52 protein-coding genes and 2 pseudogenes (1 of these 54 only partly in view) are annotated in these 55,929 nt (G+C 74.8%); 24 read left to right on the top strand and 30 right to left on the bottom strand.

Going from position 1 to position 55,929, the window contains the following annotated elements:
• Positions 1 to 832, top strand: partial view of a cytochrome P450 gene (locus ACFXHB_RS26750; RefSeq protein ID WP_380577184.1) — the 3' end only. The gene continues 1,757 nt to the left of window position 1, outside the view; only the last 832 of its 2,589 coding nucleotides appear in the window; the start codon falls outside the window, past its left edge; it ends in the stop codon at positions 830 to 832.
• On the opposite strand, the gene ACFXHB_RS26745 is transcribed toward ACFXHB_RS26750, so the two are convergent.
• The 3 genes from ACFXHB_RS26745 to ACFXHB_RS26735 form a co-directional block, all read right to left on the bottom strand.
• Positions 810 to 1,025 carry a DUF6126 family protein gene (locus ACFXHB_RS26745; protein WP_380577183.1) on the bottom strand — a complete coding sequence of 72 codons (216 nt, stop codon included), beginning with the start codon at positions 1,023 to 1,025 and terminating at the stop codon, positions 810 to 812. The two genes, ACFXHB_RS26750 and ACFXHB_RS26745, sit on opposite strands and share 23 nt — an antisense overlap.
• Positions 1,026 to 1,031: 6 nt before the next feature.
• Positions 1,032 to 1,442: an ArsR/SmtB family transcription factor gene (locus ACFXHB_RS26740; protein ID WP_380577182.1), complete on the bottom strand. Its 411-nt coding sequence runs from the start codon at positions 1,440 to 1,442 to the stop codon at positions 1,032 to 1,034.
• Between the two features lie 276 nt (positions 1,443 to 1,718).
• Positions 1,719 to 2,171: a hypothetical protein gene (locus tag ACFXHB_RS26735; RefSeq protein ID WP_380577181.1), complete on the bottom strand. Its 453-nt coding sequence runs from the start codon at positions 2,169 to 2,171 to the stop codon at positions 1,719 to 1,721.
• Positions 2,172 to 2,550: 379 nt separating this feature from the next.
• On the opposite strand from ACFXHB_RS26735, the gene ACFXHB_RS26730 reads away from it, so the two are divergent.
• Together ACFXHB_RS26730 and ACFXHB_RS26725 are read left to right on the top strand one after the other, a co-directional pair.
• Positions 2,551 to 3,270: a polysaccharide deacetylase family protein gene (locus ACFXHB_RS26730; protein WP_380577180.1), complete on the top strand. Its 720-nt coding sequence runs from the start codon at positions 2,551 to 2,553 to the stop codon at positions 3,268 to 3,270.
• Positions 3,271 to 3,768: 498 nt separating this feature from the next.
• Positions 3,769 to 4,251, top strand: a complete 483-nt coding sequence (locus ACFXHB_RS26725) for a GNAT family N-acetyltransferase (protein WP_380577179.1) — start codon at positions 3,769 to 3,771, stop codon at positions 4,249 to 4,251.
• Positions 4,252 to 4,366: 115 nt separating this feature from the next.
• Here ACFXHB_RS26725 and ACFXHB_RS26720 read toward each other — a convergent pair whose 3' ends face one another.
• Both ACFXHB_RS26720 and ACFXHB_RS26715 read right to left on the bottom strand, forming a co-directional pair.
• Positions 4,367 to 5,542 (bottom strand): glycoside hydrolase family 3 N-terminal domain-containing protein, encoded by a 1,176-nt coding sequence (locus ACFXHB_RS26720; protein WP_380577178.1) that lies wholly within the window; start codon positions 5,540 to 5,542, stop codon positions 4,367 to 4,369.
• A 254-nt stretch (positions 5,543 to 5,796) separates the two neighbouring features.
• Positions 5,797 to 7,293 carry a PLP-dependent aminotransferase family protein gene (locus ACFXHB_RS26715; protein ID WP_380577177.1) on the bottom strand — a complete coding sequence of 499 codons (1,497 nt, stop codon included), beginning with the start codon at positions 7,291 to 7,293 and terminating at the stop codon, positions 5,797 to 5,799.
• Between the two features lie 29 nt (positions 7,294 to 7,322).
• Between ACFXHB_RS26715 and ACFXHB_RS26710 the strand changes: the two genes are divergently transcribed.
• Entirely contained in the window at positions 7,323 to 8,309 is a 987-nt protein-coding gene (locus tag ACFXHB_RS26710) for a methyltransferase domain-containing protein (protein ID WP_380577176.1), read from the top strand.
• A 91-nt stretch (positions 8,310 to 8,400) separates the two neighbouring features.
• Here ACFXHB_RS26710 and ACFXHB_RS26705 read toward each other — a convergent pair whose 3' ends face one another.
• On the bottom strand, positions 8,401 to 8,898 hold the full coding sequence (locus tag ACFXHB_RS26705; protein ID WP_380577175.1) for a MarR family winged helix-turn-helix transcriptional regulator: 498 nt from the start codon (positions 8,896 to 8,898) through the stop codon (positions 8,401 to 8,403).
• Positions 8,899 to 8,997: 99 nt separating this feature from the next.
• On the opposite strand from ACFXHB_RS26705, the gene ACFXHB_RS26700 reads away from it, so the two are divergent.
• A complete protein-coding gene (locus ACFXHB_RS26700; RefSeq protein WP_380577174.1) occupies positions 8,998 to 9,930 on the top strand; it encodes an EamA family transporter in 933 nt (310 codons plus the stop codon).
• A gap of 138 nt (positions 9,931 to 10,068) precedes the next feature.
• Positions 10,069 to 10,707, top strand: coding sequence for an NAD(P)-dependent oxidoreductase (locus tag ACFXHB_RS26695; RefSeq protein ID WP_380577173.1), 639 nt, complete (start codon positions 10,069 to 10,071; stop codon positions 10,705 to 10,707).
• 139 nt (positions 10,708 to 10,846) lie between these two features.
• On the opposite strand, the gene ACFXHB_RS26690 is transcribed toward ACFXHB_RS26695, so the two are convergent.
• Positions 10,847 to 11,236: a dihydrofolate reductase family protein gene (locus ACFXHB_RS26690; protein WP_380577172.1), complete on the bottom strand. Its 390-nt coding sequence runs from the start codon at positions 11,234 to 11,236 to the stop codon at positions 10,847 to 10,849.
• Positions 11,237 to 11,773: 537 nt separating this feature from the next.
• On the opposite strand from ACFXHB_RS26690, the gene ACFXHB_RS26685 reads away from it, so the two are divergent.
• Entirely contained in the window at positions 11,774 to 13,330 is a 1,557-nt protein-coding gene (locus tag ACFXHB_RS26685) for an alpha/beta hydrolase (RefSeq protein WP_380577171.1), read from the top strand.
• A gap of 135 nt (positions 13,331 to 13,465) precedes the next feature.
• Here ACFXHB_RS26685 and ACFXHB_RS26680 read toward each other — a convergent pair whose 3' ends face one another.
• The 4 genes from ACFXHB_RS26680 to ACFXHB_RS26665 form a co-directional block, all read right to left on the bottom strand.
• Complete coding sequence (locus ACFXHB_RS26680) at positions 13,466 to 13,828, bottom strand: hypothetical protein (protein ID WP_380577170.1); 363 nt, start codon at positions 13,826 to 13,828, stop codon at positions 13,466 to 13,468.
• Positions 13,829 to 14,082: 254 nt separating this feature from the next.
• Positions 14,083 to 14,982: a neutral zinc metallopeptidase gene (locus ACFXHB_RS26675; RefSeq protein WP_380577169.1), complete on the bottom strand. Its 900-nt coding sequence runs from the start codon at positions 14,980 to 14,982 to the stop codon at positions 14,083 to 14,085.
• Between the two features lie 240 nt (positions 14,983 to 15,222).
• Positions 15,223 to 16,617, bottom strand: a complete 1,395-nt coding sequence (locus tag ACFXHB_RS26670) for a GTP-binding protein (protein WP_380577168.1) — start codon at positions 16,615 to 16,617, stop codon at positions 15,223 to 15,225.
• A gap of 350 nt (positions 16,618 to 16,967) precedes the next feature.
• A complete protein-coding gene (locus ACFXHB_RS26665) occupies positions 16,968 to 17,987 on the bottom strand; it encodes an EamA family transporter (RefSeq protein ID WP_380577167.1) in 1,020 nt (339 codons plus the stop codon).
• 46 nt (positions 17,988 to 18,033) lie between these two features.
• Between ACFXHB_RS26665 and ACFXHB_RS26660 the strand changes: the two genes are divergently transcribed.
• Positions 18,034 to 18,582, top strand: coding sequence for a MarR family winged helix-turn-helix transcriptional regulator (locus tag ACFXHB_RS26660; RefSeq protein WP_380577166.1), 549 nt, complete (start codon positions 18,034 to 18,036; stop codon positions 18,580 to 18,582).
• A gap of 90 nt (positions 18,583 to 18,672) precedes the next feature.
• On the top strand, positions 18,673 to 19,410 hold the full coding sequence (locus ACFXHB_RS26655) for a VOC family protein (protein ID WP_380577164.1): 738 nt from the start codon (positions 18,673 to 18,675) through the stop codon (positions 19,408 to 19,410).
• A gap of 96 nt (positions 19,411 to 19,506) precedes the next feature.
• Here ACFXHB_RS26655 and ACFXHB_RS26650 read toward each other — a convergent pair whose 3' ends face one another.
• Together ACFXHB_RS26650 and ACFXHB_RS26645 are read right to left on the bottom strand one after the other, a co-directional pair.
• Entirely contained in the window at positions 19,507 to 20,043 is a 537-nt protein-coding gene (locus ACFXHB_RS26650; RefSeq protein WP_380577163.1) for an AAA family ATPase, read from the bottom strand.
• A 62-nt stretch (positions 20,044 to 20,105) separates the two neighbouring features.
• Complete coding sequence (locus tag ACFXHB_RS26645; protein WP_380577162.1) at positions 20,106 to 20,582, bottom strand: hypothetical protein; 477 nt, start codon at positions 20,580 to 20,582, stop codon at positions 20,106 to 20,108.
• A 183-nt stretch (positions 20,583 to 20,765) separates the two neighbouring features.
• Here ACFXHB_RS26645 and ACFXHB_RS26640 point away from each other — a divergent pair, with 183 nt between their 5' ends.
• Together ACFXHB_RS26640 and ACFXHB_RS26635 are read left to right on the top strand one after the other, a co-directional pair.
• A complete protein-coding gene (locus tag ACFXHB_RS26640; RefSeq protein ID WP_380577161.1) occupies positions 20,766 to 21,524 on the top strand; it encodes a hypothetical protein in 759 nt (252 codons plus the stop codon).
• Positions 21,525 to 21,591: 67 nt separating this feature from the next.
• On the top strand, positions 21,592 to 22,272 hold the full coding sequence (locus ACFXHB_RS26635; RefSeq protein WP_380577160.1) for an AAA family ATPase: 681 nt from the start codon (positions 21,592 to 21,594) through the stop codon (positions 22,270 to 22,272).
• 26 nt (positions 22,273 to 22,298) lie between these two features.
• Here the strand turns inward: ACFXHB_RS26635 and ACFXHB_RS26630 are convergent, their stop codons facing one another.
• Positions 22,299 to 23,150, bottom strand: a complete 852-nt coding sequence (locus ACFXHB_RS26630) for an alpha/beta fold hydrolase (protein ID WP_380577194.1) — start codon at positions 23,148 to 23,150, stop codon at positions 22,299 to 22,301.
• A 102-nt stretch (positions 23,151 to 23,252) separates the two neighbouring features.
• Between ACFXHB_RS26630 and ACFXHB_RS26625 the strand changes: the two genes are divergently transcribed.
• Entirely contained in the window at positions 23,253 to 23,666 is a 414-nt protein-coding gene (locus ACFXHB_RS26625; RefSeq protein ID WP_380577159.1) for a winged helix-turn-helix transcriptional regulator, read from the top strand.
• 147 nt (positions 23,667 to 23,813) lie between these two features.
• On the opposite strand, the pseudogene ACFXHB_RS26620 reads toward ACFXHB_RS26625, so the two are convergent.
• A pseudogene (locus tag ACFXHB_RS26620) lies at positions 23,814 to 24,203 on the bottom strand (winged helix-turn-helix transcriptional regulator); the annotation flags it as partial.
• Positions 24,204 to 24,342: 139 nt separating this feature from the next.
• Between ACFXHB_RS26620 and ACFXHB_RS26615 the strand changes: the two are divergent.
• Positions 24,343 to 25,278 (top strand): NADP-dependent oxidoreductase, encoded by a 936-nt coding sequence (locus tag ACFXHB_RS26615; protein ID WP_380577158.1) that lies wholly within the window; start codon positions 24,343 to 24,345, stop codon positions 25,276 to 25,278.
• 86 nt (positions 25,279 to 25,364) lie between these two features.
• On the opposite strand, the gene ACFXHB_RS26610 is transcribed toward ACFXHB_RS26615, so the two are convergent.
• The gene (locus ACFXHB_RS26610) at positions 25,365 to 25,625 is read right to left on the bottom strand and encodes a hypothetical protein (protein ID WP_380577157.1); all 261 of its coding nucleotides are present in this window, start codon (positions 25,623 to 25,625) and stop codon (positions 25,365 to 25,367) included.
• Positions 25,626 to 25,646: 21 nt separating this feature from the next.
• On the bottom strand, positions 25,647 to 26,030 hold the full coding sequence (locus tag ACFXHB_RS26605; protein WP_380577156.1) for a hypothetical protein: 384 nt from the start codon (positions 26,028 to 26,030) through the stop codon (positions 25,647 to 25,649).
• 422 nt (positions 26,031 to 26,452) lie between these two features.
• Here ACFXHB_RS26605 and ACFXHB_RS26600 point away from each other — a divergent pair, with 422 nt between their 5' ends.
• The 8 genes from ACFXHB_RS26600 to ACFXHB_RS26565 all read left to right on the top strand — a co-directional run bounded on the left by ACFXHB_RS26600 (position 26,453) and on the right by ACFXHB_RS26565 (position 35,479).
• Positions 26,453 to 27,142: a hypothetical protein gene (locus tag ACFXHB_RS26600; protein WP_380577155.1), complete on the top strand. Its 690-nt coding sequence runs from the start codon at positions 26,453 to 26,455 to the stop codon at positions 27,140 to 27,142.
• Positions 27,143 to 27,466: 324 nt separating this feature from the next.
• Positions 27,467 to 28,189 (top strand): DUF4232 domain-containing protein, encoded by a 723-nt coding sequence (locus ACFXHB_RS26595; RefSeq protein ID WP_380577154.1) that lies wholly within the window; start codon positions 27,467 to 27,469, stop codon positions 28,187 to 28,189.
• 563 nt (positions 28,190 to 28,752) lie between these two features.
• The gene (locus ACFXHB_RS26590; RefSeq protein WP_380577153.1) at positions 28,753 to 30,402 is read left to right on the top strand and encodes a PQQ-binding-like beta-propeller repeat protein; all 1,650 of its coding nucleotides are present in this window, start codon (positions 28,753 to 28,755) and stop codon (positions 30,400 to 30,402) included.
• 193 nt (positions 30,403 to 30,595) lie between these two features.
• Positions 30,596 to 30,763 carry a pyrroloquinoline quinone precursor peptide PqqA gene (gene pqqA / locus ACFXHB_RS26585; protein ID WP_380577152.1) on the top strand — a complete coding sequence of 56 codons (168 nt, stop codon included), beginning with the start codon at positions 30,596 to 30,598 and terminating at the stop codon, positions 30,761 to 30,763.
• Positions 30,748 to 31,485 (top strand): pyrroloquinoline quinone biosynthesis protein C, encoded by a 738-nt coding sequence (locus ACFXHB_RS26580; RefSeq protein WP_380577151.1) that lies wholly within the window; start codon positions 30,748 to 30,750, stop codon positions 31,483 to 31,485. The genes pqqA and ACFXHB_RS26580 overlap by 16 nt, the downstream gene beginning before the upstream one ends.
• Positions 31,482 to 32,873: a pyrroloquinoline quinone biosynthesis protein PqqE gene (pqqE, locus tag ACFXHB_RS26575; RefSeq protein WP_380577150.1), complete on the top strand. Its 1,392-nt coding sequence runs from the start codon at positions 31,482 to 31,484 to the stop codon at positions 32,871 to 32,873. Before ACFXHB_RS26580 ends, pqqE begins: the two co-directional genes overlap by 4 nt.
• Positions 32,789 to 33,778, top strand: coding sequence for a pyrroloquinoline quinone biosynthesis protein PqqB (gene pqqB, locus ACFXHB_RS26570; protein ID WP_380577192.1), 990 nt, complete (start codon positions 32,789 to 32,791; stop codon positions 33,776 to 33,778). Before pqqE ends, pqqB begins: the two co-directional genes overlap by 85 nt.
• A gap of 237 nt (positions 33,779 to 34,015) precedes the next feature.
• Positions 34,016 to 35,479, top strand: coding sequence for a lytic transglycosylase domain-containing protein (locus tag ACFXHB_RS26565; protein WP_380577149.1), 1,464 nt, complete (start codon positions 34,016 to 34,018; stop codon positions 35,477 to 35,479).
• A gap of 318 nt (positions 35,480 to 35,797) precedes the next feature.
• Here ACFXHB_RS26565 and ACFXHB_RS26560 read toward each other — a convergent pair whose 3' ends face one another.
• Entirely contained in the window at positions 35,798 to 39,049 is a 3,252-nt protein-coding gene (locus ACFXHB_RS26560; RefSeq protein ID WP_380577148.1) for a discoidin domain-containing protein, read from the bottom strand.
• 641 nt (positions 39,050 to 39,690) lie between these two features.
• Here ACFXHB_RS26560 and ACFXHB_RS26555 point away from each other — a divergent pair.
• Positions 39,691 to 40,016, top strand: a pseudogene (locus ACFXHB_RS26555) (cytochrome c biogenesis protein CcdA); the annotation flags it as partial.
• A gap of 473 nt (positions 40,017 to 40,489) precedes the next feature.
• Here the strand turns inward: ACFXHB_RS26555 and ACFXHB_RS26550 are convergent.
• The 3 genes from ACFXHB_RS26550 to ACFXHB_RS26540 form a co-directional block, all read right to left on the bottom strand.
• Positions 40,490 to 41,074 (bottom strand): TerD family protein, encoded by a 585-nt coding sequence (locus tag ACFXHB_RS26550; protein ID WP_380577147.1) that lies wholly within the window; start codon positions 41,072 to 41,074, stop codon positions 40,490 to 40,492.
• Between the two features lie 258 nt (positions 41,075 to 41,332).
• Entirely contained in the window at positions 41,333 to 41,677 is a 345-nt protein-coding gene (locus ACFXHB_RS26545; protein WP_380577146.1) for a hypothetical protein, read from the bottom strand.
• Positions 41,678 to 41,692: 15 nt separating this feature from the next.
• Positions 41,693 to 42,343 carry a class I SAM-dependent methyltransferase gene (locus tag ACFXHB_RS26540; RefSeq protein WP_380577145.1) on the bottom strand — a complete coding sequence of 217 codons (651 nt, stop codon included), beginning with the start codon at positions 42,341 to 42,343 and terminating at the stop codon, positions 41,693 to 41,695.
• 277 nt (positions 42,344 to 42,620) lie between these two features.
• Between ACFXHB_RS26540 and ACFXHB_RS26535 the strand changes: the two genes are divergently transcribed.
• Positions 42,621 to 44,960: a glycosyl hydrolase family 18 protein gene (locus ACFXHB_RS26535; protein WP_380577144.1), complete on the top strand. Its 2,340-nt coding sequence runs from the start codon at positions 42,621 to 42,623 to the stop codon at positions 44,958 to 44,960.
• A 115-nt stretch (positions 44,961 to 45,075) separates the two neighbouring features.
• On the opposite strand, the gene yidD is transcribed toward ACFXHB_RS26535, so the two are convergent.
• The 8 genes from yidD to ACFXHB_RS26495 all read right to left on the bottom strand — a co-directional run bounded on the left by yidD (position 45,076) and on the right by ACFXHB_RS26495 (position 54,126).
• Positions 45,076 to 45,612: a membrane protein insertion efficiency factor YidD gene (gene yidD, locus ACFXHB_RS26530; protein ID WP_380577143.1), complete on the bottom strand. Its 537-nt coding sequence runs from the start codon at positions 45,610 to 45,612 to the stop codon at positions 45,076 to 45,078.
• Between the two features lie 86 nt (positions 45,613 to 45,698).
• Positions 45,699 to 46,472, bottom strand: coding sequence for a hypothetical protein (locus tag ACFXHB_RS26525; protein WP_380577142.1), 774 nt, complete (start codon positions 46,470 to 46,472; stop codon positions 45,699 to 45,701).
• A gap of 140 nt (positions 46,473 to 46,612) precedes the next feature.
• A complete protein-coding gene (locus ACFXHB_RS26520; protein ID WP_380577141.1) occupies positions 46,613 to 47,488 on the bottom strand; it encodes a hypothetical protein in 876 nt (291 codons plus the stop codon).
• 273 nt (positions 47,489 to 47,761) lie between these two features.
• Positions 47,762 to 49,171 carry a family 2B encapsulin nanocompartment shell protein gene (locus ACFXHB_RS26515; RefSeq protein WP_380577191.1) on the bottom strand — a complete coding sequence of 470 codons (1,410 nt, stop codon included), beginning with the start codon at positions 49,169 to 49,171 and terminating at the stop codon, positions 47,762 to 47,764.
• Positions 49,172 to 49,710: 539 nt separating this feature from the next.
• Positions 49,711 to 50,715 (bottom strand): hypothetical protein, encoded by a 1,005-nt coding sequence (locus ACFXHB_RS26510; RefSeq protein WP_380577140.1) that lies wholly within the window; start codon positions 50,713 to 50,715, stop codon positions 49,711 to 49,713.
• A gap of 134 nt (positions 50,716 to 50,849) precedes the next feature.
• A complete protein-coding gene (locus ACFXHB_RS26505; protein ID WP_380577139.1) occupies positions 50,850 to 51,743 on the bottom strand; it encodes a DUF1963 domain-containing protein in 894 nt (297 codons plus the stop codon).
• A gap of 128 nt (positions 51,744 to 51,871) precedes the next feature.
• Positions 51,872 to 52,381, bottom strand: a complete 510-nt coding sequence (locus ACFXHB_RS26500) for a hypothetical protein (protein ID WP_380577138.1) — start codon at positions 52,379 to 52,381, stop codon at positions 51,872 to 51,874.
• A gap of 224 nt (positions 52,382 to 52,605) precedes the next feature.
• Positions 52,606 to 54,126 (bottom strand): PLP-dependent aminotransferase family protein, encoded by a 1,521-nt coding sequence (locus ACFXHB_RS26495; protein WP_380577137.1) that lies wholly within the window; start codon positions 54,124 to 54,126, stop codon positions 52,606 to 52,608.
• 306 nt (positions 54,127 to 54,432) lie between these two features.
• Here ACFXHB_RS26495 and ACFXHB_RS26490 point away from each other — a divergent pair, with 306 nt between their 5' ends.
• A complete protein-coding gene (locus ACFXHB_RS26490; protein ID WP_380577136.1) occupies positions 54,433 to 54,717 on the top strand; it encodes a chaplin family protein in 285 nt (94 codons plus the stop codon).
• A 182-nt stretch (positions 54,718 to 54,899) separates the two neighbouring features.
• On the opposite strand, the gene ACFXHB_RS26485 is transcribed toward ACFXHB_RS26490, so the two are convergent.
• Positions 54,900 to 55,415, bottom strand: coding sequence for a universal stress protein (locus tag ACFXHB_RS26485; protein WP_380577135.1), 516 nt, complete (start codon positions 55,413 to 55,415; stop codon positions 54,900 to 54,902).
• Positions 55,416 to 55,929: the final 514 nt, after the last annotated feature.

The raw sequence follows: 55,929 nt of genomic DNA, 5'->3' as shown, positions 1-55,929 counted from the left end.
CTACCAGGCCTACGCGCTCCCCCAGCTGATCGGCCACGCCTACCCCCGGGCCCGCGGCGCCGAACTCGACCTGCTCATCGATGTGGTGGGCTGGTTCACCATTCTCGACGACCGCTTCGACGGTCCGCCCGGCCGCCACCCGGACCGGGCCCGGAGCCTGGTCGACCCGCTGCTCGGCGTGCTCGCGGGCGCCGACCCCGCGCTCGCCCCGACACCCGCGGCCGCACCCGACGACGGCCGACTCCTGCACGCCTGGCGGGAGTTGTGGCTACGGCAGAACGAGGGCATGTCCCCCGCCTGGCACGCGCGCGGCGCCGCCGAGTGGCGGGCCTGCCTGAACACCTTCGTCACCGAGTCGGCCCACCGGTCGCGCGGCACCGCGCCCGGCCTCCCCGGGACGATGCGGCTGCGCCGCCATGCCAGCTGCCTCTACCCGTTCATGAACATACTGGAGCGGGTCCACGGCGCCGACGCGCCCGCCCGGCTGCACGCCGAGCCCGAACTGCACCGCCTGCGCGCGCACACGGCCGACGCCGCGACGCTGATCAACGACCTGTACTCACTGGAGCGGGAGGAACGCCAACCGGCCGCCGCCTTCAACACCGTGCTGACCCTGCAACGCGTCCGCGGCTGCACCCGCCGCCAGGCGGTGCTGTCGGTCCGCGCCCGGGTCGCGCGGCTGCGGGCGGAGAGCGAGGCGCTGCGCCGCCGCCTGCTGCGCCGCCACCCGTCCGGCCACTGGTACCTCGACGGCACCCGGGAGCTGGTCGACGGCGTCTACGCCTGGACCAGCACCAGCCACCGCTACCTCAGTGACGGTCCCCGAGGGTGAACAGGAGGAGCACGAACCCGGCGAACAGGTGCGTGGCGAAGATGTAGATGCCCGCGCGGATCAGCATGGCCTTGCGCCTGCTCTGCTCGTCACTGGTGCCGCTGGCCATGGCCGGGTTCTCCTTCGGTCGGGGCCGGGTGGGCGGCCGGTCCGTCGGGCGGCGGCGGGCCACCCGGCCTTCATCGGCCCTCATGCGTCCTCATCCGCTCGTGACGCGGTCGACGCGGTCGACGCGGTCGACGCGGTCGACGCGGTCGATGCGGAGGCCGGGCTCCTCGGTGGCGCCCGGCCCCCGGAGCTCCGTGAGCAGCGCGCCCTGGTCGGTGATCAGCTCGGTGAGGATCCGTCGGGCGGCGCGCAGCAGTTCGGCGACGTCCGGCGTACTCAGCGCGTACACCACGGTGTTGCCCTCGCGGGTGGCCACGACCAGCTGGGTGCGGCGCAGCACCGCGAGCTGCTGGGAGAGGTTGGACGGCTCGATCCCGATCTCGGCCAGGAGCTCGCGCACCGGTCGCGGCCCGTCCTGGAGCAGTTCCAGTACCCGGATCCGGACGGGGTGCCCGAGGGTGCGGAAGAACTCCGCCTTGGCCTGGTACAGCGGGACCGCCATCGTCCGCTCGCTCCCTGCTGCTCGGTGGTACCGGTTGCGCGCGGCCGCACGCCCCCGGCGCGGGGCTGCGGCCCGCTCGGCCGCCACGGCCGGGAAGCATCATCCCGACAGATGAAGAATTCTTCAAGTCCTCATCCTGGATCATGAGACGTCCACCCCTCCCGATCCCGCCCTGTCCCGTCCCACCCTGTCCCGCCACACCCCGCCCCGTCCCGGAAACGGGTCGGACCCGGGGGTGGCACCACCCCCGGGTCCGACCGCCGAGAAGGCTTCGCCTTAACAGGCCACCACGGCATCGACGGTGACCGGAGCCGGGTTCCACGGGTAGGACGCCACGCTGAAGCTGCCGTGGACGGTGGACCCGCACGGCACCGCGCCGCCGACACCGCGGACCTGCACCGTGCTCGCGGTGAACAGCGTGCGCCCGCTCGACGAGCCGAGCGACGCACCGCCGACGATCTCACCCGAGAGGCCGGTCAGCAGCTCCTTGGTCTGCGGGGCCGGGCCACCCGGGCTCGGCGGACCGGCCAGGCTGACCTGCCCGTAGAACTGCACGCCGTCACCGGTGATCTCGGCGCACACCTTGGTCATCAGACCGGCCTGCAGCCCGGAGGCACCGCAGGTGGTGGTCGTGGTGGTGGTCGTGGTGGCGGCACCGGCCTGGGCCGGGACGGCCAGCAGTGCCGCCGCGCCGGCGGCCCCCGCGGCGAGCAGAGCGATTCGGTTCATCGGACTCTCCGTTTCCTCAAGACATCGTCATTCACATGTGACATTTCACATGTGCCATGCCTGAACCTTGGCATGCGATTCCAATGTCAAGGTGACGATTTGCCCCGGAAAACATGAACAGACCGGAAATCGATCTTCGATGGCGCGATCTCGGCCAGCCCGCCGCAAGGCCCCTGACGGCCCATCGAGCCACGTCGACGGGCCGTCAGCCCCGATCCGACAGACCGTCACGACCACCGGACCGTCACGACCGGCAGACCCTGCCCGACCAGCTGTTCGCGCCCTCCGACCCCGCCCCTCCGGCCGGACGGCCGCAGGCCGCACCACCCGGACGGCGGCGCGGCGCGTGCCCCGTCCGGGCCCCGCGCGTTGGACGGCCGTGAAGCCCCTCCGCACGATCGTCGCCGCCGTGCTCGCCGCCCTCGCGCTCACGGCGGCGGGCCCTCCGCCGCCCGCGCCGTTGCTCGGCGCGGAGGTCCGCCTGATCCCGACGGAGGAGCCCGTCCTGGCGCTGACCTTCAACGCCGCCTGGGACGAGACCGGGCTGGACACCGTACTGAGCACGCTGCGGGAGCGCGGGGCGCCGGCCACCTTCTTCCCCACCGGGCAGTACGCGGAGCAACACCCGGACGCGCTGAGGGCGATGACCGCCGCCGGCCACGGCCTCGGCAACCACTCGTACAGCCATCCGCTGTTCACCGGCCTCGATGCCCGGCAGGCCCGGGCCGAGGTGCTGCGCGCCGATGCCGCGATCCGCGGCGCCGCCGGCGTGGACCCCCTGCCGTTCTTCCGCTTCCCCTACGGCGAGACGACGCCGCGGCGCATCGCCGACGTCAACGCGCTCGGTTTCGCCGACATCGAGTTCACCACCGACACCGACGGGTACCTCGGCGCGGCCGGCGGGATGACCGTCGCGAAGGCCGTGGACCGCGCCCTCGCGGCGCTCACTCCCGGCGCCATCCTCCAACTCCACGTCGGCACACCGGACGAGGGCCCGGATCCCCGCTGCCTGGACGCCGAGGCGCTCCCCCTGATCATCGACGCCGTCCGCGACCGCGGCTACCGCATCCTGGACCTGCGCACCCTGCTCGACCCCTGAGGCGGCGGAGCCCACCGGCCGCCCACTCGGACGGGCGCGCACCACGACCGCCCGGCGCTCAGCTCGGTGCCACCCGACGACTGCGCCGGGCGAGGTCGGCGAGGCCCTCCGTCTGCCAACACGGCCGGTTCAGCAGAGCCCAGAGCGGGAAGGCCGATCCAGCCGTGGACCCTGCTCGCGATGCGTCCCGCCCGGCTCGTCGATGCGCGCCGCGCCCGTGTGCCGGACCCCGGTGCTCCGGTCAGACCGCTCATCCCCTACCGGACGGGTGCCCTCCCACCCGGCCGTCCGGAGCCGGCCGTCCAGGTGGTCACGTTCGGGCATCCTTCGGGGGGTTGGCCCCGAGTCGGTGTGGTCCCTGGTGTCCCGACGTACCGGATCCCACGGCTCCTTCCCGAAGGCGAGTGGCGTCGAGCACCGCCGGAGAGCGGCGGACAGGACGGAGGTCGATGTCCACGTCGTGGCCTTCGCCGCGGGCATCGCGGCAGAATCCTCGCCATGGTGGCGCTGCGCGTTCTCACGGGAAATGACTGGTCGTTGTGGCGGGAGGTTCGCCTCACCGCGCTGCGCGAGTCACCGCAGGCGTTCAAGGCACGGCTTGCGGACTGGCACAGCGGCGGGGAGGAACGGTGGCGTGCGCGCCTGGAGATGCCCGACGCCTACAACGTCGTCGCGTTGCTGGATGGTCGAGTGGTCGCGGTGGCCGGCGGCGTTCCTGGGGACAGCGGCACACACGAGCTGAGGTCGGTGTGGGTCAGTCCCCGGGCACGAGGTCGCGGCGTTGGAGACCGGTTGATCGCGGCGGTGGAAACGTGGGCCCTGCGGTCGGGTGCCACCACGCTGAAGCTCGCGGTGATCCCGGGCAACGAGCCGGCCGTCGCGCTGTACCGGCGCAACGGCTTCGTCGTCGCGGAGGAGGGCGGAGGCCTGACGCCCGATGGCGCGACCAGGGAACGGGTGATGGTGAAGGCGCTTCGCTGATGAGACGGCACGCGAGTTCGGCGGATCATCGCGCCTGCCCGCGGGGCCGGGGAACACCTGGCGTACTCGGATGTTCGGGGCGGCAAGACCGCGGAGCCGACCGGCGAAGCGCTGCTCAGCTCCCGCCCAGGGTCGCGCGGAGGTCGTCGATCCGGTGGACGGCGGCGGCGAAGGCCGCGCGGTCCAGACTCCCGGCGTCCAGCGCGGCGGCCAGGGCGGCGGCGGCGGCCTCGCCCTGGTCGGCGTCGCGGGCGGAGCAGAGCAGCAGGTCCATGCCCGCCGCGGCGGCGGCCAGGGCCCGGGCGCCGGTGTCGCCGTACGCGGCGAGGGCGCCGGCTTCCAGGGCGTCGGTGACGGTGACGCCCCGGAAGCCCAGCCGGTCGCGGAGTTCGCCCTGGACCACGGCCGGGGAGAAGCCGGCCGGGCGGTCCGGGTCGAGGGCGGGGTAGACGGCCCAGGAGGCCATGATCAGGCGGACGCCGGCGGCGATGGCGGTCCGGTACGGCTCCTCGCCCCGGGCGCGGAGTTCGGCGAGCGGGACGGGGAGGGTGGCGGGGCGTTCGTCGGTGTTCAGCTCGCGGGCGGCGGAGCCGAGGCCGGGGAAGTGCTTCGCGGTGGCGGCGATGCCGAGATCCTGCTGGGCGGTGAGGAAGGCGCTGCCCAACCGGGCCACGGACGACGGCTCCTGACCGTAGGAGCGCTCGTGGTGGTCGATGAAGTTGTCCGGGGCGTCGTAGACGTCGAGGACGGGGGCGAGGTTGACGTTCAGACCGGCGTCCGCGAGGGTGCGGCCCGCGTCGGCCCCCGACCTGGCGGCCTCGGCGGCCGGATCGGCCGCCTGTCCGGTGCGACGGGCGGAGAGTTCCGGCGCCCCGGGCAGGCGACGGATCCGGCCGCCCTCCTGGTCGGTCATCAGCAGGAGTGGGCGGGGCTCCGGCGCCTCGGCCGCGGCCTGCCGCAACTGGGCGACCGACGAGCGGAGTTGGGCCAGGTCGGTGACGTTCTCGCCGAACAGGATGACGCCGGCCGCCCGCCCCTCGCGGATCGCCCGGAGCACCGCGGGCGACGGGGTGGGGCCGGGGTAGGAGTACACGATCCGCCGGCCGGCGAGGAGGCGCGAGTCCACCTGGTCGAGGGGGTCGGGGGCCGGGCCGGCGGCCGCCGGGGTCGTCCCCTCCGCCGCCGACGGCGGCCGGTGGGAGGACTGCGCCGAGCAGGCCGGCGCCAGCGCCGACGCGGTCAGCAGCAACGCCGGGAGCACTACGTGGGCGCTCCGCCGGAGCGACGACATCGGGCCTCCCGAGAACGGGGTGCGAGCGGACGGGCGACAGCGGGACCACGGGCGACGGCCGGGTCCGATGCGCCACGCTACCCCGGCCCGACGCGTCGCGCAGGTCCTCGCCCGGCCCGGGGTCGGCCCGGGGTCGGTGCGCGGCCGGTCCGGGGTCGGTGCGCGGCCGGTCCGCCAGGGCCGGGGACCGGGCACACGCCGTGGACCCGGGACCCGTCGACACCCGACCGACCGGGCCGGTCAGCCAGGCCCAGTCAGCCTGGCCCGCGCAGCAACCGGCCGAGGACGGCGACGCCCTCCGTGATCTCGCCCGGCGCGCCGGCCGCGTACCCCAGCACCAGGCCCGGCGGGTGCGGCAGCCGGGCGTGCCAGGACAGCGGCTGCACCTTGACGCCGTGCGCGAGCGCGACGGTGGCGAGTTCGGCGTCCGTGCACCCGAGGCCGGCCGGGAACGTGACCATCAGGTGCAGCCCTGCCGCCGCACCGTGCACCACGGCTCCCGGCAGGTGCGCGCCGATCGCGGCGATCATCGCGTCCCGGCGGCGCCGGTGGCGTGGCCGCAGCAGGCGCAGATGCCGCTCCAGCGCGCCGGAGTCCATCAGCCGCGCCAGCACCAGTTGCGGCAGCACGGGGTTGCCGAGGTCGGCGAAGCGCTTGGCCGCCAGGACGGCCTCGCGGTAGCGGGGCGGGACGAGCAGCCAGCCCGTCCGCAGGGCGGGGGCGAGCAGCTTGGAGACGCTGCCCATGTAGCAGACCTGTTCGGGGAGGACGGCGCGCAGGGCCGGCACGGGCGGCCGGTCGTAGCGGTGCTCGGCGTCGTAGTCGTCCTCGATCACCAGACCGCCCTCACCGGCCCAGCGCAGCAGTTCGCGGCGGCGCCGGCCGCCGAGCACCACACCGGTCGGGAACTGGTGGGCCGGAGTCAGCAGGACGGCCCGCGCCCCGGTGGCGCGCAGCGCGTCCACCTGGATGCCGTCGGCGTCGACCGGGACGGGGGGCGTGGCGCGGAGCCAGTGGCCGAGGTGCTGCCGGGTGCCGAGCGAGCCCGGGTCCTCGACGGCGACCTCGTGGATGCCCGCCCGGCCGAACGCCTGGCCGAGCAGGGCGAGGGCCTGTGCGGCGCCGGCGACGATCAGCACCTCGTCGGGGTCGGCGCCGATGCCCCGGTTGCGGGCCAGCCACTGGGCGACCGCCCTGCGCAGCGCGGCGCTGCCCCGCGTGTCGCCGTAGCCGAACTCGTGGGCGGGGAGACCGTCGAGGACGGCGCGTTCGGCCCGGAGCCAGGCGGCGCGGGGGAAGGCGGCGAGGTCGGGCACGCCGGGCGAGAGGTCGATCCGGGCGGGGGCGGCGCGCAGCGCGTCGAAGCTGGCGGGCACGGGGTCGGCCTCGAACAGGGCGGGTTCCGGACCGGGCGCCGCCGGGCTCGGGACCGGCGGTGCTGCCGGTAGCGGCCCCGGCGCGGCCAGGACGACGGTGCCGCCGCGCCCCCGCCCGGCGAGCCGGCCCTCCTCGGTGAGGCGCCGGTAGGAGTCGGTGACGACCCCTCGGGAGATCCGCAACTCCCCGGCCAGCACCCGGGTGGCGGGCAGCCGGCTGCCCGCCGGGAGGCGGCCGTCCACGATGGCCTCACGCAGCCGGCGGGCCAGCCAGTCGGCGAGGCGGCCGGGCGGCGCGTCGGCGGCGTCGAGCTGGAGGAAGTCCGCACCGGCAGTTATGGACCCCTCACCGAGGGTCTCTTTGGACCTGTTCACCGGTCCATTGTGCGGGCCAGGGTGGGTGCATGACCACGAAGACCACGGAAGCCGCCGACACCGCCCCGCCCGCCGAAACCGCCCTGCCGACCGACACCACCTTGCCGACCGAAGCCGACCGAACCGCCGAGGCCACCGCGGCCGGCCCCGCCGTGGAGCACACCCGCGCCCCCGGCCACGCCCGTGCCCACGACTACGACCGAACGCACACCCCCGCCTACGTCCACGGCTACTCGCCGGCCGAGGCGCGGCGGCTGGGCGACCAGGCGGACACCCTCGCGGAGCTGCTGCACGCCGGAACGGCCTACCCGGCGGGCAGCCGGGTCCTGGAGGCGGGCTGCGGCGTCGGGGCGCAGACGGTGCACCTGCTGGCGTCCAGCCCGGGGGCGGAGCTGACCGCCGCCGACATCTCGGCCGACTCGCTCGGCGCGGCCCGGGCCCGGGTGGCCGCGCAGGCGCCGGGCGCGCGGGTGACCTGGCACCACGGCGACCTGCACGAACTGCCCTTCGCGGACGACTCCTTCGACCATCTCTTCGTCTGCTTCGTCCTGGAGCACCTGGCGGACCCGTCGGCCGCGCTGACGGCGCTGCGGCGGGTGCTGCGGCCCGGCGGGACGATCACGGTGATCGAGGGGGACCACGGTTCGACCTTCTTCCACCCGGACAGCGCCGCCGCCCGGGCGACCGTGGACCATCTGGTCCGCCTGCAGGCCGACGCCGGGGGCGACGCCCTGGTCGGTCGCCGACTGCACCCGCTGCTGGCGGACGCGGGCTTCCGGGACGTCGCCGTCCGCCCGCTCACCGTCTCGGTGGACGGGAGCCGCCCGGCGCTGGTCGAGGGCTTCACCCGGCGGACCTTCGTCGCGATGGTCGAGTCCGTACGCGCCGACGCGCTCGCGGCCGGACTCACCACGGCGGCCGCGTTCGACCGCGGCGTCGCCGACCTGCGGCGCACGGCGGAGGAGGGCGGGACCTTCCACTACACCTTCTTCAAGGCGGTGGCCGTCAATCCCTGAGCGGCAGGGTCGCTGCCGTCAGGATCCCGGCGGCAGGGGCCTGCCGCGCCGGGGCCCGTCGGCCGCCCTCCGGGCCCGCCCCCACCCCCCACTACTCCGGACCGTCCCCGAGCGCGGCGAGGAGCGTGCGCAGCGCGTCGACCAGCGCCTCCGTCTGCGGCTCGTCCAGGCCGGCCAGCAGTCGCCGCTCGGTGACCAGGTGGTCGGGGAGCGCCCGGTCCACCAGGGCGTAGCCCTCGGGGGTCAGGGCGACCTCCCGGCTGCGGCCGTCGGAGTCGCTGGCCGTGCGGGTGACCAGGCCGCGGGCCTCCAGCCGGTCGAGCCGCTGACTGATGGCACCGGAGGTGACCATCGCGGACTGCATCAGGCCGGTGGGGGTGAGGCGGTAGGGCGGGCCGCTGCGGCGCAGGGTGGCCAGGACGTCGAAGGACGGGGCGTCCAGGTCGTGCGCCGCGAAGTTCCGCTTGAGTTCGGCCTCCACCAGCCTGGAGAGCCGTTTGAGACGGCCGATCACCTCCATCGGGGAGACGTCGAGGTCGGGACGCTCCGCGCCCCACTGCTTCACCAGGCGGTCCACGTGATCTGCCACGCCGCCAGCCTAATCGATACCTTAGTGGTGAGATACCTCACGCGCCGGAGCCGCCGTCGACCCTCCCGATATGCCTTAGCGCTGAGATACATTGGCTTAGTGCTAAGGAATCGACTCGGAATCGTGCTGCTGACCGCGCTCGCCCCCGCCATCTGGGGCTCGACCTACCTCGTGACCACCGAACTGCTCCCGCCCGGCCGCCCGCTGCTCGCCGGGGTGATCCGCGCCCTGCCCGCCGGGCTGCTGCTCATCGCCCTCACCCGCCGGCTGCCGAAGGGCAGTTGGTGGTGGCGCTCACTGGTGCTGGGCGCGCTCAACATCGGCGCGTTCTTCGCCCTGCTCTTCATCGCCGCCTACCGTCTGCCGGGCGGGGTCGCGGCCACCGTCGGCGCCGTCCAACCGCTGATCGCCGCCGGGCTCGCGGCCGGACTGCTCGGCGACCGGCTCACGCTGCGCACCCTGCTCTCCGGCATCGCCGGGGTCGTCGGCGTCAGCCTGCTGGTCCTGCGCGCCAACGCCCGGCTCGACGCCATCGGCGTGGCGGCCGCGCTCGCCGGAGCGGTCGTGATGGCCACCGGCGTCGTCCTCTCCAAGCGCTGGACCTCGCCGGCGCCGCTGCTCGCCACCACCGGCTGGCAGCTCACCGCCGGCGGCCTGTTGCTGCTGCCCGTCGCCCTGATCGTGGAGGGCGCGCCCCCGTCCCACCTCACCGGCGACAACCTGCTCGGCTACGGCTACCTCACCCTGATCGGCGCGGCCCTGGCGTACGCGCTCTGGTTCCGGGGAATCCGGGCGCTGCCGTCGACCTCCGTCACCTTCCTGGGGCTGCTCAGCCCGGTGGTCGCCACCGCCCTCGGGTGGCTCGTGCTCGGTCAGGACCTCTCGCCCGTCCAGGGGCTCGGCGCGGTGATCGTGCTCGGCTCGCTGGTCGCCGCCCAGACCCAGCGGCCCCGCGCCGCGACTCCCCCGACACCCCCGACAGCGCCGCCGGCCGCCGGGCCCGAGGCCGACCGTCCCGCCGTGCGGACCTGACCGCACGGCCGCCCCACCACGCACCACGCACCACGCACCACGCACCACGCACCACGCACCACGGCACCGCGCACCACGGCACCGCGCCAGCCCCTGAGCACCGTCCCGTCAGCAGCACCAGCGACACTGGAGAGTCCCATGCGCATCACCGTCTTCGGCGCCACCGGCAACGTCGGCAGCAGGATCGTGACCGAGGCCCTGGCCCGCGGCCACGAGGTCACCGCCGTCCTGCGCGACCCGGCCCGGCCGCACGGGCTCCCGGCCGCCGCCGTGATCGCCACCGGCGACGCCCGCGCCCCCGAGGACGTCGCCCGCCTCGCCGCCGGTCAGTCCGTGGTGATCAGCGCCACCCGCCCGGCCCCCGGCAGCGAGCCGGAGCTGGCCGTCGCCACCAAGGGCCTGCTGGCCGGCCTGGCCGGGACGGACGTGCGGCTGCTCGTCGTCGGCGGCGCGGGCAGCCTCACCCTGCCCGGCGGCAACGGAGCCACCGTCATCGACGGCCCCGACTTCCCGAGCGCCTGGCTCCCGATCGCCCTCGCCTGCGGCGAGCAGCTCGCCCTCCACCAGGCATCGACCGACGTCGACTGGGCCTACCTCAGCCCCGCCGCCCTGCTCGAACCGGGCCGGCGCACCGGCCGCTACCGCCTCGGCGGCGACGAGCTGGTGGTCGACGCCGACGGCGTCTCGGCGATCTCCATGGAAGACCTCGCCGTCGTCCTCCTCGACGAGGCCGAGCGCCCGGCCCACCACCGGACCCGCTTCACCGCCGCCTACTGAGCCCCCGCCTACCGACCCCCGCCGCCACCCCGGCGCGAGCGTGCCCGATGCCCTCCGCACCGGGCACCGGCACATCGCAGCGGATCACCGCGCACACCGCCCCCGCACCGGAACCCACACCCCCCACCGGCCGGACGCGTCAGCCGGGGACCGGCGGGGCGTGCGTGGCGGCGGCGGAGCTGAGCAGTGCGGCGACCCGGAAACCGTCGGCCCCGTCCCCCCCCAGCCGGTCGAGCAGGTGGTCCCCCCTCCCGGCGAACACCGGGACGACGGCCAGGTGCATCTCGTCCACCGGACCGGCCCGCAGGTACTGCCGCAGCGTGCCCCCGCCCCCGGCGAGGCACACGTCCCGGCCGGCCGCCGCCGCGAAGGCCCGCCCCAGCACCGTTTCGATCGGCTCGTCGATGAATCGGAACGTGGTCCCGCCCGGCATCGGAAGGTCGGGCCGCAGGTGGTGGGTGTGGACGAACACGTCGTGCCGGTAGGGCGGTTCCTCACCCCACCAGCCGCGCCGGGCTCGTCCGGCCACGGCCCGCGCTGCGGCCCGAGCACGGTGCGCCCCATGACGGTGGCGCCGATGTTCCGCTCGCCGCGTGCGATCCGGTCCGCCTCGATTCCGCTCCGGCCCTCGCAGTGGTCGTGCGCCCCGCCGGGCAACCCGTCGTGCGGTCCGCCGACTCGGCCGCCGAACAGGCCCTCCGGGCGCCGGTCACCACCGTCGGCGAGGCCCTCCAGGACGACCGTGAGGGTGTGCACCCGCGGCCTGGGCACGAGGTCCTCTCCTTCCCTCCCCCGGGGTCGGGGCGTGCGGACCGTGGTGTCCGCCGCCGACGGCAGCCTGACGACCGGTCCCGACGCCCGGCGGGGGGCGAGGTCTCGGGGTGACGGGGTGACGGGGTGTCGGAGTGACGGGGTGTCGACCGACCGTCAACAGCGCGGCGCGCAGCGCTCGAACGGGCGACCCTTCGCCGCGACCCCCGCCGTTCGGCGGGTGTCGCCCGCACCACCCCGGAGAGGGGTGCGGGCCGGATCGATCGCACCCCTCCGATCCGCCAGGATCGAGGACGTGAACGATTCCGCACCCAGCACCCGTCGACGTCGGGGCCCGCTCGTCGCCGCCGCGGCCGTGCTCCTCGCCGCTGTCGCCCTGCCCTCCACCGGCGCCTCGGCGGCGAGCGCCGCCGGCACGACCACCGCCGCGCCGGCCGTCCCCACCCACTACAGCCGGCAGCAACTCGCGTGGCAGCCCTGCGCGGAGGCGCCCGCGTTGGAGTGCGCCACGATGGCCGTCCCGCGCGACTGGCACCACCCGCAGGACGGTCCGGACCTCTCCGTCGCGGTGTCCCGCCACCGTGCGGCGGATCCGGCGAAGCGGCGCGGCACGCTGGTGATGGCCGCCGGAGGTCCCGGCGGCGCGGGCCTGCTGCGCCCGGACGGCTTCGTCCGCGCGGCACCGGCCGTCGGAGCCGCGTACGACGTGGTGGGCTTCGACCAGCGCGGGGTGGGCCACAGCACCCGGGTCGTCTGCCAGACGCCCGAGGAGTTCAAGGCCTTCTTCGCCGGGGACTTCCGCGACGACTCCCCCGCCGACCGCGCCCGAGTGATCGACAACTCCCGCCGGCTGGCGGCCGGTTGCGCACAGCGCAGTGGCGATCTGCTGCCCTACCTGACGACGGAGCAGACCGCGCGCGACGTCGACCTCTTCCGCGCCCTGCTCGGCGAGCGGCGGATCAGCTACTACGGCCCGTCCTACGCGACCATGATCGGCGCCTACTACGCGACGCTCTTCCCGCAGCGGATCGACCGGATGGTGCTGGACAGCAACGTCGGCTTCGACGGCAGCTGGGAGCGGTTCCAGCTCGGGCAGCCGATGAGCTTCCAGCGGCGCTTCGAGGAGGACTTCCTGCCCTGGCTGGCGTCCCGGGACAGCGCGTACCACTACGGCACCACCGTCGCCGAGGTCAAGGCCCACTGGGAGCGGCGGCGCGCGGCCCTGCACGACAGCCCACTCGTCGACGGCGGCCTGACCGTCGGACCGAACCAGGTGGACAACGGCACCGTCCAGGCCCTCTACCGGGAGAGCGACGGCTTCCCCGCACTGGCCACCGCGCTGACCGCGCTGGACGACTGGCCGGGCGCGAACCCGACCGCGCGGGCGACGGCGCAGCTGGTCTTCGGCCAGTACCTGAGCCCCGAGTTCCTCGCCGAGTACTTCGCGGTGACCTGCAACGACACGCCCTGGACCGGCGATCTGGACACCTGGGTCGAGCGGGGCGCCGAGTTCACCGCCCGCTGGCCGCTGGCGGGTGCCCGGACCCTCGCGTTCGCCGGCGTCTGCGCCGCCTGGCCGGCCCCGGCCGCGCCCCCGGTACGGGTGACCGGGGCGGGCCTGCCGACCACGCTGATGCTCAACTCGGTCCACGACCCGGCCACCTACTACGAGGCCGCCCGCTCGGCCCACCGCGCGCTGCGCGGCTCCCGGCTGGTGACGGTCACCGGCAACGGCGACCACGGCCAGTACCCGGGGCCGAACAGCTGCGTCCGCGAGGTCGTCGAGTCCTACCTGCTCGCCGGACGTGCCCCCGCCCACGACCTCGACTGCCCCTCCCCGCAGGCCGGTTGACCCGTCGTCCCGACGCCCCCCGGCGCCGGGTGCGGTCCCGCACGGGCGGGTGGCGGTGGACGTCGGACCAGGTCCGGCGTCCACCGCCGAGGTGATCAGGGGCGGCCAGGGGCGCTCAGGAGCGGACGCGGACGGTCAGGGACGGTCGAGCGTGATGGAGTTGACCGGGCCGAGGTCGGCCCAGACGCCGTTCTGGGCGGGCATGTCGTAGGTGCAGTCGGTCCCGTTGTAGCCGAGGCACAGGTGGGCGTGGGCCCCGCCGGTCTGGTTGTTGAGGACCCAGTGCCAGCCGCTCTTGTTCGACAGGTTGTGGGCACCGTAGCTGTAGAACACGTCGGTCGGCGGGGTGGAGGTGGGGGCGCCCTCGCCGTAGACGCAGACCGCCCCGGACGGACAGCCGTCCCAGCTGTCGGCCGCCTGGGCGCCGGTGGCGCCCAGGGTGGTGACGGCGGCGGTCGCCAGGGCGAGCGCGGCGGCGGCGTGCAGGATCCTGCGCATGGTGGTTCTCCCTCTGCTGTGGCTGGTCCGGGGACGACTGATCCGGCCGGTGATCAGCAGCGTAGGAGCGGTGCGGCGGCAGCGGTCCCTGACGGATGACAGGGTGTGGCGGGCGACGGACGGGCGCCCCCGTCCCGGGTCGCGGCGGTGTCCGCGGCGACGTGGGGGCCGGCGTGGGGCTGGCTCGGTGTCGGGTGCACGGCGGCCAAGGCCGGTCCGGGGCGGGTCCGGGGCCGCCCCGGGGCCCGGGAGGGTCAGCGCGCAGCGGTGGTGAAGGTGTCGCAGCTGGTCACGGCGCCCGTACGGTAGCCGGTGGTGAACCAGGCCTCGCGCTGCTCGGAGGAGCCGTGCGTCCAGCTCTCCGGGTCGATCCGGCCGGTGGCCTGCTGCTGGATCCGGTCGTCGCCGACGGCGGCCGCCGCGTCCAGCCCCTGGGCGATGTCCTGGTCGGTGAGGGAGCTGATCAGCGGCCGGCCGGTGGAGGCCTGCGGGGTGGTGGTGGCGTGGTGGGCCCAGACGCCGGCGTAACAGTCCGCCTGGAGTTCGAGCTTCACGGAGGCGCTGTTCCGGCCCTGCCGGTCCCGGCCGACCTTCTCCATCGTGCCGGTGAGGTTCTGGATGTGGTGCCCGTACTCGTGGGCCACCACGTACGCCTCCGCGAAGGGGCCGCCGCGGGCGCCGAACCGGGTGGAGAGCTCGTCGAAGAAGCCCAGGTCGAAGTAGGCCTGCCGATCACCCGGACAGTAGAACGGGCCGACGGCGGAGGTCGCCGCGCCGCAGGCGGTGGAGACCCGGTCGGTGAACAGGACGGTCTCGGCGGGCCGGTAGGGCGTGCCGTGCCGGGGCAGTTCGCCCCGCCAGTACTCCTGGAGACTGTTGGTGACGGCCACGATCCGGCAGTCCTGGCGACGGTTGGCGTCCGCCCCGCTGCGGCAGACCTGCTGGACCTCGCCGGCGGTGCTCGGCCGCGCACCGGCGCCCGCGCCGCCCCCGTCGGAGAGACCGAGCAGGCTCGGGTCGACGCCGAGGAGCACCGCGACCAGGGCGACCAGCAGGCCCGCCGCGCCGCCGCCGACGGCGATCCTGCCGCCCGGCCTCCCGCGCCGGTCGTCCACCTGCGAGGTGTCGAGGTCCCCCTGGTCGTCGAACTGCATGGCCGTCCGTCCGTCGTACCCGCCGCGGCCGGGGTGCGGCCGCCCGGCCACGGTAGCCCGTCGCACCGTCGCGGCCGGGAAGGACGCGCAGGTCAGGGGCGGTCCGCCGGGGCGGCCGCCCCGCCGAGCGCCGGCCCACGGACGCGCCTCTGACGGACGCCCCCGTGTCGGTGGCACCGACGACGGACGCACCGGCCGGGCCCGCCCGACCCGGTGCGGGCGGGCCCGGCCGGTGGGCGCCTACCGCGGCGCCGGGGCGTAGCCGGCGGGCCGGAGGGTGAAGGTGCCCCGGCCCTGGGTGCGGCTGCGCAGCCCGGTCGCGTAGCCGAACAGCTCCGCCAGCGGCACGACCGCCCGCACCGTCGCCGTCACGGCCGCCGCACCGGTCCGGTCCTGCGCACCCTGGACCCGGCCGCGGCGGGCCGCCAGGTCGCCGAGCACGCCGCCGACCGCGTCCTCGGGCACCTGAACGGTCACGTCGGCGACCGGCTCCAGGAGCAGCGGGTGGCAGGCCCGCAGCGCCTGGCGCAGGGCCTGGCGCCCGGCGGTGCGGAACGCCAGGTCCGAGGAGTCCTTGGGGTGGGTGGCCCCGTCGGTCAGCGTGACGAGCACCCCGGTGACGGGGTGACCGCCCAGCGGGCCCTCGGTGAGCGCGTCCCGGCAGCCGGCCTCGACCGCCTGGACGTACTCCTTCGGCACCCGCCCGCCGGTGACGGTGGAGCGGAACACGAACCCCTCAGCCGCCCGGGCGTCGTCGGCCTCCAGCGGCGCCACGTCGAGCACCAGATGGGCGAACTGGCCGGCGCCGCCGAGGTCGCGCAGCGCGGCGGCCAGCGTGTCGGTGGAGAGTGCCGCGCGGTCGCAGTACTCCTCCAGCGCGCCGGGGTGGAGCCCGGCCACCGCCTCGTCGAGCAGGCGACGGCGGTGCTCGGCCTCCGCCCGCAGCTCCTCGGGGACGGGACCCTCCCGGTAGGCGTCCGGGCCCGGCCGGTCCGCCCAGGTGAGCGCGCGCATCCGCAGCAGGTCGACCACGCCGGTGAAGCCGTCCTCCCGCCCGATGGGCAGTTGGACGACCAGCGGGGCCGGGTGCAGACGGTCCCGGATGGAGGCGACCGCCGTGTCCAGGTCGGCGCCGGCGCGGTCGAGCTTGTTGACGAACGCGATCCGCGGCACGCCGTGCCGGTCGGCCTGGCGCCACACCGATTCGCTCTGCGGCTCGACGCCCGCCACGGCGTCGAACACCGCCACCGCCCCGTCGAGCACCCGCAGCGAGCGCTCCACCTCGTCGGCGAAGTCCACGTGGCCGGGGGTGTCGATCAGGTTGATCCGGTGGCCGTCCCAGGCGCAGCTGACCGCCGCGGCGAAGATCGTGATGCCCCGGTCGCGTTCCTGGGGGTCGAAGTCGGTGACGGTGGTGCCGTCGTGGACCTCGCCCCGCTTGTGGGTGGCTCCGGTGCGGTAGAGGATCCGCTCGGTGACGGTGGTCTTGCCCGCGTCCACGTGGGCGAGGATGCCCAGGTTGCGCACGGCGGCGATGGCCGCGGTGGCCGCGCCGCTCGTCGTGGTGGCGGTCGTCGTGGTCGTGCCGGTCGTCGTGGTGCCGGTCGTGGTCGTGCCGGCGAGGTCGGTGCGCATGGCCCGGTGCCTTTCGCAGTGTTCCGCAGGGTGGCGGCGCGATTGCGGCGACGACGGCCGTGGCCGGCCGGAGGGCGTCCGGCCGCGCACGCCGCCCACCCGGGAGCCCGTCAGCGGGGCCGGGTGGAGCGGCGGTTCAGACGTTCGTCGCGGACTTCCGGTGCCGGCCGCGCAGCGGGCACCGGACGCGCGAGGACACCAGGATCACCTCGTAGCGCGACGAGGGAACGACAACAGCGGTGCGGTAGCGCACGACCGGTCCTCCCTCACTCGTCACGGGGCACGCCACCCCACGGACTTGCGGCGGCGTGCGACTGCGGGGCGAGTCTAGGGAGCCGGCACCGCGCGGGTCACCCGGTTTTCCCGCCCGACCCGCACCGACCGCCCGAACCGGACCGACCCCCCGACCCGCACCGACCCACCGACCCGGGCCCACCCGTCGGCCCGGGCCGACCACCCCGCCCCAACCGACCCGCCGCCACCTGTTCGACCGCGCCCGCCCGGTGGGCCGCCGCCCGCCGCCCCGCGGTGCGCGGCCGCCCGAGGACCACGCCCGCCGGTACCAGCAGCAGGCCCACCACCTGCGACGGCCCCAGCTCCTCCCCCGCCACCGCCGTGCCGAGCAGGACACCGGTCAGCGGGTTGAGCAGCCCGATCAGCCCGACCGTGCCCGCCGGCAGGTGCCGCAGTCCGGCGAACCACGCGCAGAACGCCAGCGCGGTGGCCACCACCGTGACGTAGCCGAGGGCGAGCAGCTCCGGCAGGGTGGGTGCGGGCGGTGCCCCCTCGGCGATCGCCGCCGCCGGGAGCAGCACGAGTCCGCCGGCGATCAACTGCCAGGAGGTCGAGGCCAGGACGTCCGCGCCGTCACGCCATCGTCCGGCGAGCACGTAGCCGCAGGACGAGACCAGCATGGCGGTCACCGAGGCGGCCAGCCCGGGCAGGCTCACCGGACCCGTCCGGGTGAGGACCAGCAGCCCGACCCCGCCCAGGCCCAGCAGCGCGCCGGCCAGGTGAGCGCGGGCGGGCCGCTCGGCGGCCAGGGCCCAGGCGATCAGCATCATCGCCAGCGGGGAGGCGGCCATGACGGTCGCCGCGACGCTGGTGGCCAGCAGCTGCGAGGCGACGTAGAGCAGGGCGAAGAAGACGCCCGTGTTGAGCAGTCCGAGCACCGCCGAGCGCCACCACCAGGCACCGCGCGGCCGCCGGCGGCACAGGGCCAGCAGGATCAGCCCGGCCGGCAGGGCCCGCAGGGCAGCGCCCCAGAGCGGGAGGTCCGCCGGGAGGAACGCGCGGGTGACGTAGTAGTTGGCGCCCCAGGCGACCGGCGCGACGGCGGTCAGCAGCACCCATCGCAGATTGGCTTCCATGGAAGCAATATAGCTTCCCAGGAAGCTATCCGGCTAGGATGGTGTCATGGAGCAGCAGCGCGAACCGGTCGGCCCCCCGCCCGGCACCCCTGACCACGTGGCCGCCATCCAGGCCGAATGGCGCCGGGAGCGGCCCGACCTCGACGTCTCGCCGCAGGCGGTGATCGGCCGGCTGCACCGCCTCGCCGCCCGCCTCACCGACGAACTCGGCCTGGTCTACGGCCGCTACGGCCTGGGCGAGGGCGAGTTCGACGTCCTCGCCGCGCTGCGCCGGGCCGGCGCGCCGTTCGAACGGGCCCCCGGTGAGCTCGCCGCCCACACGATGGTCACCACCGGGGCCATGACCAAGCGGATCGACCGCCTGGAACGCGCCGGGCTGGTCACCCGCCGCCGCGCTGACGCGGACGGTCGCGCACGCGTCGTCGCGCTCACCCCGGCCGGCCGCCGGCTGATCGACGAGGCCTTCACCGCCCACCTGCACAACGAACACCGCCTGCTGGACCTGCTCACCCCGGCGGAGTCGGACGCCCTGGAGAGCCTGCTGACCACCTGGCAGCACCGCCTGGACCACCCACGGCCGCCCGCCGGCGACTGATCGTGGGGACGGCCGCCCCGCTCGGCGAGGCCCGACCGCGCGGGCCGACCGCGCACTCCTGGCGCCGGGCCCGGTCCTAGGATCTGCGGCATGGCAACACGACTCGTGCAGATCAACATGAAGGCCCAGGACGACTCCGCGCTCGGCCGGTTCTGGGCGGAGGCGCTCGGCTGGGGCCTCGACAGCGAGGGCCCCGGCGTGACGAACCTCGAACCCGTGGGCTTCGCCTACCCCGACCCGGCGGCCGTCTGCGTCGACATCATCACCCGCCCCGAACCCAAGACGGTGAAGAACCGGGTGCACCTCGACCTGGCCACCACCTCGGCGGCCCACCAGGCGGAGCTGGTCGCGCGCCTGCGGGGCCTCGGCGCGACACTCGCCGACGTGGGCCAGGGCGATGTCCCCTGGACGGTCATGGCCGACCCGGAGGGCAACGAGTTCTGCGTCCTGGAGCCCCGCCCCGTCTACCGGGACACCGGGCCGGTCGCCGCGGTGGTGGTCGACTGCGCCGACCCGCGCGCGCTGGCCCGGTTCTGGGGCGAGGCGACCGACTGGACGGTGCACGAGGTCGCCGACGACCACGCCTCGCTGCGCTCCGCCCAAGGCGTCGGCCCCTACCTGGAGTTCGTGCGCACCCCGGACGTCAAGAGCGGGTGGAACCGCGTCCACCTCGACATCGCCCCCTACCCCGGTGACGACCTGGCGGCGGAGGACGCCCGACTGCGCGCCCTGGGGGCCGCCGACCCCGGCATCGACCAGTCCGCGATCTCCTGGCGGATCCTGGTCGACCCGGAGGGCAACGAGTTCTGCCTGCTCAGCCCTCGCTGAGCACGGACGACGGCTCCGGCCGGTCCCGGAGCGGCGGACCCCGACGGGACGCGTCGAGCGCCGGGCCACCCTCCCCCGCGCGCCGCCGGCGGGCGCTCAGGGAGCCGGCCGCCACCCCGGGGGCGTCAGCCCGGTGTCGTCGAGGATCCGGGCCACGCTCTGCTCCAGGGTGCTGTCCTGGCCGAGGACCCGCTCCGCGCCCCCGGGCAGCAGGTCGCCCCCGACGTACCAGTCGGTCATCTCCTCGGAGCCGAACTCGGCGGACTGCGTCCGCCCGGCGTGGCGCCGCAGGGTCTCCGCCAGGTCGACGTCGAGGTAGTACAGCCGGGTGCGGCCGCGGTGGTCCGCGGCCAGCCGGCCGAGCATCGGGCCGTAGCGCGCGGCGGAGAGGATGCCTTCGACCACGACGTGGAAACCGTGGTCGAGGGCGTAGCGGGCGACGGTGTCGACCAGGCCGATCGCGGCCGCGCCGTCCGCGTCCCGCTCCCGCAGCACGGTCCGGCGCAGATTGTCCTGGCCGACCAGCGCCAGCCCTCGCCCGTACCGGTCGCGCAGCGCGGCCGCGATGCTCGACTTCCCGGATCCGCTGTTGCCCCGAAGGACGATCAGCACGGTGTGCTCGCTCCCCGTCATCTGCCCCACGCTAGTGGACGGCGGCCGGAGCGGCGAGCGGCGGAAGACGGGCCGGCGGTGGCTCAGCTCCGGTCGGGGGCGACCTCCAGATCACGCCTCATCGCCTCGCGCAGGGCCGCCGCGGCGGTCTCGTACGTCGCCCGCGCGGCCCGGTACGGCCCGTCCTGGGAGACGGCACCGTTCAGCACCTGCTCCCGGAGTTCGCGCAGCGCCGCGTGCACCTGGTCGACGAGCGTCAGGACCTCGGTCGGCGCGCAGAGCCGCAGTTGGTGGCGGAGCTCGTACGCGCCGCCCTCGCGCACCGAGTCGCGCGCCCGCCGGGCCCGTTCCTCCGGGGGCTCCCGGACGTCGTGCGCGATGTCACGCAGCAGGCTCCGGGTCCGGGAGAGGGCGACGAGGTACTCGCCGTACACCTGACGCCGGAGCTGCTCGCCCCGGATGTCGCTCTCGCGGCGCGCCCGCGCACGGTCGACGGCGAGGGTCGATCCGATACCCAGCACCGCACCGAGCGCGGTGCCCACGAGCGTTCCCCAGTCCACGGTGGCCCCCGCCCCCTTCGGCTCGACCGGGCGGTCGATCCCCGGTGAGCGTAACCGGCGGACGGTCCGGCCGCCGTGCGACCGGCGTATCCCCACGGAACCGGGAGGCCCCGAGGGTGCTCGGTGATGAAGCTGTGATCATTCCATCGCCGGTTCGATAGCGATGATCACTACGGTACCGGGGTGAACACCAGCGACAACCTCCCCGGCCAGGACCGACCCGAGCCCGCGAAGCCGGTCTGGCCGCGCAACCTGGCCCTGGCGCTCGCCGCGGCAGCGGTGGCGTTCGGCGCGATGCAGACCATCGAGCCGGCCGAGGACGACTCGGCCGGCACGCCCGCCGCGGCGGCCCCGGCAAGCGCCACGAACCCGGCCGGCGCCACGAACCGGGCCGCGGCGGCCCCGACCCAGCCCTCCGCGACCGCCGGGGCCCGCCCGGCCGTGCCCTTGGACCAGGCCTTCCCCGCCGAGGTGAAGGCGGACTCGGGTGCGGTCTACACCAAGGTGGCCGCCAGGACCCTGGAATCCTGCACCCTCCCCGACTCCGTCGGCCCGCGCCTGATCTCGATGATCAGGAGGAGCCAGGGCTGTGTCAGCCACCAGGTCGCGCTCTACAAGGACGACCGGAACAACCAGTTCAACCTGTCGGTCTTCACCATGCGGGAGAGCACCGACACCGTTCACCTGGTCACCGAGCTGGCCATGGCCTTCGACGACTACGAGGTGGGCGCCCAGGCCCCGCCGCCCGGTTCCGGGCTGCCCACCCTGGCCCCCGACAGCGGGATGGTCCAGGCGTTCACCGCCGCCGGACGCGCGATGGTGGTGGGCCTGGGCCAGTGGTCCGACGGCCGGCAGAGCGAGTACCAGGGGCTGACCGGCCGTCTCGACCCCTTGCTGAAGGGCGTCACCGGCAACGTCTCCGCCCACGAGAACCGCAGCTGACCGCCCCCTGCGGCGGCCCGACCGAATGCGGGTGACCCCCTCCCCTTGCGCGCGGTACCGTCCGCCCATGGCGACCATGCGGTGGGACATCGTGCTGATCGGCGGGGCTTCGGGCATCGGGAAGAGCCGGGCCGCCGCACGGCTGGCCGGCGGGTCGGGCGCGTTCGTGGTGGAGTTCGACGACGTGGTCAGCGCCGTCCAGGAGATCACCACAGCCGCCCAGCACCCCGGGCTGCACCACTTCGACGACCCGGTCGAAACCGAAAGCCTCTCTGCCGAGCGGGAGTTGGAACTGCAGATCGCCACCGCGCGGGCCCTTGAGCCCGCCGTGCTCGGTGTCGTCCGCAACCGGTTGACGGTGGATGTGCCCTCGGTCGTCGAGGGCGACTACCTCACCCCGGCCGCCGCCGCCCGGGCCGTCGAGGCGGGCCGGGCGGCGGGGCGGCGCGTCCGGGCGGTGTTCCTGCACGAACCGGACGCGGCCCGGATCACCGCCAACTACGCCGCCCGCGAGCCCGGGTGCGGCGCTCAGGTGCGACGGGCGGAGGTCGGTGCCCGGTACTCGCGCTGGCTCGCGGAGCAGGCCCGGCGGCATGACCTCCCGGTGGTGGAGTGCCGCCCCTGGGACACCCTCGCGGCGCGCCTCGACGAAGCCCTGCGCACGACACCGGACGAGGCCCGGGGCGGGATGCCGGTGGCGGCCGCGACCCCGGATCCGGCGGTCCGTCAGCCCGGCCGACAGCCCTAGGGTCTGACGTCGGCCCCCGGACCCGGTCACGCCGCTTTCGCGTCCTCGCCGGCCAGGAAGGGACGCAGCAGCGCGAGCAGGGCGCGCGGGCGGTGCAGCGGGATGATGTGGCCGCAGTCCTCGATGACGTGTCCGGTGAGGTTGTCGGCGATCGGGCGGAGCTGGCGTTCCAGCGCGGCACCGACGGGCCGGGCGCCCACCGCCATCGTCGGCACCGTCAGGCGGGCAGTGGCGACCGCCTGCTCGATCTGTGCCGCGCTCTCGGGCAGCGCCCGGTAGTACGAGAACGCGCGGCTCAACGCCTGTCGGCCGGTGTACGCGCGGACGAAGGCGTCCCGGAGGACGGGGCGCACCCCGTCGCCGAGTGTGCCGGCGCGCAGGAACCAGTCGACGTAGGCGGCCTCGTGACCCTCCAGCACGGTCTCGGCAAGGCCGGGTGCGGCGGCATGGAAGCCGAACCACCACGGCGGCCCGTCGGCGAGGAAGTCCTCGGCGCCGGGCAGCCTGCCCAGGAGGGATTCCATGACGACCAGGCGCCGGACGAGACCGGGGCGACGCAGGGCGAGGAGGAAGGCCGGCGCGGCACCCGCGTCCATGCCCACCACCGCGGCCGAGGACACGCCGAGCGCGGCGAAAAGCGCCGCGGCGTCCTCGGCCAGGGTGCCCGCGTCGTACCCGGTGGCGGCCCGGCCGCTCGCGCCGAACCCGCGCAGGTCCGGCGCGATGACGCGGTAGCGGTCGGACAGGTCGGCCATGACGTCCGTCCACAGCTCCCAGGTGTGCGGAAAACCGTGCAGCAGCAGTACGGCCGGGCCCGATCCGACGAGAGCGACGTTCAGTTCGACACCGTTGACGGGGACGCGCCGCAGCTCGGGCATGGAGAGGCTCCAGGTGGTGGTGAGGAATGGTGACCAGGTCACGCTAGGGAACTATCCTGGTCCGTCCAAGACGGCACTTTCCCTTCAGGTGGTGAGCCCCGAGTGACCACATCGAGGCCCGACGAACCCGATCAGCGGCGCGGCGAGCGGGGCGATCTGCTGGATCCGTGCTGCCCGACCCGCCAGTTGCTCGACCGCATCGGCACCAAGTGGACGTCGATGGCGGTGAAGGTACTGGCCGAGGAGGCTCCGAACGAGATCCGTTTCGCGGACCTGCGACGCCGCATGGCGGGCATCTCACAGAAAATGCTGTCCGTCACCTTGCAGAGCCTGGTCCGCGACGGTCTGGTCGCGCGCCGCGTGGAACCCACCGTGCCGCCCGCCGTTCACTACCGGCTCACCGAGCTCGGCCTGTCCCTCGAAGGACCGCTCTCCGCCCTGCGGGTCTGGGCCGAGACCCACATGCCGGAGATCGACCGCAGCAACCGGCTCGCCGACGAGTCGCCGCCCCGCTAGCGCCGTGGGCCGACTGCGCTGGTCACCGCCGCTCGTCGACGGCTACAGCACGAGTCCGTGGCCGGCCGGCCCGGTGGACCTCCCGGACCCCCGTGCCTCCTGGCCCTCGTGGGTCTCGTGGGTCTCGTCGGACCCCCTGGCCTCGCGGCTGTCGTGGGCCTCCCGGGCGGCCAGCACCTCGGGCATGTTGTCCTCGGCCCAGTCCTTGATCGCCCGCATCAACGGCAGCAGGCCCGCCCCCAGCGGAGTCAGCGCGTAGTCGACCCGGACGGGCACCGAGGGGGTGACGCTACGGGTGAGCAGGCCGTCCCGCTCCAGGGCGCGCAGGGTCTGGGTGAGCATCTTCTCGCTCACCCCGGCCAGTCGGCGGCGCAACTCGCCGTAGCGCTGCGGGCCGTCGGCCAGGGCGTTGACCAGCAGGCTGACCCACTTGTCACCGATCCGGTCGAGCAACTGCCGGGCCGGGCACTGGGCGAGATAGGCGTCGAAGCGCGCACGCTCGGCCGAGCGGCGCTGAGCGGCGGTGGTGGTGGCCACGGACTCTCCTCCCGGTGCGGTACGCACTTCGCGGTGCGTGCTTCCCGTCGGAGAGCAACTCTCCCTAGCGTGGGACTCGTTGGCAAGACCGGTGGCCCCGGGCCCGCCGACTCCGCCGTCCCTCCCGAAGGAGTGCAGTGTGCGTGCCGTCGTCGTTCGCAGCCATGCCGGTCCCGAAGCCCTGGAGCTGGTGGACGTGCCGGTGCCCGAGGTCGGCCCGGGCCAGGTGCTGGTCCGGGTCGCGGCCGCCGGGGTCAATCCGGTGGACGCGGTGACCCGGTCCGGCGCCCTGGTGGCGGCCGGGCTGATGGCCCCGCGCGAGGTGACCGGCCTGGGCTGGGACGTGGCCGGCGCGGTCGACCGGGTGGGCGCGGGGGTGTCCGGCTTCGGCCCGGGTGACCAGGTGATCGGCCTGCGGGACCGCCTGGACGTCCCGCTCGGCACCTACGCCGAGTACGTGGTGCTGGACGCCTCGGCGCTGGCCCCGGCCCCGACGGGGGTGCCGGCGGTCGAGGCCGCGACGCTGCCGCTGAACGGGCTGACCGCCCTCCAGGCCCTGGAGCTGCTCGACCTGCCGGCCGGCGCCACGCTGCTGGTGACCGGCGCGGCCGGCGGGGTGGGCGGCTTCGCCGTCGAACTCGCCGCCCTGCGCGGTCTGCGGGTCGTGGCGATGGCCGGCGAGGCCGACGAGGCCCTGGTCCGCGGGCTGGGCGCCGACCGGTTCGTGCCGCGCGGCGCCGCCGATCCGGCCGCCGCCGTCCGGGCGCTCGTCCCGGGCGGGGTGGACGGCGCGCTGGACGCCGCGCTGCTCGGGGTGGTCGCGCTCGGCGCGGTCCGCAACCGGGGGGCCTTCGTCACCGTGACCGGCGGCGCGCCGCCGGGCCTGCGCGGCATCCGGGTGTCCACCGTCTGGATCGCCGCCGACGGCCCGGCGCTCGCCGGCCTGTCCGCCCTCGCCGCCGCCGGGCGGCTGACCCTGCGGGTGGCCGCGACCCACCCGTTGGCGCGGGCCGCCGACGCGCACCGCCGACTGGCTCGCGGCGGCCTGCGCGGGCGGCTCGTCCTGGTGCCCTGACCGCCCGCCTGCCCGGAGGACCGGGCCCGGCCGGGCCCGGCCGCAGCCGTTCCCGACCGGCCGGGCGTCGCGCCAGGGGCCTCGAACTAGTGCTTCCCCGAACGCCGTTGGCGGAGCCACGCGAGTGCGCCGACCAGACCGACCACCCCGCCCGCACAGAGTTTGACGGCGCCCTTGGCGAGCAGCCAGCCGATGCCGGGGGCCGTCCAGCCCAGCCAGTGGAAGACGGCCAGCAGGACCGCCACGGCACCCAGCGCCGCCAGGACGGTGGCGGCCGCGGCCGCCCCGGTGGAGAGTTCGCCCTTCTCGGTCGTCGCCTGCGTCCCGTGCGTCTCCCCATGATCCATGAGCGCGATCCTAGCCCGCCCTCAGCGCGGGGCGTGATGGGTGTCGCCGCTGTGCTCCCCCGTCTCGTGGTCGGGAAAGCTCACGGCCAGGGTGACGCGGTACTCGTAGACGTCGTCACGATGCCCGGGCACCCGGGCCCAGGCCAACGAGTGCACCTCGGCCTCGGGCGCCTGACGGCACCAGGCGGCGGCCTCCTCCAGGGCCCGGGCCGCCGAACGGCCGGTGCACACCACGGCGGTGTACGCGGCGACGGCGACGTCACCGCCGCTGCGCCCGGCCCGCGAGACCGCCCGGACGGCAGCCGCGGCATGGGTCAGGTCACGGGCCAGGTCGTCCACCACACGAGGCGGCGCCGGGAGGACCACCGGCCCCTCCGCCACGGTCTCCGGCAGGTTCGTGCTCACCGTCTGGGCCTCCATCCGCCTGGTCGCGGGACTCCGCCGGCTGCGGGATCCTCCTGGTCACCGGCCCAAGGATGCCGGGCCGCCGTTCCTGGCATGACCACTTTCACCAGAACATCACCCGTCCGGGGAGCTGATGGGGGAGAGCTCGACACCGAACACCCCGTACTGGTAAAGGACCTTCGCCCATCGGACCTGGTCAGGCCCTCCTGCCACGGGCGCCGCCCGGAGCCGGTCCGCACGTGCGCGCACTACCCCCGCACCCCGGACCGCCTGTCCGACCCCCCGGGCGCGCCGGGCCACGCTCGTGACGAGACCGCGCAACTCCCGTCACAGAAACGGGAGATACCGGCCACGGCCGGCTACTAGGATCCCGTGCACAGCGCAGCCCGCCAGCGTGGCGGGCGCCGGCCGAGGGGGTTCCCGTGAAGCTCAACCCATCCGTTCCGTACGGCCGTCGAAAGCTCTGGCTGCCCGCGGTGGCCCTCGCGGCCGCGGCCGTGGCCGGCTGTTCGTCCTCCGGCGGCGGGGCGACGGCGGCGCCCCCGCCCACCGCGCCCGGCACCTCGACGCCCGCTGCCCCGACGTCCACCGCCCCGACACCCACCGGAGCCACCGCGCCGACCGGCTCCGTGCCGACCGCCTCCGCGCCGGCTCCCACCGCCGCCGGACAGCCCACCGGGGCGGCCGCCCACCGTCCTGCCGACGCCTGCACCCTGCTGACCTCGCCCCAGGTCATCGCCGCGGTGGGCACCGCCGGCCCGTTCCGGGGCACCCACCTCGACAAGGCGAGCGACGGCAGCACACCGTGGGGCTGCACCTGGGGCTCCCGCGACTCGTACGTCGCCATCCACGAGGTGGACCCGAACGCCCTGGCCGCCGCCCGGCAGAACGGAAAGCTCCAGGTCACCCCGCTGCCGGGGGTCGGCCAGGACGCGGTGCTGACCCAGCGCAAGGACGGCACCTTCCCGGAGGTCCTCTTCCTGGCCGGCGGCCGCTCCTACTCCGTCGCGGTGGTCAAGGACCGCGGTCCGGACAACGAGGTCAACGCCCCGGCCGAGGTGATCGCCGAGGGCGCGCTGGCGATGGTGCTGGCCAAGTCGCTCACCGGCTGAGTCCGATCCCCCTCCTCCGTAGGGGGGTTGAGGACCGAACCGGGGCCGGGCCCGCCGGAGGGTGCCCGAGCGCCCTCCGGCGGGGCCGCGGTGGCTCCCCGGCACGGACGGGCGGCGGCGATGACGGTGACGGCGGCGCAAGGGAGTGGGCGCGGTGCGTCCAGGGTTACGCCGTGTCAACTGCACCGCACCCGACCGAATGTCACGGTTCCATCCCCATCGTGTCCTGACGACTGTGACGCCGGCGGTGCCACCGAACGCCGTCGACCGATCGTCCTGTGAGGTGTCCACGTCGTCAGCACGCACCGCCCTCGGGGAGCCACCGTGTCCGTCCGCCACCCTCGCCAGCTGCTCGCCTCCGCCGCCCTCCTCGTCGGGGCGGGGCTCGCGTTGACCGCCTGCGGGCCCGACAACGCCGACTCGGCCGGCGGCACGCCCGCCCCCGCCCCCACCACGGCCGCCGGACCGACCACCGGCGCCCCCGCGGCGGGCGCGCCGACCACGGCGGCGGCCTCACGCCCCGCCGCGCAGACACCGCCCGCCGCGAGCCCGTCGGGCGGCACCCGGTCCGACGGCGGGGGTGCCGGCACGGCCGCCGCCCACCCGTGCGACATCACGAACCTCTCGATCCACGTGACCGCCCGCTCCGGGGCGCCCCACCAGTGGGTGATCGAGGTGCGCAACACCGGCGCCGACGCCTGCAGCCTGAGCTCCTCCCCCGGCGTCGACCTGGGCAACGCCACGTCCCGTGACCGGAGCCGGAACATCAAGCCGGTGCTCGCGAGCGGCACCGCGCGGTTCCCCGTCTCGGCGGGCCGGAGCGCCTACGCGGTGATCGACCTCGACCCGAGCGGCGCCACCACCGGCACGGCTCCCGGCATCGACGAACTCAACGTGCTGGCCGACCAGGACGGCACCGACATGCCCCTCGCCAACACCCAGAACTTCCCGCTCACCAGCGGCGTCCACGTCCTGAACCCGCGGCTGGGCCTCTACCGCGCCGGCCTGGCGGAGGCGGTCACCTCCATGACGACCGCCGGCAAGTAGGCCCCCGACGCCGCGGTGCCGGCGCTGCCGGGATGCGCGCCCGGAGCCGAACGCTCCCGCCGGCTCCGGAGCGCCGGAGCGCCGGGCCGTCCCGGAGGAGAGAGCCGCACCCCGTGAGGATCCGCCGCATGGCCGCCGCGACCGTCCTGGCCCCCTGCTCGTCCTGGCGCCCGGGACCGAGGCGCAGACCTCCCCCCGGCAACTCTCGAAACGGGAGCGGTGCACCGCGGCGCGGGAGGCCGACCACCGGTCCGGCGGCGAGGCGTTCGCGCGCGGCCGGCGGGCCGCCCGGACGGCCTGACCACCCGCGCGGCCCCCGGTGCCGGCCGGGGGCCGCCGAGCCCGCGACGGCCCGGGTCCGTCCGGTCCGGGGAGTCCGCCCCCGGAGCGTCGCGGCGGCGCCGGAGGGCCGCCGGGGAGACGCCGGGCGGCGCAGCCGGTTCCCTCCGGGGCGTGAACGGCACCGGGGTCGGGGCGGCGGGCGGATGCGGGCACGGCACGGGCGTTCACAGAATGACGCCACGGCGCCGTACCCGTACTCCCCGACAGCCAAGGCGGACCGTATGAGCCGACTCCACCCACCCCGACCCCCGGGCGGCCCGCGCAGCGCGCCGGCGGCCCGCCCGGCGGCGCGCCGAACACCGGTGTTCCGCACCGGTACCGCGTTCCTGGGCGGGCTGGCCCTGCTCGCCCCGGCCCTGGCCGGCTCGCTGGCCACCGCACCGGCCGCGCGCGCCGACAACCCCACCGTCTCGGTGAACAGTCTGCGCACCGGCTGGGACGCGGCCGAGCCCGGCCTGGGCCCCACGCAGGTCTCCGGCTCGAACTTCGGCCGGCGCTGGTCCACCGCCGTCGACGGCGCCGTGCTGGCCCAGCCGCTGGTCGCCGGTTCGACCGTGGTGGTCGTCACCGAGACCAACCACGTCTACGGCATCAGCGCGACCGACGGCCGGATCCTGTGGCAGCGCGCGCTCGGCACGCCCGTCCCGTCCTCCACCGCCTGCCTCTCCCCCGGTACCGGCATCACCTCGACACCCGTGTACGACAAGGCGAGCGGCACCGTCTACCTGGTGGCGAAGTCCAACGAGGGCGGCGCCCACTTCTCGGCGCACGCGCTGGACATCGCCTCGGGCGCCTCGCGCGGCGGCTGGCCGGTCACCGTCCAGGGCGCGCCGGTGAACAGTCCCGGGGTCGCCTTCGACCCGGTCACCTCGGCGCAGCGCGCCGGGCTGCTGCTGCTGGACGGCGCGGTGTACTTCGGCTTCGCCTCGGACTGCGGCGTCGGGACGTACGTCGGCGTCGTCGCGGGCGTCCACACCGGCACCCGCAAACTGACGCTCTGGTCCACCGAGTCCGGTTCCGCCTCGCAGAACGCGGGCGTCTGGATGAGCGGCGGCGGTCTGGTCTCGGACGGCGCCGGGCGGATCATCCTGGCCACCGGCAACGGCGCGGGCACGGGCTCCTCCCCGCCCAAGGGCCCCGGCGACAAACCGCAGGGCCACTTCGCCGAGTCCGTCGTCCGGTTGGGCGTGAACGCCGACGGCAGCCTCGCCCCGAAGGACTTCTTCAGCCCGACCAACAACCGGGACATGGACCACGGCGACGTGGACCTCGGCTCCGGCGGGCCGGCCGCCCTGCCGTCCGGCTTCGGCACGACCGCCCACCCGCACCTGCTGGTGCAGGTCGGCAAGGACGGCCGGATCTTCCTGCTGGACCGCGACCACCTGGGCGGCATGGGCCAGGGCCCGAACGGCACCGACGGCGCGGTCGGCACGACAGGCCCGTTCAAGGGCGTCTGGGGCCACCCGGGGGTCTGGGGCGGCGACGGCGGCTACGTCTACCTGGTCGAGAACTACGGCTCGCTGCGCGCGCTCAAGTACTCGGTGAACAGCGCCGGAAACCCCCAGCTGACCAGCGCGGGCACCAGCGCCGAGGGCTTCGGCTACGCCTCCGGCTCGCCCGTGGTGACCTCCAACGGGACGGCCTCCGGCTCGGCGCTGGTCTGGACCGTCTACTCCGGCACCGGTCCCGGCGGGCAGAACGGCGAGCTGCGGGTGTACGACCCGCTGCCGGTCAACGGCACGCTCAAGCTGCGCCGCAGCTTCGCGCTCGGCACGGTGAGCAGGTTCGCCGTCCCCGCCACGGACGGCGGGCGGGTGTTCGTCGGCACCAAGGACGGACACCTGGTGGCCTTCGGCCGCGCCGCTTCCTGACCGCCGCCCGTACCGCGACCACCCAAACCCCCGGCCCCGGCCCGTCACCCGTTCGAGCGCGATTGTCCGCGCATCGCGCGGGTTGGACCGGCGGCCGGGCCCGGCGGCTCGTAGCGTCCTGACCCACGGAGCCGCGCGGCCCACCGGGCCCGTGCGCTCCTCCCACCCGCCCCGTCCCCGAGGAGGAATCCCGATGAACCGCACCGCCACTCCCCCGCCCACCCCCACCGCGGTGCCGTCCGGGCGCCCGGCCGGCGCCGTCACGAGGCCCGCCTGGTCCGCGCCGGCGGTCGAGTGCCACCGCACCGGCGCCGAGGTCACCGCCTACGCCGGACGGGCCGCCCAGTGGCTCAACCGCTGACCCGCGAGCGGTTCGCGGCCAGGCTGTACGACCTGCGGGAACGGTACTGGGACACCCACCCGTTCCATCTGCGCCTGCACTCCGGTGGCTGCACGCCACCGGAGTTGCGGCGCTGGGTCGCCAACCGCTGGTACTACCAGCTGTGCCTGACCCGCAAGAACGCCGCGATCATCGCCAACTGCCCGCTGCCGGAGGTCCGTCGGGCCTGGGTGGACCGGCTCGCCTACCAGGACGGACCGGCCCCGGAGCGACCGGGCGGGCCCGCCGAGGGCCGGCCGGCCGAGAGCGGGTTGACCGAGGGCGGGTTGGCCGACTGGCTGGTGCTCGCCGACGCGGTCGGCCTGGACCGCGCGGAGGTCACCGACCAGCGGCACGTCACCCGCGGCGTCCGCTTCGCCGTCGACGGCTATCTGCACTTCTGCCAGACCAGGCCGTGGACGGAGGGCGTGGCGGCCGCCCTCACCGAGATGTTCTCGCCCGATCACATGGCCGACCGGGTCACCGCCTGGCGCACCCACTACGACTGGATCGACCCGGCGGGGTACGCGTACTTCGAGCACCGCATCCCCACCGCCCGCAAGGACAGCGCCCGCACCCTGGAGCTCGTGCTGGACCACTGCGTCACCGCCCACCAGCAGCAGGCCGCACTCGACGCGCTGGCCTTCAAGTGCGAGGTGCTGCGCGCCATGCTGGACGCCGTCGACTACGGGGCCGACCGGTGACGACCACACCGGCCGTCGAGGTGCCCGGGCTGCGGCGCGGGGTGCGGCTGGTGCACGACCCGGTCCGCGACCGCGCCGCCCTGCTGTACCCCGAGGGTGTCCTGCTGCTCAACGACACCGCCGCCGCCGTGCTGCGCCACTGCGACGGCCGGCGCGACACCGGCCTGATCACCGCCGGGCTCGCCGCGGAGTACGACGGGGTGGACGGGGCGCAGGTCCGCGACCTGCTCGCCGACCTCGTCGAACGCCGGCTGCTGACCCTGGACGGATCCGGCTCGGCCGCACTGTCCCGCCCGGCCGCCGGGCTGCCGGGCGCCGCCGTCCGGTCACCGGCGCCGTTCGGCCTGATCGCCGAACTCACTTACCGCTGCCCGCTGCAGTGCACCTACTGCGCCAATCCGGTCGAACTCGCCCGCTACCGCGACGAACTGGACACCGACCAGTGGCTCCGCGTACTCGACCAGGCCCGCGGGCTCGGCGTCCTCCAGGTGCACCTCACCGGCGGCGAGCCGCTGCTGCGCCGCGATCTGGCCCGGATCGTCGCCCACGCGCACGACCTCGGCCTCTACACCAATCTGGTCACCAGCGGCATCCCGCTGGACGGGCCGCGCGTCGACGCCCTGGCCGAGGCGGGCCTGGACCACGTCCAGCTCTCCGTCCAGGACGCCGATCTGCGCCGCGCGGACGCCGTGGCCGGCCTGGCCGCGCACGAGCGCAAGCTCGCCGCGGCGGGGCTGCTGACCGGCGCGGGGCTGCCGCTGACCGTCAACGTGGTGCTGCACCGGGGCAATCTGGCCCGCCTCGGGGCCCTCGCCGACCTGGCGGTGGCGCTGGGCGCCGACCGGGTCGAGCTGGCGCACACCCAGTTCTACGGCTGGGCCTGGCGCAACCGGGCCCACCTCGCCCCGAGTGAGGCGCAGGTCCGCCGGGCCGAACTGGACGTGGCCGCCGCCCGGGAGCGGCACGGCGGGCGGATCGAGATCGTGCACGTCGCGGCCGACCACCACGGCGGCACCGTGAAGCCCTGTATGGACGGCTGGGGCAGGCGGCAACTGGTGGTGGCGCCCACCGGCGACGTACTGCCCTGCCTGGCCGCCGCACAGCTGCCCGGTCCGCCGCTGCCCAACGCGGTGACCGACGGCCTCGCGGCGAGCTGGCACGACTCGCCCCTGTTCAACCGCTACCGGGGCACCGACTGGATGCCGGAGCCCTGCCGCGGCTGCGCGCTGCGAGAGGTGGACCACGGCGGCTGCCGCTGCCAGGCGTTCCAGTTCACCGGGGACCCGGCGGCGACCGACCCGGCCTGCCGCCTCTCCCCCGACCACCACCTGGTCATCGGGCCGGCCCCGGCGACCTCCCCGGCCCCCGCACCCCGGAGGACGCACTGAAGATCCGGATCCTCGGCACGGCCGCCGGCGGCGGACTGCCCCAGTGGAACTGCGGCTGCGCGGGCTGCTCCACCGCCCGCCGCACCGGCACCGCCCGCAGTCAGGACGGTCTGGCGGTCAGCGCGGACGGCGCCGCCTGGTACCTGGTCAACGCCTCGCCCGACCTGCGCGGCCAACTGCTGGCCGCGCCCGAGCTCGCCCCGGCCGAGGGCACCCGCGACACTCCCCTGCGCGGTGTCCTGCTGACCAGCGGCGAGCTCGACCACACGCTCGGCCTGCTGACCCTGCGGGAGGCCGCCGGGCTGAGCGTGCACGCCACCGAGCCGGTCCGCGCCGCGCTGCACGCCGCCTTCCCGGTCGGCCCGCTGCTCGCGCCCTACACCAAGGCCCGCTGGCAGAGCGTGGTGCCCGGCACCGCGGTCGACCTGGCCGGCGGACTGCGCGCCGAGCCGCTGGCGCTCGGCGGCAAGCGACCCCGGTACGCCGCCGACCTGCCCGGCGAGGGCTGGGAGGACCGGTCGGACTGGGTGACCGGCTACCAGTTCACCGCCGCCGGGAGCCGGGCGAGCGCGGTGTACGCGCCCGGTCTGGCCGCCTGGACGCCCGAACTCGACCGGGCGGTGGCCGACGCGGCCGTGGTGATCCTCGACGGCACCTTCGCGACCGACGACGAACTCGCCGAGGGCACCGGCGGCGCGCGCACCTCACGCGGCATGGGCCACCTGGCGGTCCGGGACTCGCTGGCCCACCTGGCCCGGCACCCCGGACCGCGCTACCTCTACACCCACCTCAACAACACCAACCCGCTGGCCCACCCGGGTTCCCCCGGCGCCGCGGCCCTGGCCCGGGCGATGGCGGCGGCGGGCGCGGCCGTCGCCGAGGACGGGCAACTCGTCGAGCTCTGAGCACCGCTGTCGCCCCCGGCCGGGCGGCCGGCCCCGCGCGTGTCGCTCCACGGGCCCACCGCCCACCTGCCCGTTCACCGGACCGTGGGGCCCGGGACAGCCGCTGCTCACCCGGGCCCGGTCGGACCGTCGTGATACTAATCGTTGCGGTACGACGAACTGTCATGGATTGGCAGGCACGATGGTGACAGCCCGTCCGTTCCCCGAGGGTCCGGACGGTGACGGGGAGGACAGGGCATGAAGGCACGGTTCGACAGCGGGCAGCAGGCGGGCCGCCGGATACGGCTGGGCAAGCGGATGACCGGGACGGCGGCCGCGTTCACCGCGCTGGCGGCCCTGACCGGCTCTCAGGTGACGGGCCTCGGGCTCTCCGCCGTCGCGGCCGCCGAGCCGGTACCGCCGGTGATCGACCCGACCGCGGCCGTCGTCGTCTCCACCGCCGCGCTGCCCACCACCGCGCCCGACGGGACCGCCCTGCCGACGCTCCCGGGCGGGTCCCCCGTTCCGGTGGACGGCGGGGGCGCCGTCCCGCTGCCGCAACCGCCCACGACCCTGCCGGGCGACCCGTCCGCCGGACCGTTCCGGACCGGGCCGGCCCTGCCGGCGACGGTCTTCGCCGCCTACCGCAAGGCCGAGACCGCGCTGGCCCTGCGCTCGCCCGCCTGCCACCTGCCCTGGCAGCTGCTGGCCGCGATCGGCGAGGTCGAGTCCGGCCAGGCCAACCGGGGCGGGGTGGACGCCGCCGGGACGACCTACCGGCCGATCCTCGGCCCGGCGCTCAACGGCAACGGCTTCGCCGCGATATCCGACACCGACGGCGGCCGGTACGACGGTGACCGGCTCTGGGACCGGGCCGTCGGGCCGATGCAGTTCATCCCCTCCACCTGGGCGTACTGGGGAGTCGACGGCAACGGCGACGGCCAGGCCGACCCCAACAACATCTTCGACGCCGCCGAGTCGGCCGGCCGCTACCTCTGCGCGGGCGGGCGCGACCTCGCCGACCCGGCGCAGCTGGACCGGGCGATCCTCGGCTACAACAACTCGGGCGAGTACCTGCGGACCGTCAAGAACTGGATGTCCCACTTCGGCACCGGCACCGCGACCACCACCCCGGACCGGCCGGCCCCCGCCACCGCGGCGTCCCCGTTCGCGGCCCCGCCGACGACCGTGCCCACGCCGGCGGGCACCACGCCGGCGACCACCGCGCCCGCGACCACCGCGCCCGCACCGGCGACCAGCCCCTCGGCGCCCGCGCCCGCGGAGACGCCGACCGGCACACCGACCGGAGCGCCGACCACCACCCCCACACAGCCGCCGACGGGTACGCCGAGCCGCCCCGCGACGACGGCGCCCACGGCCACCTCCTCGCCGTCGCCGTCGGCCACCACCAGCCCGAGCGCCACCCCGACCGGGACGCCCACCGCGGCCCCGACCGGTACCGCGACGGCCACCCCGACGGGCACGCCCAGCGGCACGCCCACCGCCTGCGCCACTCCCACCGCGACGGCGACGCCCACCGACGGCGCGAGCCCTACGGCCTCCGCCTCGGCGACCGCCACCGCCACCGCCACCGCCACGCCCACCGCGCCCGGCTGCCCGACCCCGACCGGTACCCCGACCGCGACCCCGACGGACGCCGCCGCCGGGAGCGCCTCGCCCACCCCCTCGGCGGCCCTCTCCCCGTCACCCTCGGCGCGCTGACCGCGCGCGGCGCGGCGGATCCGGCACCCGGTCGGTCCAGGTCCGCCGCGCCCTCACCCGCGCACCTCGGCCCCGGTCCGCGCGCCACGACGGGGCGCGGACGCCCGCACCGCGGGCACCCGCCGGGCAGGCGGACGCGGGGCCCAGGACACCTCGCCACCGTCGCCGCCGAACTCAACGGCCGCCCACGCAGAACGCTCGGCCGGGAGACCCCGGCCGAGCGCCTGCGTGAACTGCTCGCGGCCTGATCAAACCGGCCACGTGGTGCGACGCCCCCTGGAAACCGCCATTCCGCCCGGGGCCCGAGAGCGGTCCGGGTCAGCTGACGCCGAGTTCACCGAGCTGAAGGTAGTAGTCGCCGAACTGGTCGGCGCTCAGCCGGGTGCCGGTGACCTTCACGTACCGGGCCGTGGTCGGAGCGAAGGTGAGGACCTGCGGCGCCGCGCCGGGGCGCGGGGTGCCCGTCCGGGTGGCGACGGTCGACCAGGTGGAGCCGTCCGCCGAGACCTGGACGGTGTAGTCCACCGGGAAGCCCAGGCCGGTGTTGGCACCGTCGGTGCGCGGGGTCAGGCTCACCCGGCTGATCAGGCTGGGGCCCTGGAGGTCCACCGTGACCCACTCGTTCGCGACCGGCCCGGCGGAGCGGGCGCTGCTCCAGCCCATCGAGTGGTCGAGGGTGGAGTTCGCGACGCCGTCGTTGACCGCGGCCGGCCGCCAGCTGTAGGGACCCGCCGAACTCGACGCCTGGACCGGCCGGTTGACCGCCAGGTCGGTGCCCGCCGCCTCGATCTCGGCGAGCTGCATCCGGTACTGGCCGTTCGGGTCGGTGCCGAGCCTGGTCCCCGTCACCCGGACGTAGCGCACGTCGGCGGGCTGGAACGGGAAGGTCTGGACGGAGGCGTCCGACGGCTTCGGGTAGTTCTTGCGGTCGGCGACGGTCGACCAGGTGGAGCCGTCCGCGGAGACCTGGACGGTGAAGTCCACCGGGAAGCCCTTGCCGGCGGCCGGACCGTCGGCGCGCGGGTGGAGGTCCACCCGGCTGATCCGCCTGGTCGAGCCGAGGTCCAGCTGCGCCCACTCGCTGTGGTCCGCGTTCACGTCGGTGTTGCTGCTCCAGCCGTTGGTGCCGGTGGCCAGGCCCCGGCGCCCGTCGGTCAGCGCGGCCGTGCTCCAGCCGTCGCCCTCGTACGTGCTGGAGGTGGCGACGGCGGCGTTCTCCGCCGGGTCGGTGCCCGGGTTGAGCCGCACGTGCTCGAAGCGGGCGGACGCCCCGCCGGTGGCGAGGCCGAAGCCGCCGACCGGGTAGCCCTGGTCGGTCACGGTGAGCAGCTGGACGGCCCCGGCGTAGACCTTGATCGTGCCGCCCTGGGCGGACACCCGCAGGCTGACCGTCTGGCCCGGGGTGTAGCCCGGAACGTTGGCCGACCCCAGGAGGACGCCGCTGCGGTTGACGAACGCCTCGCCGTTGTCGCGCAGCGCGACCAGGTAACCGGTCTGCGACTCGGTCGGGTTCTGGTTGCGGACCACCATGCCCGCCCAGTTGGTGTCGCCGCCGTCGGGCCTGACCCCGGTGATCCGGACGTCGACGGAGGCCGAGACGTCCTGGTACGCGCGCCCGGTCAGCCCCGCGACCACGTCCCAGCCGATGTTGGCGTCGGCCTGCACGTACCCGCCGTCCCCGGCCGCCGACCAGGAGCCGCCGACGGTGCGCCAGGAGGCGTCCTTGTCCGCGCCGAAGTCGTCGCCGAACGGGAAGACCGCGTCCGGGGCGGGGGAGGCGAGCGCGTCGAGGATCTGCCTGTGCCGCTGGTCGGCCGCCGCGCCGGAGGTGGAGAAGTTGGTGGTGCCGCTGATCAGCGAGCCGATGAGCGCGCGGGCCAGCACCGGCTTGGTGGCGGAGAGCTGGTGCAGCAGCTCGTAGTCCTGGATGCCGGCGAGCAGGGCCTCGCTGCGGACGCTGTCGTAGACGCCGTAGGTGGCCTTGTTGGGACGGACGAGGTAGTAGTCACCGTCCATCCAGCCGTCGAAGGTGTCGAGGGGGGCGTAGTTGTTGTACGGGTCGGTCCAGATGTTCCAGCCCCAGTGCAGGAAGCCGTTGCCGCCCGCGGACGCCACCATCCACGGCGTCAGCCGGGAGTCGGACAGCGGGTAGCTGATGTAGCGGTTGAGGTGCTTGTCGGTGGGGTTGTTGCAGTAGTAGAGCCAGAAGTCCTTCCCGGAGAGGCGGAGGTTCTGGTAGTACGCCATGTTCTGGTCGTACTGCGGCCCGCCGATGGAGGTCACCGTGCTGAGCGAGCCGTCGATGCCGGGAACCGGGCTCTGGCGGGACTCGTTGCTCAGGCCGGCCGGGAAGGCGGACTTGTAGTGCTCGTAGAGCCACACCGCGTTCTGGGTCTGGGTGGTGTCGGCGGGATCGGGCTCGTCGACGGCGCTCATGTAGAAGACGTCGCTCCAGCGCCGCCCCGGGGCACAGGTCGGCCCCGCGTCCAGGCACTTGGTGTCGAGGTGGTCCTTCAGCGCCGTGAACACCGTGTCCAGGTACGTGCCGGCCGGGTCCGTACCCGACGGGTCCGTACCGGCCGGCTTCAGCTCCTTCTGGACACCGCCCCGGCCGTCCGGGACGAGGGCCTCCAGGTGGCTGCTGCCCTCCAGGAGGGTAGGGGTGTAGATGTACTGCAGGGCGCCGGCGTCCTGGAAGATCTGCAGGAAGCGGTCGAAGTTCTTCCAGCTGAAGGTCAGATTGCCGTTGGCGTCCGACGTGGTGTCCGGGATGGACAGGGCCTGGAAGTCGGCGTAGACGACGTTGTTGCGGTGCTTGGCGTGGTCGGCGGCGAAGTTGGTGATGACCTTCCACCAGTCCTCGTCGAAGGCCTTGACCGGCGCGCCCGAGCCGTCGCTCTTGGTGTACTGCGCGGGGATCGAGGCCTCGGTCCAGTTGTAGTCCCAACCGACCGAGGTGAACCAGTTGTTCATCCGGAACGTCGACCGGTTGGCCGGCGGAACCGTCGCGTCGTACACCGTCACCGAGACCGGGACGTCCACCGCGCCGGCCGAACTCTGCACGGTGGCACGCCCGGTGTAGACCCCGGGGGCCTGCCCGGTCGGCACCGCGACGCTGTAGTAGTACGGCTGGGTGGTGTTGGCGGCGAGGCTGTACGGGGTGTTCTCGACCAGCGCGTCGTAGTAGCTCGACCCGCCGTCCGGGGGCTCCTGGTGGTCGTTGCCCGCCTCGGTCTTCTTGCCGACGTTCGGGTGGTTGTACTCCCGGTTCACGGTGATCCGCGAGGCCGGGATGGTGGCCCCGCCCGGACCGGCCAGGTCGCCGGGGACCAGGTGGAGGCCGGTCAGCTGGTCGCCGCCGCGCACCGCGATCTGGGCGGCCTGGGTCTCGTTGCGGGCGGCGAACAGGTCGACCCGCTGGGTGGCGCGCCCGGGGGCGGTCGAGGACGAGAAGACGTGGTCGTAGCCGCTCTCCACCCACACGGACGGCGCCGTGGCCGCGGCTGCCGACCCTGGTGACAGGGGAGCCAACAGGGCGCCGAGCAGGGAGGGTATGAGGACCCTCGCCATTGTTTTGCCCACTGTGTCCCTTTCTGGATGGTATGTAATCGACATATCGTGAAACTTCGTTGAAGGTTAGTCAGGTTACCGGAGGGACTGAGTAGACCTGGTGTGTCCACGGAGTGACGGGCACGGACACAACGAAGGAGCCCTGGAAACCGCTACCGGCGGTGGGGGGTCGTCACTTCCACGAGAGCGCTCGTTCATTGCCGCTGTGAGGCCTCGACCCACAGCGGCGCCAGAGGCCGCTTCGTCCGTGACGGGGCCGGCGCGATGGGGGGAAGCGACCCTTCGGCCACTTCGGCCGGCGCTCCTCCGATCGCCTCGGTCATCGCGGCCTCGCGCTCGTAGCCGGCCACCGGAGGAAGGAGTACGTGTACCGCTACCGCGCGGACGACACCGCGGTCCCCAGGAGCCGATGGACCGGGTACCTGCCGCCGGGCCGGCCCCGGCCCGACACGGTTGGCCCCGCAGTCAAGCTCGGTCCACGCACGTGAGAGGCTCCGTCTCATGTGCCGCACTCCGATTCGGCGCTCCCACGCGCCGGTCTCGTCACCCGGCTGCCGACAAGGGGCGCGCTGTGCCGTGATCGTGGTGACGCCGTGAGTGAGACCGCGCGATTCGTGTCGGCTTTCGACGGGAGCCGGACCATCCCCCTTGTCCCCGGCCACTTGTCCTACGTCACCGGATTCTCAGCCGCAGATCTCGCCGACGTGGACGGCCGAAAGAAAGGTCGAGTCCTGCTGGGCGCCGCCCTCTTCGCTTCGGGATTCACGATCGTATTCGTTTCCACAGGAGCGTTGTTCGGGTCGTTCGGATACTTCTTCCAGGAGCACCAGCGTGCTGTTCTGCAAGTATCAGGAGGGGGGCGTTCGGCTGGGTGAAGCGGCATTACCTCTTGGTCATGAGACTGGGTGGCGGCATGCTGGTTCTCGTAGGCGTCCTGCTACTGACGGGCGCCTGGGACCAGCTGATCGGAATCGTCCGGGAGCGGGGAAGCGACTTCGACCAGTCCGGGCTCGTGTCCCTCCAGCATCCCGGCTCTCACCGGGGAGCCCGCCGGCAGACCCGGCGGGCGCCTCGCTCTTCCGGCGCTCCGAGGACGGTTCACGGTCGCGCATGCCGGACGACCGGATTCCGAGTCAAAGCGCGGACGTGGTGTCAGGCGCGGACCCGATGCGAGGAGCGTCCGGCCGGGTGGTGCGATTTCGGCCGCGCGACGCCGCGCCCGCCAGGGCGACAAGGCGACTGCGGGCCTCCGCGTACGCACGCGCGGCCGGAGCGTGCCCGATCCCGTCGCAACGACCCGGTTCTGGAAGCGACGGCGACCCGCACACGGGCGGGAGGCAGGGTGCTCTCGCACGTCTGTCGTCGGCGGGCCGGCCGAGGGCCGGTCACGGGCGGCGGGCGGCGCCGGACCCGTCGGGGCCCGCGCCGCCCACCGTCCGGTCAGAGGTGCCTGGCAAGCTCCGGCATCAGGTCCTGGAAGGTGCGCCCGCTCGCGGGCTGGCCGATCGCGGCCATCTGCCAGCCACCCGCCGAGCGCTGCACCTTCGCCATGATCTGGGCGGTGTACGGGCCGCCGCCGGTGAGGGTGTAGCGGGCGAGTTCGGCGCCGGTCTGCTCGTCGACCAGCCGACAGAAGGCGTTCTCGACCTCCTGGAAGGTCTGCCCGGTGAAGGAGTTGACGGTGAAGAGGATCTGGTCGACCTCGGCCGGCACCCGGGTGAGGTCCACCGTGATCGACTCGTCGTCGGTGGCGTCCCCGGCGCCGCCGGTCAGATTGTCACCGCTGTGCCGCACCGAACCGTCGTTGCTGGTGAGGTGCTGGAAGAAGACCACGTCGACCGGCTTGCCGGCGGCGAACAGGACGGCGGAGGCGTCCAGGTCGATCTCTTGCGAGGCCAGCAGCTTGGCGAAGAACCCCTTCTTCTGGGCGGCCCGCCAGCCGAGGCCCATCCGCACCACGCCCAGCTGCCCTCCGCCCGGCTTCTCCAGGCTCAGCTTCTGCCCCTTGGCCAGCGAAACGCTCATCGCGTCCTCCTCCGTTGCTCCACCCTGCGCCTTGAATCTACAACACTGTAGAGATTCCCGGCACACATGGTCGTCCCTGGTAGTCCCCGTACCCCGCTCCCACGATCAACACCACATCGTCCGGACACGGAGCGGCGATCGACGCCGGCCGCTCCCCCGGCCCGAGCGCCGCGCGGTGCCGGTTCCGCACGCGGGACGCGGTGCCGCGTGCGGACTCCCGGCGCCACGTGCGTGACGGCGGGCGGGCGGGTCCACCTGTCAGTTCCCGGCCCGCCGCCAGGCGCCGAAGGGGCTGTCCGCCCCGGCCGCGGTCTGCCGGGCGGCGTAGAGGCAGGCGTCCCGGCCGAGCGCGAGGACGACCTCCCGGCCGGCGGCGTCCAGCGTCACGGTCGGCGCACCGATGATCACCTGGCCGAGGTCGGACCAGCCGGCGGCGAACCCGCGGTCGGGCGCGGTCCGGGAGACCGGACCGACCCCGGCGCCGCCGTTGCGGCTCGCCACCGTCATCCGGCCGTCGCGGCCGGTCACCACCGAGACGCCCTCCAGAGCGACCGGCCCGCCCAGCGAGTCGGGCGAGCCGGTCCAGGTGCCGTCCGTCCGCACGTACTGGGAGACGACCTATCCGACCGGACCGGGCCGCTCCAGCCGCACCAGGGCGTCGACCGCCGCGTCCCGCCCCTCCCCCGCGGCGCCGCGGTGCCCGGCCTCGGCGGCCACCGGCCGGTGGACCCGCTCCGCCCGGACGGTCCGCAGCCCGGCCCCGGCGAGGTCGGCGAGCACGTCGTCCGGCGTGAAGAGGACGCGCGGATCCCGCGGGCCGCCGACCCCCTCGGTGAGATTGGTGGTGTCATGGCCGACCACCAGCAGGGTGGCGCCGGGGGCGAGCGCGGCGGCGGCCCGGCGCAGCGCCGTCCGGCGGGCGTCGGCGGGGAGCTGGAGGTAGGCCACCAGGACCAGGTCGTACCCCTCGGGCGGGAGCGGGAAGGTGCGGGCGTCGCCGTGGCGCCAGGTGAGCCGGTCGGCGACCTCGTCGGGCAGGTCCGCGGTGAGCCGCTCGGCCCGTTCGAGGGCGACGGCGGAGTAGTCGAGACCGGTCACCCGCCAGCCCTGACGGGCCAGCCAGATGCTGTTCCGTCCCTCACCGGCGGCGAGGTCCAGGGCACGGGCGGGGGTGAGGCCGGTCAGCTCGCCGACCACCCGGCGATTGGGCTCGGCGCCCCAGACCAGCTCGCTCGCGGCGTAGCGGTCGTCCCAGTCCTGGCTGTCCATGGCTCGTCCTCCGTTCGGCGGGGCTGCTCCGTACGCCACCGTACCGGCGGGGCGCTCCCGAACCGTCCAGCGGGCGGACACCCTTGACGGCGAATATTGGTCCAGTCCAATCTGTGATGTCGTTGATGCGTACGGGCCAGTGGTCCGGCCGTGTCGACGCGTCGTTCCGCAGCATGTGTCACCCCGGCCGCGCGCCCCCACCGCGCTCGGCCCGGCTCCCTTCGGCCCGCCCGGGCCATCGCACCGCCGGAACCCCCACTCATCCGGAGGACATCGCATGCACGACCGAGTCACGCCCGCGCGCCCTGCCGAGCGCCGGGCCGCCGCACCACGCCGGCGGGCCACCGCACTGGCCCTGGCCGCCACGCTCACCACCGGCACCGCCGCGCTCACGCTCTCGCTGAACACGGCCTCGGCCGCGCCCGTCAACCTGCTGACCAACGCCGGTCTGGAGACCGGCTCCCTGGCGGGCTGGACCTGTGTCAACGGATCCGTCGTCACCACGCCGGTGCACAGCGGCAGTTACGCGCTCAGTGGGGCCGCTTCGGCCTCCGACACCGCGCAGTGCCAGCAGACCGTCACCGTCCTGCCCAACACCCAGTACACGCTGTCGGGTTGGGTCCAGGGCAGCTACGTCTACCTGGGCGCGACCGGGACCGGTGTCAACTCCTCGACCTGGGCGCCCAACGCGACCGGCTGGACGCAGCTGAGCTCCACCTTCACCACCGGCGCCGCCACCACCTCGGTGACGGTGTTCACGCACGGCTGGTACGGCACCGGCACCTACCGCGCGGACGACCTCAGCCTGACCGGCCCGGCCGGGCCGACCAGCAGCACCAGCCCGACCGCGAGCACCAGCCCGACGGCCACCAGCAGCCCGACGGCGACCAGCAGCCCGACCGCCACGAACAGCCCGACCGCGACCAACAGCCCCACCGCTACCAACAGCCCGACGGCGACGAACAGCCCCACCGCGACGGCCACCGCGACCGGCACCGGCCCGGCCGGGGACGGCAAGGTCACCACGCCCGGCGGGGTCACCGTCGGCAAGGTCACCCACAACGCCGTGGTGCTCAGCTGGCAGCCCTCCACCCTGACCAGCGGTGACGGCCCGGTCTCCTACAAGGTCTACGCGGGCAGCCAGTTGGTGGCGACCTCGATGGGCACCTCGGTGGCCGTCAGCTCGCTGCTGCCCAGCACCGGCTACGCCTTCACCGTCCAGGCCTACTCGGGCAGCCACGGCTCCGCCCAGTCCGCGCGGGTCGCCACCACCACCGCCGCCGCCCCGGCCGCGAGCCCGTTCCGCTCGGCCTACTTCGACCAGTGGGGCGTCTACGAGAACGCGTACCACGCGAAGAACGTCGACACCAGTGGTGCGGCGGGCAAGCTGGACGTCATCACCTACGCCTTCGCCAACATCCACCCGACCACGCACACCTGCTTCCAGGCCGTGAAGGCCTCCGACTCGGCCAACGAGTCCAACCCCAACGCCGGCGACGGCGCCGGGGACGCGTACGCCGACTACCAGGCCGACTACAACGGCGCGGCCAGCGTCGACGGCAGCGCCGACACCTGGGAGCAGCCGCTCAAGGGCAACTTCAACCAGCTGCGCCAGCTGAAGGCCAAGTACCCGAACCTGCGCTTCACCATCTCGATCGGCGGCTGGACGTACTCCAAGTACTTCTCGGACGCGGCCGCGACCGACGCCTCGCGCAAGGCCTTCGTCTCCTCCTGCGTCGACATGTTCCTGAAGGGGAACCTGCCGACCGGTGTCGCCGGTGACGCCTCGGGCGGGCAGGCCTCGGCGGCCGGCCTCTTCGACGGCGTCGACCTCGACTGGGAGTACCCGGGTTCGGCCGGCGGCCACACCGGCAACCACTACTCCGCCGCCGACAAGCAGAACTTCACGCTGCTGCTGAAGGAGTTCCGCACCCAGCTGGACGCCCTCGGCAACGCCCAGGGCAAGCGGTTCCTGCTGACGGCGGCGCTGCCCAGCGGCCAGGACAAGATCGCCCAGCTGGAGACCGACAAGATCGGCGCCTACCTGGACTACGCCGACGTCATGACCTACGACATGCACGGCGCCTGGGACGCCAAGGGCCCGACGAACCACCAGGACCCGCTGCACGACAGCCCGGCCGACCCGACCACGCCGATCACCCCGGGCACCCGCAAGTACAACGTGGACACCACCCTCGCCGCGTACACCACCGGCCTGCCGGAGTACGGCATCGTGGGCGGGTTCCCGACCAACAAGCTGGTGCTGGGCATCCCCTTCTACTGGCGCGGATGGACGGGCGTACCGGCCGGCTCCACCTTCGGTCTGTACCAGAGCGCGACCGGTCCGACCCCGGCCAAGCCGCTGAGCGCCGAGGCCGGCCTGGCCGCCTGGAAGGAACTCAACCCGACGGCGGCCAACACCCACTGGGACCCGGTGACCGAGACCTCCTGGGTCTACGACGGCACCAACTTCTGGACGGGTGACACCCCGCAGGCCATCCAGGCGCGCGGGGCCTACACCAAGAGCAAGGGCCTGGCCGGGATGTTCGCCTTCTCGCTGGAGAACGACGACGCCTCCGGCACCCTGCTCAACGCGATCAACGACAGCCTGCGCTGATTGACCGTCAGCACGCGGGGGCCGCGCGGATCGGAGTGATCCGCGCGGCCACCGCGCCGTTCCGCCTGCCTGCCTGCCTGCCTGCCTGCCTGCCTGCCTGCCTGCCGTGACGGTCTCAGCGGCCCGGCACCGGGTCCGCCCCGCCGCGGCGCACCGCGCCCGGGCGGCAGCGGAGCAGCCGGCCGACCGTCAGCCGCGCCCCGCGGACGGCGCCGTGCCGGTGCAGCGCCTGCACGGCGTAGGTCGAGCAGGACGGCGTGTACGGGCAGCAGGCCGGACGCCCGGGGCTGATCTCGCTCCGGTAGTGGCGCACCGCCCCGTACAGCACACCCGCCGCGAAGCCCCGCGGGGCGGGCGCCGCCGGATCGGCGGCGGCGCCGCGCGACCCGCGCCCCCCGGCCAGGGCGAACCGCAGGCCCGCGGCCATCATCACCGGGACCAGCGCGATCAGGCAGGGGTCCCCGAGGTCGCAGCAGTCGCAGGCGTCCGAGCAGTCCCGGTCCTTCTTCCTGCCCTTCTGCCGCTGGTACGCCCGCCAGTCCTCGCGTTGCTTGCGGCGGCGGCGGCGCTCCTTCTCGGGGAGCCACCACCAGGCCACCCGGGGGCGTCGGGGCGGAAACGGCTCGCCTTGCTGGGGCGGCGGGTAGGTCACGACTGACGATCCTCTCGATGCGTCCGACGGGACCGACCCCCGACGGCTCGATCAGATTATCGAAGGGTGCCGGCCGTGTCGGACGGTCAGTCCTGACCGCCACCCAGTGTGGGGAACAGATCGGTGAACGTCTGGGTCGTCACCGAGACGCTCCGGCCGAACGGGTCGTCGAAGTCCCAGATCAGGAAGAGCAGGAAGGCGATCAGCGCGCTGAACGCCCCCGCGAGCAGCAACTCCCTTGTGGAACGCCGGATCTGGAGTGCGAACACCATGCCGACGGTCACCACGGCGCCGACGATCAGGCCGAACCAGACCACCCCCGGCATGGTCGGACCGGCGTTCTGGCCGCGCGCGTTGCGGGCGTCGTCGACGGTACTGATCCGGTCCATGATCGGCTGGTAGGCCTGGGCCTCCAGATCGGTGGCCGGGGTGCGGGTGGCGACGTCGGTGCGCAGCTTGTCCAGCAGCTCGGTGCCCCGGTCGGAGATCTCGCCGTGCTCGCGCATGTACGCCCACTCGACGTCGACGACGTAGGAAACGTAGGCGTCCACATCGGCCCGGACCTTGTCGCGGAACTCGACCGGGTAGATCTGGGCACGCTCGCTCACCTCGTGCAGCGACTGCGCCTCGCGCGACACGTCGTCCTGGGCGGCGCCGCGCGCCTCCCAGACGCCGGCGATGGCCAGGCCGAGCACGATCGCGTAGACCACGCCGATCATCATCGTCATGTACTCGATGACGTCGGGTGTCTCGTCGGTGTCCTCCTCCTCGCTGACCCGGCGGTGCCTCAGCAGCACCACCGCCACCACGACGGCGCAGGCCGCCGACATGGCGATGGCCAGCGCCAACCACTCGGACATGGGAACTCCCTTCTTGAGCTCGGGTGTCTCTGATCGGGCCCGGCCGGTGTCAGGACGCGGCCGGGCCGGGTGGAAAGGCCTGGGACGGGCCGCCCGCGGTACGCGATCGGCCCGGGTGGAACGCCTCGGGCGGGCCGGCGCTAGGAGCGGCCGGAGCCGCCTCGGCCGGACCGGCCGCGCGGGCGCAGGGCCGCGGCCGCGAGCACGGCGGGCACGGTGACCAGCAGCATCGTCCGGGTGGGAGGGCTGCCGTGGTGGCGTTCCGGGGCCGGCACCGGCGGGGCGAGCGGCAGCCGGACCGGCTTGACCACCGGCTGCGGCTGTACCGGGACGACCGGCGCCGGGCTCGGCACGGCGGACGGCGAGGGCGGCTCGGGGGCGGGCGCCGGCGGCGGGACGGCCGGGGCCGCGGTGGGCTTCGGCGTGGGCTTCGGCGCGGGCCTGGTCGACGCGGGCGGCGGGGTGGGCCTCGGCGTCGGGGCCGGCGGCGGCTGCACCGGCGCGGGGGTCGGCGTCGGAGTCGGCGTCGGGGTGGGCTTCGGTTCCGGCGTCGGGGTCGGCGTCGGGGTCGGCGTGGGTGTCGGAGTGGCGGTCGGCGTCCGCGTGGGCGTCGGGGTCGGGGTCGGTGTCGGTGTCGGTGTCGGGGACGGCTTGGGTGTCGGGGTGGGGCTCGGGCACGGGTGGTGGTGATGCCACGGCGGGTGGCCGGGCTTCGGCCGCGGCCCGGGGCGGTGCAGCACTCCGGAGAGGTCGACCGTGACGCCCACCTCCACGTCGACGTCCACCTCGACGTCCACTCCCCCGCGGCCGACCTCCACCGAGACGTCCGTCCCGGTGCGGACACAGGTCTCGACCACCGGCCCGTGCGGCTCGCCCCCGCCGTGGTGTTCGGGCGAGCGCGCGCCGGCCGCGCCGCTCAGCAGTGCGCAGAGCGCGGCCGTTGCGGCGGCGGCACCGGCCAGCCGGACCCGGCGCCCGTAGGGACCACCGTTCACGACGATCAGGTCTGCGGTCACGACTGCCCGTCCACCGGTATCCGTCTTGGCTGCTGGGGCTGCGGCATGGAGTCCATGCACCTTTCACGTCGTCGGGAGACCACCCGCCAGGGGGATCCGGTCTCGTCCGGAGGGGCCGCCCCCGGCCGGGTGCCCGGCCGGCCGGAGGGCTCGGTCGGCACCGGGAGGGGCGACATCGAACGGCCCGCCTCGGGGGGCGGGCCGTCCGACGTCAGATGAAACGATCTTGCGGTGGGCCGGTTACGGCCGCGCCGCGCCCGATCGGGCCGTTGTTCAGTGGCGGCCGTGCGCGATCTCGACGTTCTCCAGGACACCGACCGCGTCCGGCACCAGGATCGCGGCCGAGTAGTAGGCGCTGACCAGGTACGAGATGATCGCCTTCTCGCTGATGCCCATGAACCGCACCGACAGGCTCGGCTGGTACTCGTCCGGGATGCCGGTCTGGTGCAGGCCGATGACGCCCTGGTTGTCCTCGCCGGTCCGGATCACCAGGATCGAGCTGGTGTTCTCCTTGGTGATCGGGATCTTGCTGCACGGCAGGATCGGCACCCCGCGCCACGCCGGCACCTGCTGCCCGCCGAGGTCGACGTGGTGGGGGTAGAGCCCACGGGCGTTCAGCTCACGGCCGATCGCCGCGATGGCGCGCGGGTGGGCGAGCAGGTAGTCCGGGTCACGGCGACGGCTCAGCAGCTCGTCGAGGTCGTCCGGGGTGGGCGGGCCCGAGTGGGTCTGGATCCGCTGCGAGAAGTCCGCGTTGTTGAGCAGGCCGAACTCGGGGTTGTTGACCAGCTCGTACTCCTGGCGCTCGCGCAGCGCCTCGATGGTCAGCCGCAGCTGGTGCTCGGTCTGGTTCATCGGCTGGTTGTAGAGGTCGGCGACCCGGCTGTGCACCTTCAGGACCGTCTGCGCGACGCTCAGCTCGTACTCACGGGGCTTCAGCTCGTAGTCCACGAAGGCGCCGGGCAGCTCGTACTCGCCCTGGTGACCGGCCGACATGGCGATCTCGGCCTCGCCGCGCTCGTTCTGCCGCTGGAGCGGCAGCGCGAGGAACTCGGCGAGGTGCTGCTGCAGCGCGGGCGAGCCGTCCCGAATGGCCTGGAACTCGCGCCTGGGCAGCGAGAGCACGGTGCCCGCGGTGACCGTCTTGGCGGTGAACTCCCAGACGGCGTCCGGGTTGAGCACGGCGTCCTCGCCGAACCGGTCCCCGTCGCCGAGCACGCCGACCACGGTCTCGTCGCCGTACTTGCCGGTGCCGATCTGGTTGATCTTGCCGTGGGCGATCAGGTAGATACGGTCCGCCTCGGCGCCGCGCTCGGCCAGCACCTCGCCGGGGCCGAAGTCGCGCTGCTCGCAGCGGTCGGCGAGGGCCGTCAGCACCTCGTCGTCGTCGAAACCGCGCAGCAGGGCGAGTTCGCCGAGCTCGCGGGGGATGACCCGGACCTCCGAGCCGGTCTTGACGAACTCCACCCGGCCGTCGCCGACGGTGTAGGTGAGTCGACGGTTCACCCGGTAGGCGCCACCGGCGGCCTGGACCCAGGGGAGCACCTTGAGCAGCCAGCGGGAGGTGATCTCCTGCATCTGCGGTGCGGACTTGGTGGTGGTGGCGAGGTTGCGGGCAGCGGCTGTCGTCAGGCTCGACTGCTGCGGCACCTGCTGCGTCTCCGGGCTGGTCTCCACCGGCATCGGCAGGGTCTCCTTCATCTGGTCAAGGTCACACCGACCCACCCCGGACGTCGGGGACGGATCATCAGATACGTGTACGGGAAGGGGTGTTGGCGAAATTCGCGCGATGGCGCCGCCCACTCGGGGCGACCCACCGGGAACCCTAGATCACCCACGCCCGACCAAAGCCGTACGGCCCCGCAGCACCCCCCGATAGGGTGAATCTGAACCGCCGAGCGGTTGGAATCCGGCGGTCTCACCCCACGGACTCGCGACTTGCTGTGCATGCGAATCGTCCGCGCGCCGGAACGATCCCTTCCACCCGAACGGACCAGCGCGCGGGCCGGTGGGCCACCGGTCGACCGACGGATGACTAGCACACACGTACGAGCTTCGAACGTCTGATCGTCGCGGTCGACGCCGCCGTTCGGAAGCCCCCTGCGACGGGGGGCGGCTCCGGTGCGAACCACGCCCGCCGGCGGGCCGCAACCGGCCGTGCCGGGCGGCCCGTTGGCCCTGACGGACGGACGGAACGGTGGAGGGCGCGACCGGGCCGCGCGCTACCCCCGGCGGCGGCGGTGGCGCGGGTGCCGCGGGTGGCGGGGGTGGCGCGGGTGGCGGGGGTGGCGCGGGCGGGGTCCGCGACGGCGGCGCCAGATCTCGCCGACCAGGCAGGAGAGCAGGACGAGCGTGAGCGAGACCAACGGCCACCGGCTGCCGGCCAGCCGGATGTCGGCGAGCAGGATCACGATCAGCGCCGCCACCGGCAGGAACAGGGAGATCCCCGCCCTGATCGTGGCGGCGATGGTCCCCGGGTCGGCACGGCGCCGCTGCAGCGCGGCCCCGGCCACGTCGCCACCGAGGTAGTAACCGACGGCCCGGGCACCGACCCGGTCCGTCGCCTGGGCGTAGGAGAACGCCATGTAGGGCAGCCAGACCAGCGGGGCGACCGTCCCGACCAGGAGGGTGAGCAGCACCAGCACCCACCCGCCGGCGGTCCGCCAACGGGACGGCGGCGGCTCCACCCCCTCGCTGGTCAGCCCGAGCAGGCGGGCCATCCGCCAGAGCAGCGCCCACAGCCCGCGCCGCCGGTCCACCGCGGGGCGGGGAGCGGTCGCCAGGGCCCGTTCGGCGGCGACGACGTCGGGGTACGCGCCCTGGAGCACCAGCACCTCGGCGACCCGGGCGGGGGCGGCCGGATCCCGTCCGGCCAGGGCGGCGAGTTCGAGGAACAGCTGTCCCTGGGCCAGCAGTGCCGTGCAGAACGCGAACGGGACGAGCGCCAGGAACGGTCCGCCGACGAAGGCGCCCTCGCTCTGGCTCACCCGCCGGGCGTGCGTCACCGCCAGCGCCGCCAGTTCCTCCGGCGTCGCCTCCGGACGGGCCGCCCGCAGTGCGGCGACCCGGCGGGCGGCCCGGGGGCCGCGGTGGCGGACGGCGAAGACGGCGAGGATCTCGGGCAGCCGGGAGGGGTGGGCCCGCACCGAGCGCAGCAGCTCACGGACCGGGGGCTCCGGTCCGTCGGGCGCCTCGGCGTCGTGTGCCGCCGATCCCTCTGCTGCCACGTCCGTCCCACTGCTCAGGCGATCGGGGACCGGCCGCTCGGCCGGGCGGACCGGCAGCCGCGGGCGGGTGCCCCCACCTCTTCCAGCAGCCTAGTAGGGGTGGGGCGGGGCCGCCCGGGCAGCGCGGGGCCCGCTCAGGCGACCTCGAAGCCGTGCCGGACGCGGTCGAAGCACCCGGCCGCCAGGTCCTCCTCGGTGATCCAGAACGAGACGTTGACGCACTCGCCCCAGTCCGCCGCCAGGGCGCGGCTCTCCACCTGGAGCAGCGGGCGGTGGCCCGCGGGGCGGCCGGTGTCGGTGTCGCACCAGCCGAGCACCCGCACGTCGGGCGCGGACAGGTGGTCGCGGAAGTCGGCGGCGAGGTCGAGGGCGATCATGAAGTCGTCGGGGAAGACGTCCTCCAGCTCGCCGTCCTGGTAGGAGGGCGCGGAGAGCCTCCAGTGGGCCCGGACCTCGGTGGCGGGGAGGGCGGACGTGCCCGGCCCGTCCGCCGGGGCCGGTCTGGGCGGGGCGCCCGCGGGCACGTGCAGGACGCGGCAACCCCGGCCGCTGAAGTCGCCGACCCGTTCGTCGTGGAAGAAGAGCAGCAGCCCGGTGGCCGGCAGCGGCCAGTCGCCGCCGTGGCCGGTGGTGCGGAAGGCCTCCGCCAGACCGGCGCAGTCGAGCTGGGCCAGCGACTGCATCGGCCGGCCGGCGAACTCCGGCCAGCCGGTGCCGTCCGGCAGGGCGGGCTGCCCGCCGAGCCGCCCGGCCGAGGGACCGTCGCCCTCGGCGGCGAGCGCCAGCGAGGGCCGCATCAGCCGGTGGACCAGCGGCGCCGTCCGCTCGTCGGCCCGCGCACGGATCGCCTCGGACACGCCGGGCGGGACGGGCAGCGGGGACCCGGCGGGGCCGGTCTCGCCCGTGCCCACCGGCACGGTCTCCGCGCTGGTCGGATCGGTGGTGACGCCCGCGGTCAGGTCCGCGGTCAGGTCCGCGGGCGCGCTCGCGGTGGCGCGGTCGGTCGCGTCGGTCAGCGGTTCGGCCATGGGCGTCAGCCTGCCACGAGGGTCCGACAATCCACACGGAGAAGGCCCGCCAGATGCCGGCACGGGGGCGACCGGCATCTGGCGGGGGCTTGGGTGGGTGCCCGCGCGAGCGGGCCGGACCGAACGGATCAGGCGCAGACGACCTCGTTGCCGGGGACGTTGAAGATGCCGGAGTCCGACGCGGCCCCGGACTGGTACTCGTAGTAGAGGTACGTGTAGAAGTCGATCCGGGCACCGGAGCCGCAGGCCGAGCCGGCGGCGATGGCGTAGGTCAGCGTGACGGTGGTACTGGCACCGGCGGCCACGGGCACGGTGTGGTGCACCAGGCCGCTGGTGCTGCCGGTGTCGCAGGCGCTGACGGCGCCGCCGCAGGCGGAGAACGCGTACGCCAGGCCGGCGACCTGGGTGGTGTTGTAGGTCGGCTGGACGGACTGGTAGACGAAATACACCGGAGTGTCGTGCGGGTTGGTCAGGGTCAGGGTCAGCGTCACCGAGGAGCCCGGGGTGGCCGTCGCCCGGTCGGAGCTGACCGAGAGCAACGGCGTGTCCGCCTGAGCGGGGGCTGCCGAGAGGAGTAGACCGACGACGAGGGCCAGGATCGCGGCGATTCCGAGACGGCTCACATGTGTTCTGCGCATGACCAGGAAGCGTAGGCGCCGTCGCCGGTTCCGGTGCGGGCCTCCGCCCGGGCCCGTACTGGCATATGACAGCCGAGCGGACGCGGCAGGCCATTGACTACGCCACGACAGGCCGCGGCGCGCCGCCGCCCCTTACCCTCCGGCCCGCACGTCCCCGTCCACCGGAACGCACGTCCCCGTCCACCGGAACGGGCGCGCCGCCGCCCCGGGCCGGCGGCAGGTCCTCAGAGCGGGGTGGGCAGGATGTCGCAGAGCGCGGCGACGGCCGCCTCGTAGGCGTGGTCGGGCGGCGTGGCGTAGCCGACCACCAGGCCGTCCGTGGTCGGCATCGCCTCCTGCCCGATCAGCGGGTGCCGGTAGTCGGCCAGCCCGTCCAGGGCCAGCCCCCGGTAGGCCGCCGCCTTGACCACGGACCGCTCGGTCCCGGGGGCGAGCCGGAGCACCGCGTGCAGGCCCGCCGCGATCCCGGACACCTCGATGTGCGGCGCCCGCTCGGCCAGGGCGTCCACCAGGTGGTCCCGGCGGTCCCGGTAGCGCCGGCGCATCCGCCGTACGTGCCGGTCGTACCCGCCCGAGTCGATGAACTCCGCGAGCGTCAGCTGGTCGAGCGCGCTCGCCCAGGCCTCCCGTTCGCCCTTGGCGGTCAGCACTCGGTCGACCAGCTGCTCGGGCAGCACCATCCAGCCGAGCCGCAGCGCGGGCGAGAGGCTCTTGCTCACGCTGCCGAGGTAGACCACCCGCTCGGGGTCGAGCCCCTGCAGCGCGCCGACCGGCCGCCGGTCGTAGCGGAACTCCCCGTCGTAGTCGTCCTCCAGCACCAGGCCGCCGCACCGGCGCGCCCAGTCGACCACCGCCGTCCGCCGGGCGGCGTGCAGCGGGCCGCCGGTCGGGAACTGGTGGGCCGGGGTGAGCAGGGCCGTCCGGACCTCCGGGTGCCCCGCCAGCGCGTCGACCCGGGCGCCGTCCTCGTCCAGCGGCAGCGGCACGGCCGCGACCCCGGCCCGGGCCAGCAACGCGCGGTGGAAGCCCAGCCCGTAGGCCTCGACGGCCAGCGATCCGGCGGCGGGGCCGCCCAGCACCGCGCCCGCGCCGTCGAACAGCAGCCGCAACGCGTGGGCGAAGCCGGAGCAGACCACGATCCGCTCGGGATCGGCGCGCACCCCTCGGGCCCGGGCCAGGTAGTCGGCGAGGGCCACCCGCAGCTCGCGGCGGCCCTGCGGGTCGCCCGGGCCGAAGGCCTCGTTGGGCGCGGCGGTGAGGGCCCGGCGGCCCGCCGCGAGCCAGGCGGTGCGCGGGAAGACGGCGGCGTCGGGCTGGCCCTGGCGCAGGTCGTGGGTGGGCCGGCCCTCCGGGGACGACCGGCGGGCCCACGTCGGGGCGACCGGCTCGGCCCGGTCCGCGACGGTCGTGCCGGAACCCTGCCGGGCGGTCAGCCAGCCCTCCGCGGCCAGTTCGGCGTAGGCGTCGGCGGCGGTGTTGCGGGCGATGCCGAGGTCGGCGGCCAGCGAGCGGTAGGGCGGCAGCCTGGTCCCGGGGGCGAGGCGGCCGCTGCGGATCGCCTCGCGCAGGGCGGCCATCAACGCGGCGCGGCGGCCGCCGGTCGCGGGCAGTTCGAGGTGCAGGTCGCTGCCGGGCGGGGCGATGGGCCCGCCGGTCGTGGGCGTCGCCGTCGCCGCCGGGCGAGGTCTCGGCCCGGCCGGCGGGCGGGCGGGCGTCCGGGGGTGTGCGACCGGGGTGTCCGTCATGGTCACAAACCCTATCGCCGGGTACGAACCGGCCCCGACGGCGGGCGGGCCCCGCAGCGCGCGGGACGGCCCGGCAGGGCGCGGGACGGGGCCCGGCAGGGCGCGTGCCGAGCCCCGTCCCCGGGCTCCGTCCCCGGCCCGGGGACGGGCACCCCACGCGGAGCCCCGGCCGCCCGGGACCACGTCCGTCCGGGTGACGGGCCCGCCGCCCGGCTGCTGCATCGGGGTCGGATCGCTGCGCCGCCCGGGTGGCGGTTCGGGGGGATCGTGTCCGGTCCAGCGTGTCGGCTGGCTATTCCTTCCGACATGACCAACACCAGGAAGTACCTGCTCGCCGCCGGCCTCACCGCCGCGCTGGCCGTCATCTCCGCCGGCCCCGCGTTCGCCGGCGACTGCGACGCTCCCGGGCACATGACCGCCGCCCCCGAGGCGTTCTCCGGGACCACCTGTATCAACACCGGCGGGGCCTACGCCAGCGGCGTCGTCACCAATTCGCCGGGCGTGCTCTCCGGGAACCAGATCCAGATCCCGATCAGCATCCCGATCAACATCTGCGGCAACGGCGCGAACATAGGCGGAGTGCTCGGCTAGGGGCGTGTCTCATCACTCGCGCCCGGCGGGAGTGGTGAAACACGCCCGAGGAGCGGGCGCCGGTCGCCCGCTCCTCGACCGACCCGAAGGGTCGCGGTCCGGATGTCCGCTCCGGACCGCGGCCCTTCGGCCTGTCCGCCACCCTCTCCCCCGGCCGCCCTCCCCGCTTCCCCGCGAGCCCGCTACGGCACTACGGTCACCGGCCAGCGGCCCGCCTTCACCAGCCGGACCGCGACCGAGCCGATCACCCGGTGCCCGGCCTGCTCGGAGCCGCCGACCACCACGGCGTCCACCCGGAGGTCGTCCGCCATCCGCGCGAGGCCGGTGAACGGGTCGCCCCGGACGGTCAGGAAGCGCCAGTCCAGCCGCCAGACGTCGCTCAGCCGGTGCTCCGCGTCGCGCAGCGCCGCCAGGAGCTCGTCGGCGATCTCCTGGGTGGTCTCCTCCACGGCGGCCCCCGCGAGCGCGGTGGCCGCTCCGAGGACGGGCTGCACGTACGCCACGGCGAGGGTCGCGTTCTGCCGCCGGGCGAGGCCCGCCGCATAGGCGGTCGCACGCCACGAGGACTCCGAGCCGTCCAGCCCCGCCAGGATCACCTTGGGCCCGTCGGTCCCCAGCTCGAACCCGGCCGGCGCGACCGCCGCCCCCGGCTCCTCGGCGCCGCCGAACACGGCCTCTGCATCGCTCTCGTTGCTCATGCCCCGAGGCTATGGCGGACACGGCGAGTGAGGAGCGGGGGCACGACGGGTGAGGGCTGTGGTGCGGGCCACCCCGGGCCAGGTCACCGGACCACCTTCCCCGCACAACCCGCCGACCGCCCGTCACCCCCCGTCGACCATGTGCCCGGCCTCACACCACCGATCCTGTGGCCCGGACCACTTCCACCCCCGTTCGATCTTGAAAAACGGGACAAACGCCTTCAAAACAGCCCAATACCAAGATCCATACGACCGGTAACCACCCCCTGACGTGCCCAAACCTACGAATCCTTGAAACCCCCACCCCACCCCCGTAACTTCGAACCCGTTGCACCGACCAGCCGCACCGCGGGGCCCACCACCCCGCACCACGGCCCCGGACCACGCGAGCCACACCCCCACCGGAACCACACCCCCCAAGGGCCTGGTTCCGCACGCTCGCACACCCCTCCGAAAGGAACCACATGACCTTCCGTAACGAGACCACCACCGCCACCACCGCCACCACCAAGCG

The sequence above is a fragment of the Kitasatospora sp. NPDC059327 genome, from assembly GCF_042752535.1.
Taxonomy (GTDB): Bacteria; Actinomycetota; Actinomycetes; order Streptomycetales; family Streptomycetaceae; genus Kitasatospora.
The sequence above is the reverse complement of the archived record's forward strand: the minus strand, read 5'-3'. Positions and strand labels throughout refer to the sequence as shown.

Excerpts from the sequence above, each read along its gene's own strand:
- ACFXHB_RS26650 (WP_380577163.1), bottom strand. The coding sequence starts at position 20,043 with ATGACGGGGAGCGAGCACACCGTGCTGATCGTCCTTCGGGGCAACAGC.
- ACFXHB_RS26610 (WP_380577157.1), bottom strand. The coding sequence starts at position 25,625 with ATGGATCATGGGGAGACGCACGGGACGCAGGCGACGACCGAGAAGGGC.
- ACFXHB_RS26515 (WP_380577191.1), bottom strand. The coding sequence starts at position 49,171 with ATGCCGGTGGAGACCAGCCCGGAGACGCAGCAGGTGCCGCAGCAGTCG.
- ACFXHB_RS26550 (WP_380577147.1), bottom strand. The coding sequence starts at position 41,074 with ATGAGCGTTTCGCTGGCCAAGGGGCAGAAGCTGAGCCTGGAGAAGCCG.
- ACFXHB_RS26490 (WP_380577136.1), top strand. The coding sequence starts at position 54,433 with ATGACCAACACCAGGAAGTACCTGCTCGCCGCCGGCCTCACCGCCGCG.
- ACFXHB_RS26495 (WP_380577137.1), bottom strand. The coding sequence starts at position 54,126 with ATGACGGACACCCCGGTCGCACACCCCCGGACGCCCGCCCGCCCGCCG.
- ACFXHB_RS26675 (WP_380577169.1), bottom strand. The coding sequence starts at position 14,982 with ATGCAGTTCGACGACCAGGGGGACCTCGACACCTCGCAGGTGGACGAC.
- ACFXHB_RS26535 (WP_380577144.1), top strand. The coding sequence starts at position 42,621 with ATGCACGACCGAGTCACGCCCGCGCGCCCTGCCGAGCGCCGGGCCGCC.
- ACFXHB_RS26725 (WP_380577179.1), top strand. The coding sequence starts at position 3,769 with ATGGTGGCGCTGCGCGTTCTCACGGGAAATGACTGGTCGTTGTGGCGG.
- ACFXHB_RS26590 (WP_380577153.1), top strand. The coding sequence starts at position 28,753 with ATGAGCCGACTCCACCCACCCCGACCCCCGGGCGGCCCGCGCAGCGCG.
- ACFXHB_RS26660 (WP_380577166.1), top strand. The coding sequence starts at position 18,034 with ATGGAGCAGCAGCGCGAACCGGTCGGCCCCCCGCCCGGCACCCCTGAC.
- ACFXHB_RS26720 (WP_380577178.1), bottom strand. The coding sequence starts at position 5,542 with ATGTCGTCGCTCCGGCGGAGCGCCCACGTAGTGCTCCCGGCGTTGCTG.
- ACFXHB_RS26670 (WP_380577168.1), bottom strand. The coding sequence starts at position 16,617 with ATGCGCACCGACCTCGCCGGCACGACCACGACCGGCACCACGACGACC.
- ACFXHB_RS26540 (WP_380577145.1), bottom strand. The coding sequence starts at position 42,343 with ATGGACAGCCAGGACTGGGACGACCGCTACGCCGCGAGCGAGCTGGTC.
- ACFXHB_RS26500 (WP_380577138.1), bottom strand. The coding sequence starts at position 52,381 with ATGCGCAGAACACATGTGAGCCGTCTCGGAATCGCCGCGATCCTGGCC.
- ACFXHB_RS26695 (WP_380577173.1), top strand. The coding sequence starts at position 10,069 with ATGCGCATCACCGTCTTCGGCGCCACCGGCAACGTCGGCAGCAGGATC.
- ACFXHB_RS26565 (WP_380577149.1), top strand. The coding sequence starts at position 34,016 with ATGAAGGCACGGTTCGACAGCGGGCAGCAGGCGGGCCGCCGGATACGG.
- ACFXHB_RS26485 (WP_380577135.1), bottom strand. The coding sequence starts at position 55,415 with ATGAGCAACGAGAGCGATGCAGAGGCCGTGTTCGGCGGCGCCGAGGAG.
- ACFXHB_RS26505 (WP_380577139.1), bottom strand. The coding sequence starts at position 51,743 with ATGGCCGAACCGCTGACCGACGCGACCGACCGCGCCACCGCGAGCGCG.
- ACFXHB_RS26710 (WP_380577176.1), top strand. The coding sequence starts at position 7,323 with ATGACCACGAAGACCACGGAAGCCGCCGACACCGCCCCGCCCGCCGAA.
- ACFXHB_RS26665 (WP_380577167.1), bottom strand. The coding sequence starts at position 17,987 with ATGGAAGCCAATCTGCGATGGGTGCTGCTGACCGCCGTCGCGCCGGTC.
- ACFXHB_RS26560 (WP_380577148.1), bottom strand. The coding sequence starts at position 39,049 with ATGGCGAGGGTCCTCATACCCTCCCTGCTCGGCGCCCTGTTGGCTCCC.
- ACFXHB_RS26630 (WP_380577194.1), bottom strand. The coding sequence starts at position 23,150 with ATGCCCGAGCTGCGGCGCGTCCCCGTCAACGGTGTCGAACTGAACGTC.
- ACFXHB_RS26525 (WP_380577142.1), bottom strand. The coding sequence starts at position 46,472 with ATGTCCGAGTGGTTGGCGCTGGCCATCGCCATGTCGGCGGCCTGCGCC.
- ACFXHB_RS26735 (WP_380577181.1), bottom strand. The coding sequence starts at position 2,171 with ATGAACCGAATCGCTCTGCTCGCCGCGGGGGCCGCCGGCGCGGCGGCA.
- ACFXHB_RS26745 (WP_380577183.1), bottom strand. The coding sequence starts at position 1,025 with ATGAGGGCCGATGAAGGCCGGGTGGCCCGCCGCCGCCCGACGGACCGG.
- pqqA (WP_380577152.1), top strand. The coding sequence starts at position 30,596 with ATGAACCGCACCGCCACTCCCCCGCCCACCCCCACCGCGGTGCCGTCC.
- ACFXHB_RS26740 (WP_380577182.1), bottom strand. The coding sequence starts at position 1,442 with ATGGCGGTCCCGCTGTACCAGGCCAAGGCGGAGTTCTTCCGCACCCTC.
- ACFXHB_RS26635 (WP_380577160.1), top strand. The coding sequence starts at position 21,592 with ATGGCGACCATGCGGTGGGACATCGTGCTGATCGGCGGGGCTTCGGGC.
- ACFXHB_RS26680 (WP_380577170.1), bottom strand. The coding sequence starts at position 13,828 with ATGCGCAGGATCCTGCACGCCGCCGCCGCGCTCGCCCTGGCGACCGCC.
- ACFXHB_RS26655 (WP_380577164.1), top strand. The coding sequence starts at position 18,673 with ATGGCAACACGACTCGTGCAGATCAACATGAAGGCCCAGGACGACTCC.